The sequence below is a fragment of the Oribacterium sp. P6A1 genome (assembly GCF_000702885.1).
Taxonomy (GTDB): Bacteria; Bacillota; Clostridia; order Lachnospirales; family Lachnospiraceae; genus Oribacterium.
The window spans coordinates 1-57,671 of sequence record NZ_JNKO01000019.1 but is presented as its reverse complement, the minus strand read 5'-3'; the positions used below and the strand labels follow the sequence as shown (position 1 = coordinate 57,671).

The following is a 57,671-nucleotide window of genomic DNA, read 5'->3' as shown; positions in this document are numbered from 1 at the left end:
TTTGAGGTGCCTTAGTATATTAACAATCTTTTTAATTTATGTCAATACTTCTTTACATCTATTATTTGCTAAAATCAAAAAATTTTCAGTACAATAAAAGGGGCATACTAATGTATGCCCCTTTAACTTTAAGATTTTAATCATTTAGAATCAATTATTTTCATCTTCTTCCTGATTTCCAATCTCAGACTCTTCAATTTCCCTTTGCATATCAGCTTCTGTAGTAGATTCTCTTACCTTCGCTATAGATGCAATTACAACATTGGAATCCGCCTCTATATTCATGAACTTAACTCCAGATGTATTTCTACCTATGTCCTTTGCATCCTTAAGAGACATTCTTATGATTACACCCTCATTCGTAATAAGCATTATTTCTCTGGATTTATCTGTCAGCTTGAATCCAACGAGATTTCCTGTCTTTTCAGTTATCTTATAACAAATAAGACCCTTACCACCTCTTTTTTGCAGCTTAAATTCAGAAACACTTGTCAGCTTTCCCATACCCTTCTCGGATACCACAAGCACAAAATCTCCCTGACTGATTTTTTGCATACCAACTACAACATCATCATCGGATAAACTGATCCCTCGTACACCAAAAGAGCTTCTGCCTGTTATACGTACATCACTCTCGTTGAAACGTATAGCCATACCATTTCGTGTTCCGATCATGATATCTTCATTTTTATCTATCAGCTTTGCTTCAATAAGACGATCATCATCCCTGAGAGCTATGGCAATCAAACCTGATTTTCTGATATTTGAATACTGAGATATAGGTGTCTTCTTTACAGTACCGTTTTTGGTGGCAAGAAGTAAATACTGATCTGAATCGGCATAATCATCACTTATTGCAAAAGATGCAGTCACATATTCATCCGGAGCCAGCTGAAGAAGATTTACCATTGCAGTACCTCTTGATGTGCGTGAAGCTTCGGGAATCTTGTAAGCCTTTATTCTAAAACAGCGTCCCATGTTTGTGAAGAACATAATGTAATGCTTATTTGTTGTCATAAACAAATCTTCAATTATGTCATCATTTATAGTCTGCATTCCCTTTATGCCCTTGCCACCTCTGTTCTGCTGTTTGAAATTCTCAGGTGACATACGCTTAATGTAACCCAGTCTGGTTGCTGCAATTACAGTATCGTCATCAGGTATAAGGTCTTCATCATCTATTGAATCATCAAATCCAAATTTTGTTACTCTGTCATTACCGTATTTGTCGGCTATAACATCTATTTCATCTTTTATTACACCAAGCATCTTTTTAGGATTATTTAAAAGCTCATTGTAATATGCGATCTTTCTCTTAAGATCATCATACTCATCCTTAAGCTTTCCTCTTTCAAGTCCTGTTAATGCTCTTAATCGCATATCAACTATAGCCTGAGCCTGTACTTCATCAAATCCAAACTTTACGGAAAGATTTGCCTTTGCCTCTTCAGTATTAGCTGCAGCTCTTATTGTATGTACTATCTCATCTATATGATCCACAGCTTTAAGAAGAGCCTCTAAAATATGCGCTCTTTCCTCTGCTTTATTCAGATCATATCGTGTTCTTCTGTTGAAAACATTAACCTGATGCTTGAGATATTCATCCAAAATCTCCATCAGATTCAATGTTTTAGGCTCACCGTTTACTATACAAAGCATAATTACGCCAAAAGTTGTCTGTAACTGTGTATGCTTGTATAACTGATTCAATACCACATTAGGATTTGCATCTCTTCTAAGCTCGATATTGATCTTTGAAGTGGATCCTTTACCTGAAGCATCATTAATGTATGTAATTCCGTCAATTTTCTTGTCTTTTACTAGTTCTGCAATATTTTCTATAACTCTTGAACGGTAAACTACGTATGGCAATTCTTTTACAACAATACGATGTTTTCCGTTTGGCATAGCTTCAATTTCACATACGGCTCTGAGTTTTATTTTTCCTCTTCCGGTGCGATAAGCTTCTTCTATACCTTTTCTTCCTAGTATGATACCTCCTGTCGGAAAATCCGGACCCGGAATTACCTGCATGATTTCTTCTATGGTGGTTTCTCTATCATTTATCTTATTATCGATAATAAGATCCACTGCCTTTATAACTTCTCTCAGATTATGCGGAGGAATATTGGTTGCCATACCTACAGCAATTCCTGTTGCTCCGTTTACAATCAAATTTGGAAATTTTGCCGGAAGTACCTCCGGTTCATCATACTCATTTGAAAAGTTAGGCATAAAATCAACAGTATCCTTATTGATTCCTGCCAACATTTCTCCGGCGAGCTTTGACATTTTTGCCTCAGTATAACGCATGGCAGCCGGAGAATCTCCATCATCAGAACCAAAGTTTCCCTGTTTATCCACCAAAACATGGCGCATCGACCAGGGCTGACCCATATATACAAGTGCTCCGTAAATAGATGAATCTCCATGAGGATGGAATTTACCCATACATTCACCTACGATTGTTGCACACTTTTTTGTTTTCTTATCCGGTGTTACTCCCAAAGTCTGTAAAGAATAAAGAACTCTTCTCTGTACAGGCTTCAGTCCATCTCTAATATCCGGGATAGCTCTTGATACAATTACGCTCATGGCATAATCAATATAAGAGTTTTCCATAGTCTTTTTGAGATCTACATCCTGGACCTTATCAAAAACATTTGGCTCCAAAATTTTTTCCTCCAAATTACTTTGTTAAAACGTATAAAAAATATAAGTTAGTTTCGAACTATCTTTATACATCAAGATTTGTTACATACTTCGCATTTTCTTCAATGAATTCTCTTCTTGGTTCAACCTGATCACCCATAAGTGTTGTAAATGTTACATCCAGATCAGCCTTATCATCATCAACCATATTTACACGAAGGAGAGTTCTGGTCTCAGGATCCATGGTTGTTTCAGCAAGTTCTTCAGTATCCATTTCACCAAGTCCCTTGAATCTTGATACATCTGCACCTTCAGCACCTATCTGCTTAAGGACATTCTGATATTCCTCATCCGAGTAACAATAATAATGCTTTTTATTCTTTGTGATATTAAAAAGTGGTGGCTGTGCAAGATAAACATGTCCCTGCTTAATAAGCTCAGGCATAAAATTGTATATAAATGTCAACATCAATGTTGCAATATGAGCACCGTCGACATCCGCATCAGTCATGATAATTATCTTGTTATATCTTAATTTTGTAATATCAAAATCTTCTTTTATTCCGGTTCCGAAGGCTGTGATCATTCCCTTGATTTCTTCATTTGCATAGATCTTATCAAGTCTTGCCTTTTGAACATTTAAGACCTTACCTCTAAGCGGAAGTACTGCCTGTGTATTTACATTTCTTCCGTCCTTTGCAGGTCCAAGGGCTGAATCTCCCTCTACAATAAAGATCTCACATTCATTTGGATCTTTAGAGTTACAATCTACAAGTTTTCCAGGAAGTCCTACTCCATCCAATGCAGATTTTCTTCTTGTAAGATCTCTGGCTCGTCTTGCAGCTGCTCTTGCTCGCTGGGCTAATACTGATTTCTCGCATATTGCCTTTGCAACACTAGGATTCTGCTCAAGAAAATATGTCAGCTGCTCACTTACTATTCCCTGAACAGCAACCTGTGCCTCAGAATTTCCCAATTTCTGTTTTGTCTGACCTTCAAACTGAGGATCTCCGATTTTTACTGAAATAACTGTAGTTAATCCTTCACGTATGTCATCACCGCTTAGATTTGGCTCGGAATCCTTTAACAGCTTATTTTCCCTTGCATAATCATTTAATGTTTTTGTCAGTGCATTTTTAAAACCTGTTAAATGTGAACCACCATCCGGAGTATTGATATTGTTTACGAAAGTATATGTGTTTTCAGAGTATGAGTCATTATGCTGCATTGCAACCTCAACAAAAACACCCTCTCTCTCACCTTCACAATAAATGACATCAGAATAAAGAGGATCCTTACCCTTATTCAGATAAGTCACAAATTCCTTTATTCCACCCTCATAATGGAATATACTTTCATGTTTTTGTTCATCTCTTTCATCACGTAAAGTTATCTTAAGAGCCTTTGTTAAAAATGCAGTTTCACGTAATCTTATTTTTAATGTTTCAAAACTGTATACTGTTTCTTCAAAAATCTGAGGATCCGGAAGGAAATGTACTTCTGTTCCATGCTTTTCAGGATCACAATCACCTATGATAGTCATATCCTGAATAACTTTTCCTCTTTCAAACTTCATGTTATAAATTTTTCCGTTCTTAAAAACAGAAACTTCCAAATGTTCTGAAAGAGCATTAACAACAGATGCACCTACACCATGAAGTCCACCTGAAACTTTATATCCTGAACCACCGAACTTTCCACCTGCATGTAATACTGTGAACACTACCTCAAGAGCAGGTTTACCGGCTTTTTTCTGTATATCAACCGGTATTCCTCTTCCATCATCTCTTACTGTTATGGAATTATCTTTATTTATGATTACCAGAATACTATTACAAAATCCGGCAAGAGCTTCATCAACTGAGTTATCCACAATTTCGTAAACCAGGTGATGAAGTCCTCTGATGGAGGTAGATCCGATATACATACCGGGTCTTTTTCTTACAGCTTCAAGTCCTTCAAGAATCTGAATTTGATTTGCATCATAATCAGACGAGCCTTTCATGAGCTCTTCTTCTCTTAACAAATCTTCATTTTCATTTCTTTCAATTGCCATTTATTTTTCCTCATAAAATCCTATACAGGAATAATGTTTTTATCATTTACATTCGTAACTGTACCATTTACCACATGAAACAATTCATCGATATGAAAACGATTATTCACAAAGTCATCAAGTCCTGTACAAGTAATAATATTTTGTGTATCACTCAATAAATTCAAAAGATAATTCTGTCTCTTGGAGTCAAGCTCCGATAAAACATCATCCAATAAAAGGATCGGATCATCATCTATCTTTTTTCGTACCAGCTCTATCTCGCTTAATTTTAATGCCAAAGCAGCTGTTCGCTGCTGGCCTTGAGAACCGAATTTTCTTATATCTTTATCATCGATCATGAAAAGCAGATCATCTTTATGTGGACCTGCCAAAGTTATCTGCTGCTTCAATTCGGATTCCCGTACTCTCAATAGTTCAATTTGAAAATTTTCAATTGAAACATTTGCGTCATAAGTAATCTTTAATCTCTCAACACCGCCTGTCAGCTGATGATGGATATCAATGATTATATCTTTAAGCTCTTCAATGAAATCTTTTCTGATTTCGATAACCTTAGATCCATATTTTATAAGCTCTTCATCCCATACAGATAAAGTATCCATAAGAGAAGGTTTGAATTTTATGTCTTTTAAAAGCTTATTTCTCTGATTTAACGTTTTATTATATCTTGCCAGATTATATAAATAAACTTTATCAAGCTGACATAATTCCAAATCCATAAATCTGCGTCTTACTGCAGGTCCGTCTTTAATAAGTCCAAGATCCTCCGGACTGAAGCTTACTATATTTGCCAGTCCGAAAAGCTCTGAAGCTCTATGTATAGGTATCTCATCTATTGCTATTCCCTTAGATTTGTTTTTCTTGAGATGCATATCTATACGGTAAGGAACACTTCGTTTCCTTACTTCCATCTTGATATGAGCTTCATCGTTACCGAACTGTATAAGATCCTTATCTCTGGCTGAACGATATGATTTAGCTGTAGATGCCAGAAATATGGATTCAAGTACATTTGTTTTTCCCTGAGCATTATCTCCGAAAAAAATATTTGTCCCTGGGCTTAATTTTACTTTTAATGACTGATAATTTCTGAAATTTTTCAGTTCTAATGATTCTATTATCATTTACAACTTACACTGCATCTGAATTAAAATTTACCGGAAGGATCATATAATTATATGTCTTTTCGTCATCTCTAATAAAGCACGGAGAACGTGGAATTGACATGTATATTGATACTTCCTCGTCTTCGATATTTCTGAGTGCGTCAACCAAGAACTTAGGATTGAATCCTATCATAAGATCATTTCCGATCTTCTTGATGGCAACTTCAGCATCCATAGTTCCTAAATCTGTATTGATTTTAAGACCCATTACATTCTCTTCAATCTTGAGAACAAGCGGCTGCTTATCGTTATCTCTTACAAAAATTGTGGATCTGTCCAGACAATCAAGAAGATTCTTTCTGTTTACAACGATTTTTGTTTCATAATCCTCTGATAACATCTGAGCTACGTGGAAATATTCTCCGTCAATAAGTCTTGTGACTACCAAAGTATTATTAAACTCAAACATGATATGATTTCTTGAGAAATATACAACAACCTCATCATATATTCCTCCGCTGAGAATCTTTACAAGTTCATTTAATGCTTTTCCAGGTACGATGGCCTTGGCAGATTCATATGACTGATTGAGTTTTACCTGTCTTATGGAGATTCTGTGTCCGTCCAATGAGGTTACTGTAAGGTTATCATCTTTAATTTCAAAGAGTTCACCCGTCATTTTTTTATTGTTGTCATTGACAGCAATTGAGAAGATAGTCTGTGAAATGATCTGCTTCAAAGTATATTGTGAAAGAGAAACAGATTGAGTCTTATCTATCTTTGGAAGTGCTGTGAATTCGTTACCATCACGTCCGGCAATTTTAAATACTGAATTTTCACATGTAATTATTGTATTGTTTCTTGCATCTGTTTCAATTGTTACCTGCATATCATCAGATTCAGGTAATCTTCTTATAATTTCTGAAAAAATCTTTGTTTCAAGGGCTACTTTTCCGGGTTCTACTATTGTGCCTTCACAAACAGTCTCAATTCCGAATTCAGTATCATTTCCTATAAGCTGGATTTTTCCGTTCGAAGAATCCATTAAGATACATTCCAGTATTGACATGGTTGTTTTTGAAGGTACGGCTTTTGAAACAATATTTATAGCATTAGTCAGATCATTTTTCTTGAACTGTAATTTCATAATCAGGCCTCTCTTATATTATTTAATAATTATAATTCTTAGTATTACTAATAGGGGATGTGGAAATGTGAAAAAGTCATTTCTACGGCTCTATCATTGGGTTCTTTCACTTTTATAACTATGTTGATATCAGTTTTACAGAATGTTTATAAAAAGATTTCTACGGAGATATCTTTTTGCGCAATGTTTCAATTGTGGATTTCAATTGTTCATTTGTGCGTAATTCTGTGGATATCTTGTCGATACCGTGCATTATAGTGGTATGATCCCTGCCTCCAAGGTATTCTCCTATATTCTTTAGAGGAGCATCGGTCATATTTCTGCAGAGATACATGGCTATCTGCCTTGGAAATACGATTTCTTTGTTTTTTTTCTGTGAGGCTATCTCTAAATTAGTGATTCCAAAATGCTCAGCTACTGTAGATATGATCAATTCAGGTGTTATTTCTTTAGGACCTTCAGGTGTTATGTGATCCTTCAGCAGTCCTTCAGCCAGTGAAAGCTCTATAGATTGACCTTTTAGTCGTGAATAAGCAACTATTTTTGTCAATGCTCCTTCAAGTTCCCTGATATTGGATTTAATATTGGTAGCTATATATTTGATGATCTCATTGTCAATGTTTACATGCATGAGTTCTTCTTTTTTACGAAGAATAGCCATACGTGTTTCGAAGTCCGGCATCTGTATGTCTACTATAAGTCCGACTTCGAATCTGGATCTAAGTCGATCTTCCAGGTTATCTATGTCCTTCGGAGGCTTATCTGAAGCGATTACTATCTGCTTTTTGGTTTCATACAGGGTATTGAATGTATGGAAAAACTCCTCCTGTGTTCCAGGTTTACCGACTATAAACTGAATATCATCTATTAATAGAACATCCAGTTCCCGGTATTTGTTTCTGAAGTCGTCCGGAGTTATGTTGTTCTTGTTTCTTATTGAATCTACGAAATCATTCATGAAGGTTTCAGATGTAACATAACGGATCTTAGCTTTCGGATTGTTCTTCAATATGAAGTGAGCAATTGAATGCATAAGATGGGTTTTTCCAAGTCCGGCACCTCCGTAGATATATAACGGGTTATACATTTCACCCGGAGATTCTGCTACTGCAAGAGAAGCAGCATGTGCGAGATTATTGCTGGAACCTACAACGAATGTATCGAAGGTATATTCTGCATTAAGATTGGCCTCTTTCAGAGTTTCTTCCAATATAATATTGGAGTCTCTTTTATCATTTCTGGCGCCCTGAAGCTTCTTAACGTATTCCCGCGCATCACTTTCTACAAAGAAGCGAACCTCTACGGAAATATTGGTCTTTTCCTCGATAGCTACCTTCAGGAAAAGCGAATATTTTTTTTCCAGTACTTTAATAAATCCTTCTTCAGGTACAATTATCAGCAATTCACCGTTTATGAAGTCAAATATTTTCAATGGTCTTAACCATGTATCAAACGATATCTGCAATATATCATGATCTTCTTTGATGATCTGTAAAATTTCATCCCAGTTGTTGCGTATGGTTTCAAAATGACTCATGTGAGGTCTCCTTAAAGATAAAATCACAAAATAAAGTATAACAGAGTGTGGATAAAAATTCAATCTTGGGTGTGGATAAGTGTAATACACATGATGTTTTCCACAGTATTTATCCATAAAAACACGGTAAATAGAGATTTGTTATAAACAATGTATCCACTTATCCACATACTTGTGCACATAATGTGGATTAATGTCTATACTGTGGAAATGTGCATAAAAATGTTGATAAAATTACAAAAAAATTCATTGACGAAAAATAAGTCCTTCTTTATAATATACAAACGATGTTTACCCTAGATCTGGAGATACTTCAGGACTAAGGGCTATTAAGGAGTCCAACATTGAAAACTAAAAATCAATGGAGTCCTGAAAGATTATCAGAAAAGGAGGTGTCAGTATGCATAAGGGAAAGATGACATTACAGCCTAAGACAAGACAGAGAGCCAAGGTTCATGGATTTAGAGCAAGAATGGCTACAGCAGGCGGAAGAAAGGTACTGGCTGCCAGAAGAGCAAAAGGTAGAGCAGCATTAACAGTATAATAATTAGTGAATTATGATTGAGACCGCTTTTTATCAGCGGTCTTTTTTCATGTTAAAATTAAGAATGTGGGGTTTGAAAAATGAAGCGTTTTCCTTCTGTTAAAAAGAATAAGGATTTTCAGATTACCTACAAAAATGGTAAGTCTCATGCCACAGGTGCTCTTGTAATGTATATTATGGATAATGGCCTTAAATATAACAGGATAGGTATTTCCTGTTCAAAGAAGATAGGAAATTCTGTAGTCAGACATACTTTTGCACGAAAAATGAGAGAGATCTTCAGATTAAATGACTATAAAATAAAAAAGGGTGTAGACATCATCGTAGTTATTCGTTCAAAAGCAAATTTTTGCGATTATAAGCAGTTGGATTTGCAATATAACAATCTTTTAGACAGGCATCATATCTTGATATAAACGATATTAATCGTATTTTTTGAATTGAAGTGAGTCAATATTGAGTTTATTTTCTTATTATATTTATTTTATTAGATTTGATTAGAAATAGTGAAAGGATGGTTATGATATCTAAATTGATGATTTTTTTAATTAGATGTTATCAAAAAGGTATCTCACCCTATATTGGTGCTCACTGTAAGTATACTCCTACATGTTCTCAATACGCCATTGAGGCAATAAAAAAGTATGGTTGTATTAAAGGTACATTGTTGGCCACCTGGCGCATCCTTAGATGTAATCCTTGGTCAAAAGGCGGTTATGATCCTGTTCCTTAACCGGAGGTAATCCTTGGACACTTTAAATTTAATATTGTTAACGAAAAATACATCGGCCCTTCCGATTCTTGGTCCTGTATGGAATTTGATAGTAAGCGTTCTTGGTGCAATTATGAATACAATTTATAATTCCCTTGAATATGTTGGAATCGGAAATATAGGTCTTGCCATCATTATATTTACTATTGTGATGAGAATCATTCTTTTCCCAACAAGTTTTCGTCAGCAGAAATCATCTCGAATGATGCAGCTTATGCAGCCAGAGATGAAGGCTATTCAGGAAAAGTATAAAAATAAAACTGATAATGCATCTATGATGGCACAACAGGAAGAGATGAAGGCACTTTATGAAAAGTACGGTACATCCATGACAAGCGGATGTTTACCTCTTTTACTTCAGATGCCGATCATTTTTGCACTTTATCGTATCATAATGAATATTCCTGCTTATGTTCCTTCTGTTTATACAATTTATGAAAATGTATTAAACGCTATCGGAGGATCATCTGCAGCTCAGAAGTTGGTTGATTTCGGTACAAGTAATAAGCTTGAATCAATTTTAAAACAGCTGAATAATCTTGGTGTTGGTGAAAATTCAACATACACTGCAGAACAGATTTCAAATCTGATCATCGATTTTCTTTATAAACTTAATCCTGCTCAGTGGGATAGTCTTGCTATTACATTTCCTGATGCTTCCGATAAGATTGCATTGGCTGCTTCTCAGGCTGAGAAAATCAATAATTTCTTAGGAATTAACCTTTCTACAGCACCAAGTTCTATGGGGTTTGTACCAAATGTTTATTGGATTATTCCTATTTTAGCCGGAGTTTTTCAGTATCTAAGTACCAAGCTCATGTCCAGCACAAATCAGGCTATGGCAGAAGGTAATGATCAGTCTGCACAGATGATGAAGAGTATGAATCTTATGATGCCACTTATGTCTGTATGGTTCTGTTTTACCTTTGCATCAGGTATCGGTTTATACTGGTGTGCTTCTTCCGGAGTTATGATTTTACAGCAGATATTCCTTAACAGTTATTTTAAGAAAATATCTGATAAGGAAATGATAGAAATGTCTCTTGCAAAGGCTAATGCAAAGCGTGCTAAGAAGGGATTACCTCCGATTGATGAGAAGTCTGTTGAAAATCGTATAAAAGCTGCAAAGGAAAGAGCAGAGGTTACAGAGAATAATCGTATGGAAGTAATCGCTAAGCAGAGTGTAAAAACAAAGGAATCCACTGATTATTATAACAATAATGCTGCTCCGGGTTCTTTGGCTTCCAAAGCGAATATGGTTCGTCTTTACAATGAAAAAACAGAAAAGAAGAACAAGTAAAGAGGTAGATTATGGATAATATTAGAGTTTCAGCAAAAACTAAAGATGAAGCTATTACCAAGGCCTTGATTCAGCTTGGTATCACCTCTGACAGACTGAATTATCGTGTTATAGCAGAAGGTAAATCCGGTTTATTTGGTATTGGTGCCAAGCCCTGGTTGATTGAAGCTTCTATTAAAGAATCATCTTCTGAGAATGAAATTAAGAAACTTGAAGCTGATATTGATAAAATTAAGGCTAAAACAGGTTCAGTTGCAGCTAACTCCGGTAAGAAGACTGAAAATAGTAATTTAAAATCATCAACTGATAAGAAAGATGATAAAAGTTCTTTCGAAGAAAAGGATTTATCCTCTAAGAATAATTCTTCGTCAACTGACAAGAAAGATAAACATATACGAAATGACAGAGAAAAGAAGATTCGTAAGCAGGATAAACAGATTAGCAGAGATATTAATTCAAACTCTAATGATGAAATAAAGGATGATACAAAGTATCAGCATGAAATTAAGCCTATTTCAAATGAAGATGCTGAAAATGCAATTCATGATGCTGAACAGTTCATTACCAATGTATTAAGCGGTATGAATATGGTTGTTGAAACCAAATCTGAATTTGATCATGATACAAATGAACTATTGATTAATCTTGTAGGTTCTGATATGGGTGTGCTTATAGGAAAAAGAGGTCAGACTCTTGATTCTCTTCAGTACCTTACTTCACTTGTTGTGAACAAGAATCACAAAGAAGATTATATTCGTATTAAGCTTGATACAGAAGATTACCGTTCAAGACGTGAAGCTACTTTAAGAAACCTTGCCAGAAATATCGCTTATAAGGTAAGAAGAACACGTAAGGCAGTTGCTCTTGAACCTATGAATCCTTATGAGAGACGTATAATACACAGTGCCCTTCAAAATGACAGATTCGTTACGACCAAGTCAGAAGGTGAGGAGCCATTCAGACATGTGATTATTTTTATGAAAAAACGTGACAGAAGAAACTTTTCAAAAGATTCTTCACGAAGAGAGTATCAGAATAATTCACATGCGAACAATGATGTAGAAATTACTGAATAAACAGATTTCCACATTTAACGACAGATTTTCTGAATATTGTGGATAACCCTTAATGTTGATGCATTAAGGGTTATTTTTTTATAAGATTATTAGTGAGCTATATGAAATACTTGCAATTAATATGCGGTACTATTAGAATTAGTTGAGTTTTTAAGTATGTGGATAAACTCTTTCCAAAAGTATAGTAATGGAATTTATAACATTACTAAATGTGAATAAAATACCGTTGTAATTGACTAAATGGAGAAAAAAGATGATAAATGACACAATTTGTGCACTTGCAACAGCTGCAGTAGAATCAGGTATAGGTATTATTAGAATTAGTGGTTCTGAAGCTGTTGATATAGCATCAAAGTTTATCAAATCAAAAAGCGGAAATGATGTAGATATTTCTGAGAGTCATAGAATCAAATATGGATTTGTTTATAAAGATGGGGAACCATTGGATGAAGTCCTTGTAATGACCATGCTTGCTCCTAAATCATTTACAGGGGAGAATACTGTAGAAATCGACTGCCACGGCGGGGTTTTGATGATGCAGAAGATTCTGGAAGTGGCTGTTTTGAATGGGGCACGTCTTGCGGAACCCGGTGAGTTTACTAAAAGAGCTTTTCTTAATGGTCGTATTGATCTTTCAGAAGCTGAAGCAGTTGGTGATATTATCAGTTCAGAGAACGATTTTGCTTTAAAGGCTTCTGTAAATCAGATAAGGGGTTCTGTCTCTGATAAAATTAAGAAATTCAGATCACAAATTTTAGAGGATGATGCTTTTATTGAGGCTGCACTTGATGATCCTGAGCATATCAGTCTTGATGGATTTAAAAATGTTTTGCTTAAACATGTAACAGATATTATAGGTGAGATTGATTATCTTATTTCTTCTTCTGATGATGGCAAAATGTTAAAAGAAGGTATAAGAACTGTTATATTGGGAAAACCGAATGCAGGTAAATCTTCCTTATTAAATATACTTGTGGGCAGTGAGAGAGCAATAGTGACTGATATTGCAGGTACGACAAGAGATACACTTGAAGAACATATTAATTTAAAAGGTATAAGCTTAACGATTGTTGATACTGCAGGTATTAGAGAAACTGACGATACTGTAGAAAAAATTGGTGTAGAAAGAGCTTTGGATGCAGCTGATAATGCTGATTTGATTATCTATGTTGTTGATTCTTCAATTCCACTTGATGATTCGGATTATAGAATTATTTCAAGAATTAAAGAAAAAAATACGATTGTTTTGTTAAATAAAAGTGATCTGAATCAGGTTATTGTCCAAAATGAACTGGAAGCTTTGACACATAAGACTGTAATTCCTATCAGCGCAAAGAATAATTATGGTATAGATAAGCTTGAATCTGAAATTACTTCTATGTTTTTCAGCAGTAAGATAAATTTTAATGATCAGATTATCATAACCAATTTGAGACATAAGAATTGTCTTATAAAAGCTAATTCAGCTCTTCATGAAGTTTTAAATTCAATTAAAGCTGATATGTCTGAGGATTTTTATACTATTGATCTAATGCTTGCATATGAAGAGCTGGGTTATATTTTAGGTGAAGAAGTTTCTGAAGATCTTATTAATGAAATTTTCTCAAAATTTTGTATGGGTAAATAATGTCTGTTTTTAGGAGTTTAAAATATGGCTTTTGTTGAAGAATCTTATGATGTTGCTATAGTTGGTGCCGGTCATGCAGGATGTGAAGCAGCGCTTGCATGTGCGCGTCTTGGTCTTGATACTATTATTTTTACTGTCAGTGTGGATAGTATTGCACTTATGCCCTGTAATCCCAATATAGGAGGCAGTTCAAAAGGTCATCTTGTAAGAGAGCTTGATGCTTTGGGCGGAGAGATGGGTAAAAATATTGATAAAACTTTTATCCAGTCAAAAATGCTTAATAAGTCTAAAGGTCCTGCTGTTCATAGTTTAAGAGCTCAGGCCGATAAACAGTCCTACACCAGAGAAATGCGAAGAACTCTTGAAAATCAGCCTCATCTTACTATAAGACAGGCAGAAGTATCTGAGATTTTAACGGAGGATTTCATGGATGGAAATGCCTCTAAGAAAATTAAAGGTGTAAAAACTACTTCCGGAGCAATATATCATGCTGGGGCAGTAGTTCTTTGTACCGGTGTTTACTTAAATTCAAGATGTTTAACTGGAGATTTAATAGAATATACCGGACCTAATGGTTTAAGAGCTGCAACGCATTTAACAGACTCCTTAAAAAATAACGGCGTACGTATGTTCAGATTTAAAACAGGAACTCCTGCGCGAGTAGATAAACGTACTTTGGATTTTTCTAAGTTTGAGGTTCAAAAGGGCGATGTTCCGGTTATTCCATTCTCATTTTCGACTAAGTTCGAGTCTGTACAAAAAGAGCAGGTTGATTGCTGGCTTGTTTATACAAATGAAAAGACACATGACATTATAAGAAGTAATATAGACAGATCTCCTATGTTTAATGGTTCTATTGAGGGTGTAGGACCAAGATACTGTCCTTCGATAGAAGATAAGGTAATGAAATTTCCTGATAAGGAACGTCATCAAATATTTATCGAACCCGAAGGATTATATACTAATGAAATGTATCTGAGTGGAATGTCTAGTTCTATGCCGGAAGATGTACAGTATGCTATGTATCATTCTATGGATGGGTTTGAAAACGTCCATATTGTAAGAAATGCATATGCAATTGAATATGATTGTATTGATGCGACACAACTAAAGTCTAATCTTGAGTTTATGAATATTGATGGTCTATTTGCTGCAGGTCAGTTTAATGGGTCATCTGGTTATGAGGAAGCTGCTGTTCAGGGATTGATGGCCGGTATAAATGCAGCAATGAAATTAAAGGATAAAGATCCTGTAATTCTTGATAGATCACAAGCTTATATAGGTGTTTTAATAGATGATCTTGTTACCAAAGAGAATTTTGAACCATACCGTATGATGACCAGCAGATCGGAATATCGTTTATTACTTAGACAAGATAATGCTGATATAAGACTTCGTGAAATAGGGCATAAGGTAGGTCTTGTTTCAGATACCGAATATGAAGATACTTGTAATAAGATTGAAATGATCAAAAAGGAAGTTATTCGTCTTAAGAATACTTTTATTGGCAATAGTGATTATGTAAATAGATTCTTAGTAGAACATAATTCAAATCCATTGAATTCCGGTATTTCATTAGCCGAACTTATAAAAAGACCTGAACTTGATTATGAGATAATTAAAGAAATTGATATGGATAGACCTGAGTTACCTTATAATGTCAGAGAAGAGGTTGGAATCGAAATAAAATATGAAGGTTATATTAAAAGACAGTTGTCTCAGGTTGAAGCTTTTAAAAAACTTGAGAATAAGAAGATTCCTTCAGACATTGATTATAATTCTATTTCGAATCTACGCTTAGAGGCACGTCAAAAACTATCAAGAATTAAGCCTGAAAATGTTGGAATGGCAAGTAGAATCAGTGGTGTCAGTCCGGCTGATATAAGTGTATTGCTGGTTTATATTGAATCTTATAAACATAGAAGTGAAAAATAATATAAATTATACTATAATATCCTCCGTAATGTTTCACGTGAAACATTACGGAGGATATTATAGGTAAGAGTAAATTTTTATAGGAAATATATTATATAAAGGAGAGAAATTAATATGACTGAAAGTTTTAGAAATGATCTGATTTTGAATGCTAATAAAATTAATTTAGAACTTAATGACTTAATGATTGAACAGTTATATAAGTTTTATATAATGCTTGTAGAAAAAAATAAAGTGATGAATTTAACAGCAATCACAGAAGAACATGATGTGATTGTTAAACACTTCATAGATTCTATGTGCATTTACAATATGGAATTAGAAGGAAATAGAATCAATAACTCATTTTTGAAGGATAAGTTTTTGATAGATGTAGGTACAGGAGCAGGATTTCCAGGTTTGGTTTTAAAAATCTTATTCCCTGATTTAAATATTGTTTTATCTGATTCATTAAAGAAAAGATTGAATTTTATAGAAGATGTGATTAAGGAACTTAAGCTGGATAAAATAGAATTGGTTCATGGAAGAGCAGAGGATTTAGCACATGATCCAAAGTTCAGAGAGAAATTTGATTTTTCTACTTCTAGGGCAGTTGCAAATTTATCGACACTTACAGAATATGATTTGCCTTTTGTAAAGTTAAACGGTTATTTTATAGCATACAAGTCCGGGAAAATAGAAGAGGAGTTAAATCAAGCAGAGAAGGCAATAAAGATTTTAGGTGGTAAAGTAGAAAATCAGATCCACTTTGTTTTAACAGATGATATATCTGAAAGATCAATAATATTTATTAGGAAGATAAAGAATACAGGAAAAAATTATCCAAGAAAAGCAGGTACTCCTTCAAAATCTCCTTTATAAAGTGATATGAAAAGTGTAGTATCAAATACTAATAAATCTAATTATTCATATTATTATAGATCTATACATGTAAAGATGTTTTATTTTACTAATCATATATAAGTTTTAATAAAAAGAAGACTCAGTCGCTGAGTCTTCTTTTTGAAATAATAAACAATTTAATAAATTGATATATATTATTATCAGCATAAATTGACACTGTAAGTACAATGAAGTAAAATATCGTTGCTAAAATTATATTCTATAATAATTACTATTCTGATGTTTCACGTGAAACATTCTCACATTTTGAATCACAAATCATGTAAAATATAATATATTATATATGTAGGCGGCTTTAAACTATGTTTAAAGTCAAGGCAATCAGTAGATTAATTATCACTAGGTATTAAATTGGGAGAAATATGGGGAGAATAATTGCAATCACTAATCAAAAGGGTGGAGTAGGAAAAACTACAACTGCTATAAATCTGGCAGCTACGCTTGCTGAGGCAAATCAAAGGGTTTTATTAGTAGACTTTGATCCCCAGGGAAATGCTACAAGTGGATTTGGAATAGGAAGAGAAGATGTCAATAATACTATTTACCGTGTATTGACAGGGGAATGCGAAATTGAGGAAGCAATTCTCATGGATGTAATTGAAAACATGGATCTCATTCCGGCGGATATGAATTTAGCTGCCGTAGAAGTGGAATTTGCAGATCAGGATAATAAGAACTTGATTTTAAAAAGTCTTCTTTCAGATTGTATTGAAAAATACGATTATATACTGATTGATTGTCCCCCGAGTCTGGGAACAATTACAGTAAATGCTTTGAGTGCTGCAAGCTCTGTAATTATACCCATACAGTGTGAATATTATGCATTGGAGGGTTTGAATCAGGTTTTAAATACAATTTCAATAGTTAAACAGGGCTTAAATCCTGATTTAGTTATAGAAGGCATAGTATTAACCATGTATGATGGCAGAAATAAATTATCACAGCAGGTAGTGGAAACAGTAAAACAGTATTTTGATGGAAATATATATGAGACACTGATACCAAGAAATGTACGACTGGCAGAAGCGCCTAGTCATGGTTTACCGATAACACAATATGATTCATCCTCTAGTGGAGCAGACAGTTATAGAAAATTAGCGGCAGAAGTAATGAGTAAGGGAGACGCAATTTATGGCTAAGCAGGAACATGGACTCGGAAAAGGATTGGGAGCTATATTTGGAAATACCGGGACAGAAGTAAAAAAACCAAAGAGTTTTAAAACAGTCGCCGAGACAATTGCTGATGGCAGACAAGATAATGTGCATACAAAAAATATAACTAATCATTTTGGTGAATATGAAGTCGCTACAGATGAATTAGATAAAGAAGATTCTGCTATAGATAATATTAAAAATGATGACGAAAATAATGAAGAATTAAATATAGAAGGTGATGGATCAATATTAATAAAATTAAGCAGAATCCAACCGGATAAAAATCAGCCAAGAAAGGATTTTGATGAAACAAAATTACAGGAACTGGCAGATTCCATCAGAGAGTATGGAGTTATTTCTCCAATCGTTGTAAAGGAAAATGGTGCATTTTATGACATTGTAGCAGGTGAAAGAAGATGGAGAGCTGCAAGACTTGCAGGACTCACTGAAATACCGGTTGTCATAAAGAATGTTGATGAGAAAACAAGTCGTGAAATGTCAATAATTGAGAACATCCAGAGAGATGATCTCAATCCGGTGGAAGAAGCTCTGGCATATCAGTCTTTGATAGATGATTATGGGATGACACAGGAGCAGGTTGCTTCAAGAGTTTCTAAGAACAGAACTACAATTACAAATAGCCTTCGTCTGTTAAAATTGGATGATGAGATCTTGGATATACTCAGAGAAGGTCTTATAACACAGGGACATGCGAGAGCTCTTTTGGCAATTGATGATGACGAACTTAGAAAAAAGATAGCTCTGAGGTGTGCAAAAGAGAATCTTTCTGTTCGTGAAATAGAAAATCTCGTGAGACTTGATAAATTATCAAAGGAAAAGAAGAATAATAACTCATCACCTGAAGCAGAAGAATTAAAAAGATTAAAAATAATATATAAAGATATAGAAAATAAGCTAAAGGCAAATTTAGGAACTAAGGTATCTATTGTTCCTAAAAATAAAGATAAAGGTAAATTGGAAATAGAATATTATTCACAGGATGAATTAGATCGTATCTATATGATTCTTAATTCTGTTAGAAATCAGTAAAATAAGGGAGTTTATTGAAATGTTTGATACTGAATTAATTCTACTTGTGATATCCTCTGCAGCATTGCTGGTCGGAGTGATCGCATTGGCAATTTCCGTGAATGCAAACGTAAGATATAAGAAACTGTATAGACAGTATGATTACTTCATGAGAGGTAAAAATGCCAGAACACTACAGGATTTTTTTATTGACCTGCAGAATCAGGTTAACGTTTTGATAGAAGAGGATAGTAAGAATAAAGAGGTAATGAGGATTCTGAATAAAAATATCAGAGCATCATTTCAGAAGTTCGGTTTGATAAAATATAATGCATTCGGTGGAATGGGCGGAAATATGTCATTTGCTATTGCATTACTTGATTATACAAATACCGGTTTTGTTATTAATTCTGTACATTCCAGAGAAGGTTGTTTTTTATACATAAAGGACGTAGATGCCGGAACAACAGAAGTTGAGTTGGGAGCCGAAGAAAGGCTGGCATTGGAACAGGCTTTAGGATATAGAGAGAAAGAACAAAAGTGAAAAAACAAACGATAAACAAAATAAAACGAATTACTATCATGAGCGGCATATTTATTGCTGCTCTTCTTATTTATTTTTTTATTTCCTATTCTTCAATGGAACATTCAAATGAGGTTTACAGCTCAATGGATGAACCAGCTTTACCTGTAATGTATGTAAAGGAAAATGAGTATATGCTTAATCCTATGCATGCATATATCCAGGAAATGGGTAATAATAACGAAAGAGATATGATAACTGTGCTGCCCGAAGACCGTAAACTTGAGCTTATAGTTCAGGAATATGATAACATGGTCATGTCAGCAAAATATGAGATCAGATCCCTTGATTTAAACCATCTGATTGAAAATGGTACGGTGACGAGTATAGATAGAACAAACGGAAATACAAATATTGTATTACCTATACAGAATCTTATAAAAAAAGAGCAGGAGTATATTCTTAAGATAACTCTTGATACAGGAGAAGAATCCTTAAATTACTATACCAGGATATTATGGACTGATCATGACTATACAAAGGATATGGAAAAACTTGCACTTGGTTTTACATCTGCCACATTTGATAAAAATGAGGCAAAATCCATTGCTTCTTATCTGGAAACGACAGAAATAGCTGATAATACAACACTTGCTCATGTAAATCTTCATAATAGTTTCAATCAGATAACCTGGGGAAGTACCGGAATGGAACCATCGGAACACTATTATATGACTTTAAAAGAATTTGATGGTGTAATGAGTGAAATACAGATTTCATACGAGACTAAAATGACAGATGAAAACGGAGAAGAAAAAAGATTTCTAAATGAAGATAATTTTGTTCTGAGATATGATCCAAGCAGAATATATATAATGAACTTCGATAGAAGAACCCATGAAATCTATGAAGGAAATGAAGGAAGTTATGCAAATAAAAAACTGACATTGGGAATCGGCAATGCTGAGGACATAAAAGTATCCAAATCTGAGAATGGCCAGTATATAGCGTTCAAATCTAATAAAGAACTTTGGTTATTGGATCAGGAAAAAGATGCAAAGGTAATAAATATATTCAGTTACAGATCAAAAATTGATGATGTCAGATCGAATTACGGACAGCATGATTTAAAAATACTTAATGTAGATGATAATGGTAATGTAGATTTCCTGATATATGGATATATAAACAGGGGAAGACACGAAGGAAAATGTGGAGTCGTTTATTATACTTACGATAAAGGAAGCGAGACAGTAATTGAGAATTTCTTTATAGCAATGCCTGAGACATTTGAAAAAATAAAAGAGGATATGGAAAAATTATCATATCTTTCAAATGAAAAGATGCTTTATATATACTATGAAAGAAATGTATATGGTATTGATACAAGCAGTTTTGAGGTAATAACTATAGTATCAGGATTGGAAGAAACGGAGCTAATCAGCTCAAACACACATCGATATGTAGCTTATCAGGATCCCGAATCGGAAGATATGTATCATTCAAAAAAAATAACTCTTTTAGACCTGGAGACGAATAAAGCAATAGATATAACAAAGAGTTCATCTTATAAGAGGGTGCTGGGTTTTAATCAGAGTGACCTGATATATGGAATCATAGAACCTGAAATGTCTGAAAACTACACTATGGAACATGATATACCAATAAGTGAGATACATATTGTAGGTCCTGATTCGGAAGAAAAGACAAATTATTCAAAAGAAGGACTGTATTTCACAAATGTTTCGGTAAGCGGACTAAGAATTCAATTTGATAAGATATCAATTAACTCAACCGGCGGATATAAGTCTGAAGGAAATGAAACTATTATATCAAACAAAAAAAATGATGATGAGGCAGCCGGACTTTCAAATTATAACAGCAGTACTTTGGGAAAAGTCTGGTACATTGATGTAAAGGAAAAAGGAAATAAATCATTAAAGAGTTATGCACCAAAGAAGTTCTCGGTAGAACGTGCATCAACAATTGATTTGAATATTACCTCCAAAGAATCCAAAACACCGCTTTTCTACGCATACTCTTTGGGACATTACAGAGGAAAAACTCTAAATTTAAAACAGGCTTATGAACTCATCTATGATGATTATGGTTATGTAACAAATGAAAACGGAGAGATACTTTGGAATAGAGCTAATAAAAATACCATAGTCAAATTAAAAAAATATAATGAAAAGATGTATGATATTATGCCTCTGATTGATAATTTGGGAACCCTAAATGAATATCAGGATTATATCATTTTAAATGCATCGGGTATGGATATGAATTCAGCTTTATATTATTTGAATAAGGGATATCCTCTTATTGCTTTTTTGAATGAAAATATTAACCTGATAATAGGATATGATCAGTTCAATATAACTATGGTTAATACTCAAAATCAGATTGAGACTATAGTTGGAAGAGAAGATGCAGAGGAATTATTCAAGAAAAATAATAATGAGTTTGTAGCAATAATACCAAGATAAAGAAAAAGTATAAAGTAAAGAACATGGATACAAGACTTTAAAAGACTGTATCCATGTTCTTATTTTTTTAACCGTATCGCAAAAGTTATTGAGAATTAACTTAAGGAATTGAGTGACAGGTTTGAATAGCTGTTCCTGTTTAATAAATTAATCAGAAGCATTCGCGATTAAAAGATCAGACAAAATCGCAAATTGTTCAAGAGTCAATGCCTCACCTCGAACAGTATCGCTTAAATTCATATTGTGAAGGGCAGATAAAGTATCGTCTTTTGGAACAGATGCACCTGAAAAAAGAGAATTTAACAGGGTTTTTCGTCTTTGACCGAAAGCAGCTTTGATAAGTTTAAACATCCACTTATCGTTGATTACTTTAACAGGTGATTCGGCATGTCTTGTAAGGCGGATAACAGCAGAGCCTACGTTAGGACGAGGAATAAAGCAATTTGGCGGTACAAGCTGTACTATATATGGATCAGAGTAATACTGTACAGCAAGTGAAAGAGCACCATAATCTTTAGTACCCGGTCCGGACTGCATGCGGTCAGCAACTTCTTTTTGCACCATTACTGTAATAGAATATAAAGGAGCTTCACTTTCAAACAGACCCATGATAATAGGGGTTGTAATGTAGTATGGAAGATTGGCAACAACCTTGATTGGTTTACCACTGTTATAATTTTCAATCAATTCATTAAGATCCAGTTTGAGAACATCAGAATGAATTACAGTCACATTGGAATAATCTTTCAAAGTATCCTGTAAAATAGGAATTAGATTTGCATCGATTTCGACAGCAATTACATGTCCTGCGGCTTCAGCCAGAGCCTGTGTCATGGTACCAATTCCGGGGCCAATCTCAAGAACACAATCATCCTTGGTAATGGAAGAGCTGGAAATAATATTAGAAAGAACACCCTCATCTATTAAAAAGTTCTGACCAAAGCGTTTTTGAAATTTGAAGTCATTGCTCTGAATGACTTTAATGGTTTCCTGTGGATTAATTAATTTACTCATATACCTCTAAAATAATAATTATATAATTCAGTTTTTACGTGTTATGGCATTTATAGCCTGTAATCGCATTTTATTAACAACAGGTATTAGTCGGCAGAAACCTTCAGGTATATTGGCGAAGGATTCCTGTGTTGCAACAACCTTATCACAGAAGGTGAGGAGATATCCCAATCGTGAGGTGGGTATGCAGGTGGAAAGAGGAAACATATGACTCCATATTGCCTTCTTTTCAATATCAGAGAGATAAAAACCTTCATTCTCGGAATTTATCACCGCATCCTCAGGATGGTAAAAACAGTACCAGCGACCATTATGAACTTCTTTATCATCCTTATGATAATCAACAAGACAGAAATCATGAAGAAGACCGACTCTGGCAGCACATTCAGGATCAATATGCATGTATCTTGATAAAGAGGATGCCATAATGGCAACACGAACGGAATGATCAAAGGTATTGGTGCTTCCGTGTCTTGGAACAGATTTAAGCTTCAAATATTCATCATTAAGTGTAATATGTTTATACTTTTCAACAAAACATAATTCATCAGTTGTTAATGTCATAGATAGTCCTATAGAAAAAAACATCGGTCTTAGCCGTGAAATCCGAAGACCGAAAATAAACAACAAAGTAACAATAATAAACAAGAAATTACATAAATTCAAGCAATAAGAATATAAAACAAGAGAATAGCAGTTTCAATCTATAATCAAAGCATTTCGGAAAAAATTTAGAATATTTAATAAGAATCAAAGGAAAAGAAGTATAGATAAAATCCAGAAAAGAAAAAATATTAAATATTTTGAAAAATGAAGAGGAAATATTTGGATTTATTAGAAAATATGTATATTGATAGGAAAATAAAATATGTCTAAACTAATCAGGGTCAATGTAATGTATATAGTAATGCCTCTTTAACCTGGCATTAGTTATTCTGTCATCTTAGAACAATCAAAACAGATTATAATAATTCATAAAGGAGAGGCATCACTGGTTAGAAATAGTTTATGAAAAAAATTTTGAAAAAGAATAAAGCGGTAATGATAAGGATAGAGACTGTTTTGGCTGTCATATTGGTATTTCTCTCAACACTGATTATGTTCAGTGTTAAATGGCTGTTGGCGACATGGTCAGAACTCACCGTTGATGAGATAATATACCATATTGTGGCTCCACTACAGGGAACAAGTACTGTAATGGTGAAAGAATATCTTATGCACTGTACTGTACCTGCAGCCCTGGTATCTCTTATAGTCATAGCTGTATTTATAACTTACAGGAAGAAAAAAGCCTATGGTTATGCGCTGATGCTTTCATTTGTAAGTGCATTTTTTACCACAGGATTTACCGTGATCAATGCTTGGGATGATTTGGATCTGGGAAACTATCTTGTATCACAATTTGAGAAATCAAGCTTTATAGATGATAATTATGTAGATCCGAAAGATGTGAAAATAGAGTTTCCGGAAAAGAAAAAGAATCTGATATATATTTACCTTGAGTCAACAGAAATTACATTTGCTGATGAAAAGTCAGGGGGAGCATTTAAAGATAATGTCATTCCAGAGCTAACAAGACTGGCAGAGGAGAATGAAGATTTTTCAGGTGAAGAATCCAGGCTGAACGGTGGATATGCAATGCCGGGCGCAACGTGGACAATGGGTGCACTGTTTGCACAAACATCGGGATTACCGTTGAAAATATCCATAGACAAAAATGCAATGGATTCCCAAAGCAGTTTTTTCCCCGGTATTATCACTCTTGGAGATATTCTTCATAAAGAGGGGTATAACCAGGAATTCCTATTGGGATCAGTTGGTTATTTCGGAGGAAGGAAGTTATATTTCAATAGTCATGGAAACTATGAGATAAAAGATTACAGCTATTGGAAAAAACAGCATAAGTTTGATCCTTCATACTGGGTAAACTGGGGATTTGAAGACAGAAAGCTTTATGAGTATGCAAAAGAGGAGCTTACGAGGCTTTCACAGAAATCAGAACCTTTTAATCTTACCCTTCTGACAGTTGATACACATTTCCCTGATGGATATGTATGCGAAATATGTCAGAAAAATTTTGATGATCAGTATGCCAATGTCTATAACTGTGCATCCAGACAGGTGAAAGAGTTTGTTGACTGGTGTAAGGTTCAGGACTGGTTTGAAAATACAACCATTGTTATAAGTGGAGATCATCCGACAATGGATCACGATTTCTGCAATAGTGTACCGAATGAATATGAAAGAACTGTATATACAGCATATATCAATTCATCTGTCAGTCCAAAGATAAATGTAAGAAGAGACTACACTACCTTTGATGATTTTCCCACAACCCTGGCTGCCATGGGAGTAACTATAGAGGGAGACCGACTGGGATTGGGTACTAATCTGTTTTCCTGTGAAAAGACTTTATCTGAGAAGTTTGGAAGAGAATTTGAGAAAAATGAACTTGAGAAAAAATCTGATCTGATGATAGAGTTTGGACAGATCGATAAGAGTGCGGCATTTGAATCAAAGGAAGCAAAAGAGTTAAAAGAAAAAGAGAAAAAAACAAAAGCTGAATCTGAAACAAAAAATGAGAGTACGTGATAAGGTACTCTCATTTTTATATGCAAAAATATAGTTATGTAGATTTATAAAATAGAATTTAAGCTAAAAGTATTAAAGAATATAATTATGTGTTTCATTGTAGTTAATGATGTAGTCTATAGCATCATTGATACCATCATCAAGAATATGAGGACATATATAGTCTGCAACGGATTTACATTCAGGTTTTGCGTTGCCCATAGCAATGCCAAGACCACAGTGATTTAACATATCAACATCATTCCATCCGTCACCTATGGCAGCACATTCAGATAATGCGATGCCATAATGCTTTAGTATGGCATCAATACCGGAAACCTTGGTGATACCTTTTTTTGTAAGATCGAAGCTGAGACCATCTGACCAGCGTACAAGTTGACAGCCCGGAACCTTTTTTTCAAGTTCTATTGAATCTTCAAGACTCATAACAGGAATAAGCATATATACCGGATTTTTTAAAGCCCGTCGGGTATCCAGTACAGGAGGCTGATTTGATTTGATATCCTGAAGAACCTTCAGAAGTTCATGGGTTACAGTGTTGGCATAAATCAGCCTTTCCTCCTCGAAAAGACAGGAGTAGGAGTGCTCATTACAAAGATTAAGAACAGTTTCTATCTGGTCCGGAGCTATCTCTATTTTTTGCACGCAGGTCCCGTTTAAAGGATCAAAATAGCAAATTGGCTTTTCTGATTCAGAAGAATCAAATATGTAATGTTCATGATGTAAGTAATGCTCATTTCGATTAACCGCATAATCTACCATTTCTTTATCAAGAACATAGCAGTATTCACCGTCCAAAGTAACAAATGCATCAAATCGCATACCCTCAATGAGATTTTCATTTTTTATTTCAAGCCAATGTCTACCTGTGGCAATAGCAGTGATGATTCCTGCATCATGGGCTTTTTTTACAGCTGCCTGAGTGGATTTTGAAATGGCGCCTGTTTCAAAGGGTCTGAGGGTTCCATCTATATCAAAAAAAATAATTTTAATCATAAGATAAGTATGAAGCTGAAAAAAACAAATATTAAAAAGTACAGTCAAAACAAATATTTTGGCAAAGAATCTGTAGTATGATATCATCGTTTTGCGGAAAATAAAAGTATGAAGAATGCCTATAGAGGTGACAAAATGAAGGAAAACAAGCTTTATACATTGGTTACATCAGATACAGCTACGATATACTGGTATAAACCGGTTGAACTGACAGATGAACTTAGCTACACCGTGTACCTGGATGGTAAGGAATGTGGTAAAACCGACAGGACACATTTCACAATAAAAAAACTTAAGTCCAACCATAAATACAGAGTAAAGGTTGAGTACACGATAAAAAAGAAATCAGCAAGAGCGGTAAAGATTGACAAGGTATCCTTTGTTACTTCGAAGGAAAAGAAAATAATAGATATTACCAAAGAACCATATAAGGCTGTCGGGGATGGCAAGACCATGAATACCAAGGCGTTTCAGATGGCTATCGATGAAGCGGGCCCAAAGGACCGGATTTATATCCCCGGAGGAATATATCTGACCGGAGCTTTACATCTTCATGGGAATATAGACATTTATATTGAAAAAGGAGCTGTTCTTAGAGGGACAGAAAATCCAAGAGATTATCTTCCGAAGATTCCAAGCAGATTTGAAGGAATCGAAATGATGTGCTATTCAAGCCTCATAAATATGGGTACTATGGATCATTCATCCGATATTAACTGTGAGAATGTGATAATTCATGGAAAAGGAACCATTGAAAGCGGAGGCAGAAAGCTTGCAGAGAGGATTATAGAAGAGGAAAAGAAACATATTGATACAGGCAGTCTTAATCTAAGTGAATATGAGAAGGAGGAAACATTACCGGGAAGAGCAAGACCCAGGCTGATTAATATTTCCAACTCAAAGAATGTAAGGATTTCCGGACTGAATTTAAAGTATGGTGCATCATGGAACGTTCATATGATATACAGTCAGGATGTTGTTACGGATCATTGCAGTTTTTATTCCGAGGATGTGTGGAACGGTGACGGATGGGATCCTGATTCAAGCCATGACTGCACTATATTTGCATGTGAATTTAATACAGGTGATGATGCCATAGCCATAAAATCAGGAAAGAATCCGGAGGGAAATGTTATAAACATTCCCACAAAAAATATAAATATATTTGACTGCATAAGTAAGTTTGGACATGGAATAGTCATAGGATCCGAGATTTCAGGCGGAATAGATAATGTAAATATTTGGGACTGTGATATGACTGACAGTTCCAATGGTTTTGAGATTAAGGCTACGAAAAAAAGAGGCGGCCATGTCAGAAACATAAATATCAGGGATTCCAAATTCTCTAGAATCTTGATGCATTCAGTGAATTATAATGATGATGGTGAGGCAGCAAATGATAAGCCTGAGTTTACAGATTGCAGATTCAGTAATGTAATGATCAGCGGAAGATATCTTGATGAAGATAAAAAGAAAAAGAGCTGTAATGCCATAGAAATAATCGGTTTTGATGAACCTGAATTGATTTCAAATATATATTTTGACCGGGTAGGTATATATAACAGGTCAAATATAGTGGTTCAGAATTGCTCTAACGTAAATATGAATAGAATAAGTACGTATCTGTAAAAGATAGAATCAAATAAGATGACTGATTAGAGGGCACATCTCAATTCAGTCATCTTTTATTTATCACTTAATAATCCTTTTTTTACAATAGAATCACCGAATTTACGTCTCAGGGATTCGGATAAATCATTTAGTTTCTTCTTTTTTTCCATAAGCTTTCTTGATAAAAGCTTTTCCTTTTCCAATTCTGCGGAATGCTTTATCAGATCATCAAATGTCATTTGTCTGTATTCACCATGATCGAAATTTGCAGTGGATATGCACATAAGTCTGATTTTATACCCCATGCCAAACAGCCCTGACTTAGAAGCAGGGATAGATAAATCACGATTAATTGAATCAAACTTCATATCCGGCAATTCGTCAACACTGCTTGTGGATGATTCTTTGGACATTGCAGGAGAATCCGTGTTAATGGCAGAATTATGGTTTGAATCGGTTCCCAGTAAAAGTTCATACATCAAATCCATAGCTGCATCGTAGATTTTATTCTCGTCATTTGTTGAATCAATTAATTTTTTTTGTATGGAACGACGTTTAAAATCATCTGTTTTTACTGTAAATCCAATGGTTCCGGCATATAATCCATGTTTTTTTAATCTACGTGAAACCTGTTCTGCCAGTTGCCTAAGAATCTTTAGACCATCTGTTTCAAGGTTACCGGTATCTATGTCATGAGGAGTAGTCAACTCATTGGAAATACTTTTAGCTTCATCAATCTCATCCGAAACAGAACTGTAGTTATGACCATTGGCTGAGTTGTGAATATAAAGTCCTGCGTTTTGGCCAAGGACAGCAGTCAATACTTCCGGATCCATCTTTGCAGCATCTCCGATAGTGTGTACACCGATCTTTTCAAGCTTTGCAGCGGTTTTTCCACCGCATCCGAAAAGAGAGCCTATAGGAAGACTCCACATCTTTGCAGAAATCTCTGAAGGATATAAAGTGTGGATTTTATCAGGTTTTTCAAGATCAGAACCCATTTTAGCCAGGAGTTTATTAAGGGAAATGCCTACATTTACCGTAAAACCCAAAGTGTCACGGATTTCATCCTTGATGAGTACAGCAGCATTTAAAGGAAATGGCAATAATTTAAACAAATCAACTCTGTGTGCACAGTTACTGTTTAAAATGTGGAAAAGTGTTTCACGTTTATCTGAATTAATGTACTTATAACATGGATCCTCATGAGAATTGCAGGTAACTTCATGAATTGAAGATATCAATCCGAATTCATCAAGTGAAATAAAACCCTCCAGCAATCGGATTAGTTCCATACATTCAGATTGGGAAAGGGGGCCTAATGTTTTGTCTCTTTCCGATAATGTTCCCGCCACAATCTGTTGAAATATTACTGATTTTATGGATTGTTCCATGCCTGTCAAATCCAGAAAAGCCTCATCTATGGATACCTGTTCCACAACCGGTGAATACTTTCTCAGAATGTCAATAAATGCTCTTGAATACATTCTGTAAGTTTCAAAATCAGATTGTGCCAGAACAAGCTCCGGACATAATTCAAGAGCTTTAATGACAGGCATGGCAGTTTTGATTCCGAATTTTCCGGCCGGTATGGATTTTGCGGTTATGATTCCGTGGCGTGTTTCGGTATTTCCGCCAATAGCTGAAGGAATCTTACGTAAATCTATGGAATCAGGATTCTCTTTAAGACGTTTCACAGCAGTCCAACTGAGAAAAGCAGAATTAACATCTATATGAAATATGGTATTCATGATAAACAGAGTCCTCGAAAAAAACTAAGCATATTAATAAAACAAATATAGCATAAAATCGTAAAAGAGAACATATATTTGTTTAAAAAATCTCGTTTTAATTTGTTAAAAATTAGATTATTTTAGTGACTTTGATTATTAATAGTGTATAATAAAACCCGGGTAAACTTGCGAGAGGTTTATCCGAAATGTGGATTATAGGGGAAAAGGATAACTCTTTAATCCATAAAAACTGGCAGATATTCAAAGAGAAAGAGGTAAAAGCAGAATGGCAAAGATTGATTTAACAAAGTATGGCATTACCGGAACAACTGAAATTGTTTACAATCCTTCATACGAAGATCTTTACAAAGAAGAGAAAAAGGCTGGCCTTGAGGGATTTGAGGTTGGACATGATACAGAGCTCGGCGCAGTAGATGTATTCACAGGTATCTACACAGGACGTTCTCCTAAAGATAAGTATATCGTTATGGATGAGAACTCAAAGGACACTGTATGGTGGACAACAGATGAGTATAAGAATGATAACCATCCTATGACAGAGGAAACATGGGCAGTTGTCAAGGATCTTGCAAAGAAGGAACTCAGCGGTAAGAGACTTTTTGTAGTTGATGCTTTCTGTGGAGCCAATAAAGATACACGTATGGCTGTACGTTTCATCATGGAAGTAGCTTGGCAGGCACATTTTGTTAAGAACATGTTCATTGAGCCTACAGCTGAGGAAGAGGCAACATTTGAGCCTGATTTCATCGTATACACAGCTTCAAAGGCTAAGGTTGAGAACTATAAGGAGCTTGGACTTAACTCTGAGACATGTGTAGCTTTCAATGTTACAAGCAAGGAGCAGGTAATCCTTAACACCTGGTACGGCGGAGAGATGAAGAAGGGTATGTTCTCAATGATGAATTACTTCCTTCCTCTTAAGGGAATGGCTTCCATGCACTGTTCAGCAAATACAGATATGAACGGTGAGCATACAGCAATTTTCTTCGGTCTTTCAGGAACAGGTAAGACAACACTTTCAACAGATCCTAAGAGACTTCTCATCGGTGATGATGAGCACGGCTGGGATGACAACGGTGTATTTAACCTTGAGGGTGGATGCTATGCAAAGGTAATCAATCTTGATGCAGAGGCTGAGCCTGATATCTACAATGCTATCAAGAGAAATGCTCTTCTTGAGAATGTAACAGTTGCTGAAGACGGAAAGCTTGATTTCGCAGATAAGAGCGTTACAGAGAATACCCGTGTTTCATATCCTATCGATTTCATAGAGAAGAATGTTAAGAAGGTAAATCCTGTATCTGCAGGTCCTCAGGCTGATAATGTTATCTTCCTTTCAGCAGATGCATTCGGAGTACTTCCTCCTGTATCTATCCTTACACCGGAGCAGACACAGTACTACTTCCTTTCAGGTTTCACAGCTAAGCTTGCAGGAACAGAGCGTGGTATCACAGAGCCTACTCCTACATTCTCAGCTTGCTTCGGACAGGCATTCCTTGAGCTCCATCCTACAAAGTACGCTCAGGAGCTCGTTAAGAAGATGGAGAAGTCAGGTGCTAAGGCTTATCTTGTAAATACAGGATGGAACGGAACAGGAAAGAGAATTTCTATCAAGGATACACGTGGAATCATCGATGCTATCCTTAACGGAGATGTTCTCAAGGCTCCTACAAAGAAGATTCCTTATTTTGATTTTGAAGTTCCTACAGAGCTTCCTGGTGTTGACACAGGAATTCTTGATCCTCGTGATACTTATGCAAGTGCTTCAGAGTGGGAAGAGAAGGCAAAGGATCTTGCTGAAAGATTCCAGAAGAATTTCGTAAAGTATCAGGGAAATGAAGACGGAAAGGCACTTGTTGCTGCAGGTCCTCAGCTCTAATTGTTTCTTTGAAAAATATTATGAGAGGGGTGAATGATTTACATTCACCTCTTTTTTTTGTGTGTATAGAAAATTTATAAAAAAAGATTGAAAATTACGCAATTATTACTAAAAAATTATTGTATTATTTATAAATTAAATGATACAATAGCGAAAAGAACATACGTGAAGAGCATATTATATGGTCAAAATGTAAAGCATAGGATTTTTCTTAGAGTCTGAGAGTATAGAGTATATTGATAAAGTTCATTTAAAGTGGGGATAGAATCTCAAAGATAAAGAAAAAACAGCTTTATAAACAGTTTAAAGGGGAGGGGAAATATGGCCGATATAAAAGATGCAGAGAAAACCAGAACAAGTATCAAAGAAAAACTAGCCAATCCTGAAACCGGATTTGAGTATGCATTATCTCTGGTATCGGGAAAATTCAAAATGCCTATACTGTACACTTTATCAGTATATCCTACAGTGAGATTCAATGAGCTTCAGAGATATGTTCATGACATCTCTTATAAAACTTTAAGCAGAAATTTAAAGGAGCTGGAGGGAGCAGGTCTTATCAATCGTAAGGAATACCCTCAGATACCACCTAAGGTTGAGTATTCCCTTACTCAGGCAGGTCAGTCCATAATTATCATACTGGATGAATTTTCAGCCTGGGGTGAAAACCATATGGCAAAGTTGAAGAAAGCTCAATAAATATCAACATGGCGATGGATGAAAAAAGTCGGGAAACCGTAGATTTAGAGGGATTTTTTGGAAATGATTCGTATTTTATTTGTCTGTCACGGCAATATATGCAGGTCTGTATCAGCAGAGTACATTATGAAGTATTTAATCAAGAATAGAGGACCTTCAAATGTGGAAATCTTTATTGATTCTGCAGCTACTTCACTTGAAGAGATAGGTAATCAGATTTATCTCCCTATGAGAAAGACATTGGAATCTCATAAAATCCCTATAGGTAATCATCGCGCCAGAAGGATAGAGAAGTCTGAATACGAAGACTATGATCTTATCATTGCCATGGATGAAGAAAATATGTATAACCTGAACCGTCTCTTCGATGGAGATCCTCAGGGGAAGGTTCATTATCTTATGGAGTATGCAGGTACACCTGATGCCATAATCGAGGATCCATGGTATACACGTAGATTTGAGAATGTCTATAAGAGCATACTGGAGGGCTGTAACGGTCTTTTGGACAGGATAATAAGCCACCGGGTATAGATTTCTACCGGAGTTAAGAGTTATGTCTCACAGAACGTGGGGTGCTCTGCTTAAATAATTCAGCTTTTATAGTTTAAAAAAAAGAAAGTCATCCGCCTGTCTTTACGGCTTGTTTTCAGTGAAAGCTGAAACATACAAAAAGACAGGGGATGACTTTTATTTTGATAAGATATCGAAGATATAAATAAATCTGTGTGAATGTCACTTAGTCATGGCATCCTTAATTGCGGCAAGAAGATCACTGTATTCTTCAAAGGCAGGAAGGTCAGGGTAATCAGCCTTGATCTTTTCAGTACTGCGGAAAAGGAAACCGGCCTTTGAGGCCTGAATCATACCAAGGTCATTGTAGCTGTCTCCGGAAGCAATAGTATCATAACCTATTGACTGGAGAGCCTTTACTGTGGTGAGTTTCGATTTTTCGCAGCGCATCTTGAAGCCTGTGATCTCTCCATTTGGTGCAACTTCCAGGGTGTTACAGAAAAGTGTTGGATTGCCAAGTTTTTTCATAAGAGGCGATGCAAACTGCTCGAAAGTATCTGAAATAAGAATCACCTGTGAAAATGAACGGAGCTCATCAAGAAATTCCTTTGCACCTGGCAGCGGATCTATAGTGGCTATAACATCCTGAATCTCTCTGAGTCCGAGACCATGTTCCTTAAGGATACCAAGTCTCCAGTTCATGAGTTTATTATAATCCGGCTCATCTCTGGTGGTCTTTTTCAATTCAGGTATTCCACTGGCTTTTGAAAAAGCAATCCATATCTCAGGAACCAGTACGCCTTCAACATCCAAGCATGTAATATACATAATATCTCCATTCCGCCGCCTTTGAGACGGCATAAATAGTAGTGAAATAATCGATATGTCATTCACCAATACTAAATAATAATCAAATTCTGACTATGTATATCTTATTTTAAATTAATAAGATTATGTAATAATAAATAATTATGACTCACATAAAGCCTGCTTCAGGCGATTTATCTTTGGTAATTTGCAATCAATCCAGTTGTAAAGATTATCCCGGACCTCCCGTTTATTGGATTCCCAAATCATTTCATGGCGTTTACCCGGATATATACGTAAACTTACATCATGTCCTGTTCCATGAAGCCAGGCATAAACGGTGGCAGGTCCCTTACCGTATTCGCCTACAGGATCTGCACCCCCGGCAAAAATATAGATGGGAATGATGGGAACCTTGACAGCCCACTTATCTTCACGTATTGAAATAAGCCCCTTAAGCATCTCATAATATGAGCCTATGGTGAAAAATGTTTTCAAAGGATCTTTTAAATGCTGTTCACATATCTCAGGGACTGAACAGCACCAGGCTGCATCATTAACAGGATCTGCAATGTCCCGGTTGAATAAATCAGTTATGATTTTTCCGTATTTTGTGGCAGGCGCCATAGGTCCGCTTATCTTTAAATCTGCTGTGACAACGCCAAAGGCTGAATACAGGGAATAGTTAAATCCGGCGGTACCGCTCAGTATCAAGGCATCCACATCTGCGGGAAACTTTGTTACATATGAACGGGCAAGGAAAGACCCCATGGAATGTCCGAAAAGTAAAACAGGGAGATCAGGAAACCACTTCCTGACCTTAAGAATCAATCGTCTTATATCGTGAAGCATATAGTTCCATCCGTTTTTCTCACCGAAACTTCCGGAATGATTTTGAGATTTACCATGTCCCTGAAGGTCCAGCATGGCAACAGCGTACCCGAGAGATGTCAGTTCCGAAGTCCATTCAAGATAACGTCCGCTATGGCTCTGCATACCATGAACGATAATCATAACAGCTTTTTGTTCAAGCTTTTCGTTTCTGTATAAGCAATTATAAATTTTTCCGTCTCCATTTGCAGATGGAGAATACCATTCGCGTCTTTCCATAGTAGAATTTTCAATTTTCAGTCCCTCCGGGAATGAAAATTGAACCGAAATATACGGCTCCTTTCTTATAATGATAAACAAACATACTATCTTAATTGCTAAGAATAATCGTTATAAATGAACAGCTTTCACAGGCAATAGGTTATAAAAGAAACAACAAATCATAGCCTGTATATATAGTGATTCTATCATTGAAGACTAATGCTTTCAATAAATGATTATTTGATAATAGCTTTAATGATCAGTCTTAACAAACGGGAAAACATGATTTAAAATTCAAATACATTTTCACAGATTGTCCATAATATAGAGGTAAAACCATGAAAAGTATACTGTATATAAATAAGAATGATAGGGATAAGATTGTAAAGGTTAAGTCCATAGCATTTTTAAACAGAATAAAAATAGACAGCATTGATGAAGCTGAGATCTCATCGTTACCGGATAACGCAGAGATTCTGATAATGCGTGGTATGTCAAGAAATGATCTTGATAATTTTTTGTCAGGACTTAGGCAAAAGGGGATAAGGATAGCCTTAAAATGTGTTGAAACTGAAACAAACAGAGAGTGGCCGTTACAAAAACTTTACGAAGAAATAAAAAAAGAGCATGAAAGTATTGAAAAATCCGGGATTGATTGAATTATTTCAGCCGGTTTGATAAACTTTAACCCGTGTAAAATCTCCATCCGGGGATGAAGGAGAAATATGTCAGATAATTTTTTTGAGCTTGTTGATAAAGATGGAAAACCTGTTGAATCTGAAAATGATGAGAATAAGAACAGTAATGAAGTAAAAAAAGATAATATGGAGTCATTTTCTGAGAGCGGCGATATAAAAGCTGATAGTGAAAAGGATGATGGAAATAAAAAACAGGATAGAAAAATAAAAAATCCGGTTTTGGAGGAAATCATTGACTGGATCAAGGTACTTGCTGTTGCGGCAGTACTGGCTTTCTGCATTAATAATTTTATCATTGCCAATTCCACAATTCCTACCGGTTCCATGGAGACTACCATCATGCCGGGGGCACGTGTTTTCGGATCACGATTAAAGTATACATTCGGCGAGGTTCAGAGAGATGATATAGCCATATTTAAGTATGGATATACATGTAAGAATGATAATCAGATGTACAGGGAAAATGACCGGCATGCGTGTCCGTTGTGTGGCAGGGATGATAGTAAAAACTCTGTAGTGTACTATGTAAAAAGAGTTATAGGAATGCCCGGGGATCATATAGAGATAAAACAGACGGGAACAGCTGACGCATCTGAATTTCATAATATAAAGATAGGAAAGAATCCTGATGGTTCCAGCCCCGAGGTTCCAGTAGGAACCGTATATGTAAACGGTGTGGCAAAGGAAGAGGTTTATCTGTCAGAGCCTATGATAGTCGATGGTAAACAGTTTCCGGAAGTAGATGTGGTTGTACCGGAAGGTCACTACTATGTATTGGGAGATAACAGAAACAATTCCATGGACGCCCGTTATTGGGGAAATTACAATATGGTTGCCAGAGACAGAATGGTGGCAAAGGTATATGTAAAGTATTGGCCGTTAAACGACATCGGATTGGTAAAGTGACATTAGTGTCCTGGTGAAAGAGGGGCGGCAATTTGCCGGTCCTTTTTCACATTTTATACACATAAAGTGATTAGAATGCCATAAGATATGGTCTGTATGAAATACAGCTGATCACGGAATGAGTTTGACATCAAAAGAGAGGAAAAAAGTATGGGAAAGACTGAGGGTCAGAAGCTTGAAGAAAAGCTTTGCTATAAGATCAAAAACATCGGTATGGAAAAACCGGAAGAGATAGAAAAAGCCATTGAGTTTTGTGAAGGTTATAAAAAGTATCTTGATAATGCAAAAATCGAAAGAGAAGCTGTAAAGTATTCTATTGAAATGGCTGAAGAACGTGGCTACGTTCCGTTTGAAAGAAGCAAGAAATATAAGACAGGTGATAAGGTATATTTTAACAATCGCGGAAAGAATATCATCCTCACAACATTCGGAAAGAGACCGCTTATTGATGGTGTGCACTTCAATATCGCACACATCGACTCTCCACGTCTTGATTTAAAGCCGAATCCGCTTTATGAGAAGGATGAGATTGCTTATTTTAAGACTCATTACTATGGCGGAATCAAAAAGTATCAGTGGGGTGTCACACCACTTGCCATGCATGGACGTGTCATGCTTAAGGATGGTACAGCCGTAGACCTTAACATCGGCGAAAATGAGGGAGATCCGGTTTTTGTAGTTTCAGATCTGCTTCCTCATCTTTCACAGCAGCAGAACCAGAGAAAGCTTGCTGATGGAATAAAGGGCGAAGAGCTTAACATTATCCTGGGATCTACACCTATCGCAGATAAGGAAGTAAAGAAAGCATTTAAGCTTAAGGTACTTTCCATTCTGAATGAAAAGTACGGAATGATCGAAGAAGATTTCCTGAGAGCTGAGATCACAATGGTACCTGCCCAGCACGCTGTCGATGTGGGACTTGACCGTTCTCTGGTAGGTGCCTACGGACAGGATGATAAGGTATGTGCTTATACAGCTCTTATGGCAGAGCTTGAATGTAAAGAACCGGAGTATACAACTGTTACAGTTCTCGTGGATAAGGAGGAAATCGGATCTGTAGGTGTTACCGGAATGGCCGGGGATATGCTCCTTCATTATATGGAGGATCTTGTAGAGGCCGAGGGTGAGAGAGTAAGGGATGTACTCAGGAATTCCTTATGTCTTTCTGCAGATGTAAATGCTGCCTTTGATCCAACTTTCCCTGATGTATATGAGTCTAACAATGCTTCTTACCTTAACAGAGGACCGGTACTTACCAAGTATACAGGTTCAAGAGGTAAATCAGGATCCAATGACGCATCGGCCGAAACTATGCAGAGAGTAATAAGTTACATGGAATCCGATGATGTGATGTGGCAGATCGGAGAGCTCGGAAAGGTAGATGCAGGCGGCGGCGGAACAATAGCCATGTTTATCGCAAATATGGACGTAGATACTGTAGATCTGGGTGTTCCTGTACTTTCCATGCATGCCCCCTTTGAAATCACTTCAAAGTTGGATGTTTACTATACTTATAAAGCATTTGCAGCATTCAATAAGTAATTGCTGAATAATGCAGATTATATAAATAATAATGAGGAGATAATTATGAGAAAGAAAAAAATGGTTCTTGCAGCAGCTGCAGTGCTGACAGCAGCTTCTCTTGCTGCATGCGGAACAGGAAAGACAAAGGATACTGCAGAGACAACTGCTGCCGCAGCAGCTACATCAAGTGAAGTTGCTGCAGAGGATCCTGCCATAGCTGAGCTTGAAAATATTGTTGTGCCTGACATGCCTAAGCTTAAGGATATGGGATATGTCAAGATGGGAAATCTCAAGGATTTAACTGTTGAGGTTGCACCTAAAACTGTAGTAGATGATTCTATGATCGATGCACAGATCAACAGCCTCATGTCAACATACAAGGATGAAGTTGATGAAGCAGCAAAGTCCGGTGATACAGTGACTATAGATTTTGTCGGAAAAGTTGATGGAGAAGAGTTCCAGGGAGGATCAAGCAAGAACTATGAGCTGACTCTTGGTTCAGGTCAGTTCATTGATGGCTTCGAAGATCAGCTTATCGGTTCGAAGAAAGGGGATAAGGTAACTGTTAATGTTACTTTCCCGGAGAACTATGGAAATGAGAAGCTTAACGGAAAGCCTGCTGTATTTGAGGTGACTGTAAATAAGGTATCAAGAACAGCTGAGCTTACTGATGAATGGCTTGCTTCTCACGGTGAGGATCTTGAAACAGAGGCCAAGACAGTTGCCGAATTCAGAGAGGAGCAGAGAGCACTGCTCCAGGCTCAGGCAGATTATGCATTCAATAGTAACGTTCAGTCAGAGGCTCTTCAGCAGATTGTAGATAAAGCAGAAATCGGCATCACAACAGAGATGAAGGATTATGCAGAAGCGTATGTTATCAGATCTGAGATAGACAATGCATCAAAATATGGTTATGGTCTTTCTGATATGCTTAAAATGTATGGCATGACTGTTGATGAGTTTAAGGAGCAAATGGGTGATTTTGCATCTGATTATGCAAAACAGAGAATAGTGGTTGCTACCATCGCAGAGGAGCAGGGAATATCCGCTACAGATGAGCTTATCAATAAGCTTGCAGATAAACTTAGCGGTCTTTACGGAAGAAAACTCAACAAGGTGCAGCTCATAGAACAGTTTGGAGGTGACCTCGTTAAGGAAGAGGCTATAAACGATGCGGTTCTTGAGTATATTCAGAATAATGTGAACGTAGTTGAAAAGGAGCAGTCAGAGATTCAGGAAACTGAGGCTGAGACTGAAGAGGAGACAGAGGAAGAGACTAAGGAAGTAAATGACCTTGACGGAGAAGGCGGATATAAGACCAAGAGTGTTAAAAGTGTATATGAGCCTGAGTCTGAATCCACCGAGGCAGCTACTGAAGCTTCTGAAAGTGAGAGTGCAGCTAAGTAATAGATTTTTTAGACCGGGCTGCTGACTTATAACACCTGTGGTTGAAAATTTACAGACAGTGAATAAAGTCGTTTTACGGATATACGGATATCGGAATTTCTGTAAAGCGACTTTTTTGTTGACATCAACGCTTTAGCATGGTAGAGTGTTGAATTATAAAAGATAAATAGCTGGAAAGAATAACGGGTCTCGTTATTATAAATGTAATGACGCCCGTATATCAGGAGGAAGGATTATGAAAAAGAGATTAGTATTAATGGCTGCCGGATTAATGGTTATGAGTTCACTTGCCGCATGTGGATCAGGTAACTCGGCACCTGCTGAAACAACAAAGACAGCAGAGACAAAGGCTGAAACAACAGCGGCAGAATCAAAGGAAGAGACTTCTGCAGCAGAACAGTCATCAACAGCCGTAGATACTGCAACAGGTAAGTTTACAGTTGGTTTTGATCAGGAGTTTCCTCCTATGGGTTTTGTAGGAGACAACGGAGAGTATACAGGTTTTGATCTTGCCCTTGCAGAGGAAGCAGCCAAGCGTTTAGGACTTGAGTTTGTTCCGCAGCCTATTAACTGGGATGCAAAGGATATGGAGCTTGAATCAGGAAACATCGACTGTATCTGGAATGGTTTTACCATGCAGGGACGTGAAGATGCCTACACATGGGTTGGACCTTATATGGCCAACAATCAGGTATTTGTTGTAAACGGAGATTCAGATATCGCAACAAAGGAAGATCTGAACGGTAAGGCAGTAGAGGTTCAGAAGGACAGCTCCGGATTAAATGCTATCAATGACAATGCAGACCTTCTTGCATCCTTCGGTTCACTCACAGAAGTGGCTGATTATAATACGGCACTTATGGATCTTGAGTCAGGAGCCTGCGATGCGGTTTGCATGGACAGCATAGTTGCAGGATATCAGATCAAGTCATCTGGAAAGAATATGAAGATTCTTGATGATACCCTTGCAGCTGAGGAATACGGAATCGGATTCAAGAAAGGCGATGATGCACTTGCATCAGCGGTTAAGGACGTTCTCATGGAGATGGTTGCTGACGGTACAGTTGAAAAGATTTCCAACGAGTGGTTTGGATCAAACGTATTTACTTTGAAATAAATACATAAAAAAACGTAGCAGTTTTGGCTGCTGCGTTTTTTATTTACATAATAGTAGGACTCATGAATATACTTTAACATTGGCATAGATCCTGCCTTTTTTTGTAACGTTACCCATTCCGTCAAAAATGAATTTGCCGTATCCCCTGACAGAAATCTTATCATTAGGATTTAAACCGGAGCTTACACTAGTAACAGTTCTGCCATTAACAAAAACACTTTCAGCTCTGATTAAATCCTGAGCCTTTCCACGGGAAATGTGAAATACCATAGATACTATCGCATCAAGACGTTCCGATGCCACAGAACCGGAAATCTCAGTAAACTTTGGTTCTATAGTACATAGAGAAGGAGAGACGATATCACATTTTACGGAGGTATGTCTGACTTTTGACAGTTCCCGGGCTATAATCCCGGCTATCTCAGAAAGAACAAAAACAAAGGCATCTGATTCCTTGACAAGGATATCACCTATCTGATCCCTTTCGATACCCATATTCATAAGTGCCCCCAGGAAATCACGATGAGAAAGAGTATCTGCAAATTTTTGGTTCAAGGGTACAATATGCAGACACTTTATAATATCACCTGTCAGGGGCTCAGAGCTAAGGAAGTCCTCTTCTGTAATATAGCCCGGAAGAAAGCAGATAATATTTCTGTCAGAGTCAGGGTGTCCTCCGTAAATTATATACCTGCTTCCGTTATAAACATTTGAATGCCGAGAAATTCCACTGTTTATCAGCATAGAATGAAAAACCGCTAAATCACCTTCTGACAAAAAATGTGTATAGGTCAAATAGTCATTGCTGTATGCTCTCTCGGAAAGGTCATTTATTCGTCCTTCTAAAAGATTATCGTGATCCATAATTTACTGAATGAACTCCTTATATCTTTTGATCATTTCCTGATTGAGATCGGCTGTTATATGAATTCCGTCATCCTCATATTTTACAGAAATGATTCGTGCTCTTTCCTGAAGATCATGTTCGATCGAGCCTTTTGTGTAAGGAATAATTAGTTCCATGGTAAGAAAACCTGAAAACAGTTTTTCATCTATTTTTTCAAGCAATGCATCAAGGCCTATACCTTTTTCTGCAGAGATATAGATCTTATCACCCCTTATTACAGGCAGTCCGGAAACAGGATACTTTCGGTCGGATTTATTCATTACATATAACACGGGAATGTGACCGGCATTCAGATCCTTTAATGTCTTTGCAGTAACATCCATATGCATCTGGTAATTTTCGTCTGAATAATCGATCACATCCAGAATAAGATCAGCATTAACAGCTTCTTCAAGTGTTGAACGGAATGCATCAACCAGATCATGAGGAAGATGATTGATGAAACCGACAGTATCGGATAAAAGAAATGCACGGTGTTCAGGAGGGGTTATCTTTCTGACTGTTGTATCCAATGTGGCAAACAGCATGTCTTTGACCATAACTTCCTTTTCTTCATCAGGACAATAGGTGTTCAGCATTTTATTGAGAAGTGTAGATTTGCCTGCATTGGTATAGCCCACAAGGGCCACCTGTGGAATGGAAGAGTTCTGACGCTTCTTTCGCTGGGTTTCACGGTTCTTAGCAATCTCACGAAGCTGCTTTCTGAGCTCAGACATCTGTTTCTCTATGTGTCTTCTGTCGAGCTCTATCTGTGTTTCTCCGGAACCCTTATTGGACATGGACCCTCCGGTACCGCCCTGTCTGCTGAGATTTTGACGAAGACCTACAAGTCTTGGAAGCATATATTGTAGTTTGGCATAGTCCACCTGCATCTTTGCTTCTTTTGATCTTGCTCTGTCGGCAAAGATGTTAAGAATAAGATTTGTACGGTCAATAACTTCTGTTTCCAGATCATGGGCAAGATTGGCAAGCTGGGAAGGGGATAACTGATTGTTGACTATAACGATGTCTGCTTCCATTTCAAAGACTATGGCCTTAAGCTCACGGACTTTTCCGGAGCCGATATAATAGGCTGTATCCTGAGAATCGAGATTCTGAGTTATATCAGCAACTACCTCCAGGTTCTCAGCTTCCGCAAGACCCTCAAGCTCAGTCATGGAAACCTGGAAATCAGGATCGTTATTCAGGCAGGCACCTACAAGCACAGCCCTTCGTTTCTTATCTTTTATTTCGTTTTCAAACATATAAACTCCGATTATTTAGAAAAATGTTTTTTGGCTGCAATTAAATATACAGAAGCAGAAATGAGAAGAGCTGTAACTGCTCCTATAAAGGTCATCACTATATTAAGGGCGCAGTCAGAAAAGAAACCTTCCGGAAGCATATTGATCATTCTGCTTTCTCTCGGATCAAACATCCAGTTGCCCTGGCTGAAAAAAATCTCATGGAAAATGGTGAAGTACTTTGTGAAGTCAGAGGCGGCAAGAATACCAATGAGAAATACCGCGAGAAGAATCAGCATACACACATGAATGTAACCTTTTGCAAGTTCACAGACAGTTTTTTTTGCTCCGGTTATTACCACAAGATATCCGGCTATGGCAAGACAGGAAAGGATAAAGATGGATCTCAAAAAAATGCATTTTACAAAGAGGTCTCGGACATCTGCCATATGAGATTTTTCGTTATCGTTGTAAAACTGAGTCTGTTTGCCATTTATATTTGTATCTATGATCAGGTTTTCTCGATCGCCGCGAAGATACACCATAGTCTGGTCTATAACATAACACATATCATCGATGGTTATGGTTTCTCCCATCCATGAGTTAAGGGATCCTGTAACATCATATTTTATGAATTCTTTCCGGTAAAAATCCGGCGTCCAGTAGCAGACTGCCTCAAAGCTTGTGACAAAAAGTATGAAAATAAACATTAGCGAAAAAATGATACTGAGAAATGAATGATGTATAGCTTTCATAATTAGTACGATCCTATGGGAAAAATTTGATTGAGGAATAGTTTATCATGAATGGTACAAAAAAACGAGTGTTCATAACACTCATTTTACGGACCCGGCAAAATTCCTGTTTGATTTCTCCTTGTTTTAAAACAAGGATTTTCTCATCACAATTTAACCCGTATACCCTGTGTGCCTATGGTACAATAAACATAAAAAGAAACGAAAAAAAGACGAAAACCGGTAAAATCTAAAAAACACCTAAGAGAGCGCGGCATAAATCCGGCAAAAAGGGACAGGTGAAGACTGTGAAGATAACTAAGGCAGGCATTATAGCGGTATTGGCAGCAATGGTACTCAGCATCGGTGCATGTGGGGGAGTATCATCAGGCGGAAGCGAATCCGGAGGAACCAAAGGCGGAAGTTCCGGCAGCGGAGATTCTGTGACCATCATGGTCTACATGATCGGATCAGACCTTGAGTCAATGAATGGATGTGCCTCCGAAGACATCAATGAAATGATACAGGCGGCGCCCGGCAAGAACGTTCATGTTATTCTGGAGACTGGTGGCTCCAACGCATGGATGAGCCATGGAATCTCCGGTGAGAAGCTCCAGCGCTGGGAACTGGACGGAAGCGGTCTTACCCTGATGGAAGAACTGGACAGTGTCCGCATGTCCGATCCGGATACTCTATCCGATTTTCTGAAGTGGGGTAATAAGCATTATCCCTCGGACAGGATGGCTGTGATCCTGTGGAACCACGGCGGTGGAAGCGCCCTGGGCTTCGGGTATGACGAGCTGTACCCGGAGAGCATGCTGACACTTCCGGGAATCCGGACAGCCTTTCAGGAGGCCGGCGGTCATTATGCGTTTATTGGATTTGATGCCTGCCTTATGTCCACTGTCGAGACCTGCTGCATGCTTTCCGAGTTTGCTGATTATATGATTGCATCGGAAGAGACGGAACCCGGCACCGGCTGGGACTATACAAAGTGGCTGAGTAATCTTGAAAAGAACCCGGGACTCTCCATGGAAGAACTGGGAAAAATAATCACCCGGGACTTCTTGGCCCAAAGCGAAAAGAACAAATATGACACCTACACCCTGGCAATGATAAAACTGGACAGAATCCGGGGCTTCATGGAAAAACTTTCTGAGTATTTCGCAGATTCCGAGGTCAGGATTCAAAAGGGAGAATACAGCACCTTCGCATCCGCCCGTGTCCGCAGCACAGAATTAGGCTTCGGACAGTACGAACAGATCGATGTCGGCAATTACCTGAGTCAGGTAGACCCGGAAGACACCTCCGGCCTTGCTAAAACACTCAATGATTGTATCGTCTGCTTCGAAACAAACCTTGAAGGGACTAACGGCCTGGCCATGTATTATCCCTACCGAAACCTCCCCCTGTATTCAACAATGATGCAAACCATTTCCGAGATCGGGTATCCGGGGAGTTATTTTGATTTCTTCAATTCATTCTGTTCGGTGCTGTCCATTGCGGATGTAGAAAACCCTGTACCATATCAGGATATGGCAGGTATCACAGTACAGGCGCCGGGCAAAGCTGCTTCGTCTGACGATATTCCTATAGTCTCGCAATATGCGTCCTGCCCTTGGTACAGGAACGACATAGTGAAGCAGTACTATCCGGAAGCCAGCATTGACTCCCATGAGGCTATAATAACGCAGGATGCCACGGATGTCTTCGACTGCTTTTACTGGGTAGATCTTCCTGAAAAGGTAGAGTGGAAAAACATCTGGTACCGCGAAGAGCGGCTCCTGCTGGATGATGGAGAGAAGCTGTTATATATGGGGACAAATGCCCATCAGGATCTCTACCAGGAAAAAGCCGATTGCCTCGTATATGACACACTATGGTTCTGCATCGGGAATACTGTGGTTCCCAGCTTTTTCCAGTATTTTGAGGAGCGTGATGACGGGCTGGTCAATGCGGTCCATTATATCCCGGCTGTTTTGAACGGAAAGGAAAAGATCCAAATTGCTGTGAAGGAAGACACAGCCACCAGGGAGAAGACCGTACTGGGCTATTTTATTGAGGATGTTCTGGGAGAAATTGATGGTATCAGGATTCCTCCGAAAGCATATTCGCAGTTCAAGGAGGGAGACGAGCTCCGGTTCCCCGTGGATTGTTATGATTACAACTACAGCTACCTCGGCACGGAACTTTTGGATGGCGTGGAATCCATCGGAGAGAACGGATTGCTTTTAACGACAGGATATACGGGAAATCATTCTGCCAGGATATCCCTTGTACTAAGGGATATTTATAATAACTATATAAGTACCCCGTGGGTAGAACATAAAAAGAAAGAAACCGGAGACCTTCTGGGAATAACGTCAGAAACGGACGCATGGGTAAAAACTGCCGCCCCGGGAAACGATCCGAAGGCAGTTGGCCTGCCCTACGGTTTCGGTATCAGCTATGGATTCAAGATACGAAATGACAGCCCGCATGATATCCGAAGCATCTACTTTAAACATGCTGACTACCAGGAAGACAGGTACGCTGACATTCTCTATGAGCCAATCCCTGCCGGAATGAGCGCTGCATACGCTGACATCGACCATCACATTAACTGGGACTGCTCTGCATGGTCCATGAAGATCGTTGATGCAGACGGAAGGACGAACCGGGAAGAATTCGTGTTCAATCCCTGGGTGGCCGAGGAGATCACCATTACATGGAATGAGGAAAAAGAAGACTTTGAACCGTCAGTGACCTACGAGGCAGAAGGCGATTATGTTAAGGATATAGCGGGGTATTGGCAGGTAATCAGCGGCGGCATGGAAGGCGATGATTCGGATGCACTGACCTTCATTTGGAATATGCCGTTATGGAATTTCAAAATCGAAAACCATGGGCATGAAGTGATCGCACACATGTATATGGCCGAGTCGGATACGGACATATCGGAAAAGACGAAAGAACTGTATGATGGTCTTTGGATCGGAGGCGATGACATGCTTACTAAACTGATATTGCCAGGCGAGACGTTGGACTATATGGATCCTGTTATCTACAACGCAAGCATGTCTGTATGGGCGTTGTCCATCACAGATAATGAAACAGGTCTCAGGGAAGCGGAACCGATGATTCCATTCCCCGTCTGGCAGATGTACATAGAAGATCTTTCCGGGAACCGGTGTGAGAAATTGGAATTCCGGCCCTGGGATACATCCAGGATTGTTATTAAGGAAAATACCGGAGAAACCGCTGCAGGAAGCGATAGCTTCTACGAATGCGAGATTACTGAGGAATAACCTATAAACGAATAGTAATGCTTCTTTAATAATCGAGTGGGGTTAATCCCTGCTCGATTTTCTCTTTAGGCGCCACGTTTGTACAGATTCAACGTATGCGTGTTAGCTTATGACAAAAAATAAGTGCTGATATCAGAGATAATTGCTCTCTAACAACTAAACTTTTATGGCACTAAAAAAGAGAAGCTATAAAAGCTTCTCCAAAGATGTTCCTGATGCGATTCGAACGCACGACCTTTCGCTTAGGAGGCGAACGCTCTATCCTGCTGAGCTACAGAAACATATTTTTTCAGGCACTTTATCTTAGCATAATTAAAAGCTTAGTTCAAGAAAAGAGACAGATCAAAATAATATTGATATAAAAAGATGAATGACAGTGAGTAAAGATACTCAAATGAGTAATATAAGATACATGAAAACAGAATATATCAGAAAAAATAAAAAAATATGTTGACAAAGTACATGATTGTTTGTATATTAAGTAGGCGTTGCGAGAGAGCAACGATATGCACCTTTAGCTCAGTTGGTAGAGCAGCGGACTCTTAATCCGTTTGTCCAGGGTTCAAGTCCCTGAAGGTGCATTTTTTGTTGTCATAAATTGCGATTTCTACGGACCGTGCTTTCTCAGCACGGTCTTTTTTGATAGCTTTTTAACATATATTGATTAGTGTGTTAAATCTGCGATAAAATCAGCTTTGTTTAGTGATTTTTTAAATATATGGGATTTGAGGAGGTACGGAGTGCTAAAAACAGGTACAAAAACACTTGATATGACAGAAGGGAATATAGTAGCTCAAATCCTTATGTTTGCCTTGCCACTGATGCTTGGCAATATTTTTCAAATGCTGTATAACACTGTGGATTCTATAGTGGTAGGAAATTTTGTCGGAACGGAAGCTCTGGCGGCAGTGGGATCAACAACCATGATCATAAACATGCTTGTATTTTTCTTCAATGGTTTTTCTGTCGGCGCCGGAGTAGTCATAGGAACCTATTTCGGTGCCAAGGACATGGACAGGTTACATATAGCAACGGAAACCACCATTGCCTCCACATTTGTCATATCTGTTATATTTACAATTATCGGAGTGCTCGGTGTCACTCCTATGCTGAATTTCATGTCAACACCGGAAGATGTAATGGGAGAGGCAACACTATATCTGAGAGTATATTTTGCAGGTATTTCCGGACTTCTTATTTACAACATAGGAAGCGGAATACTTCGTGCTGTCGGAGATACAACCAGACCTTTATATTTTCTTATACTTACAAGTTTACTGAATATCGTTCTGGATCTTGTATTCGTTATAGTTTTTAATATGGGTATAATGGGGGTTGCATTGGCAACAATAATTGCCCAGTTTGTATCAGCTTTTTTGACATTAAGACTGTTGACAATCACTGATGAAATATATAAACTCACTTGGCATGATTTGAAGATTGATAAAGCGACACTTAAACGGATTATGCTTGTCGGACTTCCGGCAGGAGTTCAGTCAGTCATTACTGCTTTTTCCAATGTTTTTGTACAGGCATATATAAACTTTTTCGGTTCAAGCTGTATGGCAGGGTGGAGCTGTTACAACAAGATAGATCAGTTTATCATGCTGCCGATGCAGAGTATGGCTATGGCCTCTACGACCTTTGTCAGCCAGAATGTCGGAGCCCGGAAAATGAAAAGAGCCAATGAGGGAACAAACATATCCATAGCATTGATATTTTCCATTACCGGAGTCATAGCTACATGTATATGGGTTTTCGCTGCCCAATCAGTAAGGCTGTTCACATCAGACCAGGCTGTTATAGACTTTGGTGTATTGTTTTTAAGGACCAACGTATACTTTCTCATGTTCAACTGTATAAATCATGTTTTGGCAGGGGCTCTGAGAGGAAGGGGAGATTCCAAAGGTCCGATGATAATCATGCTTTTGACTTTTGTGGTTGTACGGCAGATATATCTGTTTATAATTACGAATTTCATATCAAATACTCCTGCACTTGTTGCTTTGGGATATCCTGTAGGCTGGGTAAGTTGTTGTGTTGTGGAAGTGATTTACTTCATAAAGAAGTGGAACAGGAAAATACTTAAAAAATAAAAGCAGTTCGCAAATTAAATCCGAATTTTAATTTGCGAATTTTAATTTTTCGCTTGCAATTTAAAAAATAAATGGTAAAATAGAAAATGTAAAGAGGAAGTGAGAATAAAAAGAACACAGAAGTTCATTTCTCTTTAGGATGTGATCCAACCTAGATCACATTCGGCAAACCCGGAGAAATCCGGCGACGCAAAGCTATAGGGGCCGAAAGGTCAGCCAGTTGCAATCTTCATGGAGCAGATGCTCCGAAGGTTAGTTCTCGAATCAAGACTAATTCAAAGAAGGTTCTAGGTTAACTGGCAACGGGAAAAGATCCCGGTGCCATTTTTATTTTCGCGATAAGGCTTTAAAGCGATCGCGGAAGCGAGTAGGACGCTTTTCCCTACTTGATCTGATTCATTTAAATAGCAAACCCGGAGAAATCCGGTGACGCAAAGCTATAGGGGCCGAAAGGTCAGCCAGTTGCACTTGAAAGGATAAAAAATATGAAGAACCTCGTTAGATCAATAGTTGCAGTTATAAGTTTAGTAGTTATGATGTCAGTTTCAGCTTTTGCACAGACAAATTTAGAAGCTGAGGCACTTGCAAAGGTTAATCAGATAAGATTGGCAAACGGACTTTCAGAAGTTAAGTACAGCGCATCTCTTGAAGGCGCATCAACAGTAAGAGTTGGTGAGATCACACAGAAGTTCTCACATCAGAGACTGGATGGATCTGATTTCTATACAGTAGATGCAAATAATGTCTGGGGCGAGAATCTTGCCAAGGGATATAATTCAGCTGATGAAGTTGTTGATGCATGGATGGCTTCTCCTTCACACAGAGCAAACATCTTAAGCGCAAACTACAATACATGTGCTATATCAACAACAACTAAGGATGGAAAGACATATTGGGCACAGGAGTTCGGAATCTGATTTTTAAAATATAAGACATATAAAGCTTTACCTCTGAAAAGGGTAAAGCTTTTTTTATTCGCAATAAGGCCTTCACGCGTGCGTTGTGCTTTGTACAATAGCACAGTGAAGGCCAACGTGGAATCGAGTAGGGCGTATTTTCCCTACTACTACAATAAGATTATGGGTTATATATCTGGCAACCAGTCAGGTTATATTGGAAATGTAATATGAATATTCAGGATATAAAAAAACACCCGTCAGGAAAACCTTTCGGGTGTAAAGCTGTGAGCCGGATGTATTCTGATATTTAAATGACTGTATCAGTCTTCGAGGAAACCTGTGAGCATTCTCTTATATTTTGGATTCTGAAGCTTACGTATAGCCTTTGATTCGATCTGACGTATACGTTCACGTGTGAGACCATACATCTGACCTATCTCCTCAAGAGTGCGTTCCTGTCCGTCTATGAGACCATAACGGTATTCAATTACAGTCTTTTCTTTATCGGTAAGAATACCCAGTGTTTTGTCAAGTTCCTCGCGCATCATAATATGATTTGCGTTCTGCTCAGGACTTATAATCTTGTCATCCTTAACAAAGTTTGAAAGCTCTGAATCTTCGTCATCACCTACCTTGCTGTCCAGAGACGTGAGACCATTGTCATAGGAAAGGATCTCGGCAATTCTTTCTGAACTGAGATTCATACGCTCTGCAAGTTCCTCTAATGAAGGCTCATGACCAAGCTCCAAAGACATTTCTCTGGAAATACGCTTGGTTTTATTGATAAGTTCAACAACATGTACCGGAACTCTGATAGTACGAGAATGATCCGCAAGGGAACGAATGATAGACTGTTTTATCCACCATGTAACGTAAGTGGAAAGCTTGAATCCCTTATCCGGATCAAACTTATCTATGCCATGCATAAGTCCCAGATTGCCTTCCTGAATAAGGTCAAGGAAATTCATACCTCTTCCCACATAGTGCTTGGCTACAGAAACGACCAGTCTCAGGTTTGACTCGATAAGACGTGACTTTGCGTATGAATCACCGTCTCTTGAGCGACATGCAAGGGCATATTCCTCTTCTTTTGAAAGCAATGGATAAATTCCTATCTGCTTAAGATAAATACGTACAGGATCATCGGTGCTTATTGATTCGATACTCTTCAAAGAATCAATATTAATGCTTCTGGCGTCCTTATCCTCGTCAGAAAGATCATCATCGGAAAAATCATCATCACTGATGATGTCTTCTTCTGAGATTTCACCGTTTTCGTCAGAATCCTCGAATTCATCTGAAGATTCTGTCCTGTTTTCGGCTGTAACAGTAGCCTGAGAAGGCGATACAGAGGATGACACTGTTGAAGGGCTTTTACCGGGTATTTTGTTCGAAATGATGATATCCTGAGTGGAAAGATATTCACGGATATTTGTCATCTGGTCTTCGGTCACATCATATTCTAAAAAAGAATCAGTCAGCTGCCGTTCGGAAATAACTCCACTCTGAGCTTTTTTCAATGAATTAAGTGTTTTTAAGATGCTTTTAAATGCAAGCGGATCTAAGGTTTTTTTGTCCATAATTTGTTATAAGTCACATTAATTTGTACGTCGGTTTTTGAGCAACTCACGTATTATAGACTAAACCGCTCATGGTGAGAATCGCTTTTATTGTATTTTAATAAGTGCAAAAGAAGATACGTTACATTGTTTAAAAAAGATATAGGAGGAGGTGAGAATTTGTGCTGAGTGTACAAGTAGGATATAAATGGAAAAAGATATAACAGATGCTGAAATGACAGTATAAAAAAATTGTACGATACTGACATAAAATACAGCACTGACCGGAAGAGAAGTATATGCATACAATAAAGCTTGGGGTACTGTACAGAGAATCTGTACATCCTGGCATTTTATAAGAGTAAATATCTTCAACCCATAGTACTTTACTTTTGTATGGGCTGAAGATAGGAAGAAAAACAAGATCAGAACCTTCTTGTACCCGGTAGAATGCAGTCATAACGTATGGCCTTGCCTGAATATGAATAATCCGGTTTGATGTCGGCAAGATAAGGACCCTTGACAGGACGTTTAATGACTATCTTTTGCGGTTTTGCCGAAATGGCAGCCATCAAAAGTTCATTGGCATCGGAGCAAGGAGGCTCAAGCTGCTGCAAAAGCTGAAATTTCTTCTTTACAAGGGAGCTTTTTGTTCTGGCGGGGAACATAGGATCCAGCAGTATGATATCCGGAGAAATATCCGGATTATTCATTGCATATATACTATTTTCGATATGAAGTTCCATGCGGGAAACAATATCGCTCAGTTCTTGTACCGATTTTGCACGTAAAAGTGTGTCTTCAAGCAACGATGCGATTATGGGGTCATATTCGTAAAGCATTACATGAAATCCCGATGCGGCCAGGAGTAAAGAGTCCTCACCCATTCCGGCTGTGGCATCAATAAGCACAGGGGTATGATCAAGGTTCTTTAATTTTGCTGCTTTAACCAGCATTTCCCGCTCCAGGTTTGACTGTTTAAGTCTTGAAAGATTATCCGTAAAGTCACCCCTGAGACAGTGATTGCCATCTGTCAGAGATAGACCGTCATCATCAAGTTTCAGGTAAAGGCGCGATTTTTTATCGTAAAGATCAGCGGAATTATCGGAAGGGGGTAAATCGTCAGTCATATAGGAATCCAATTCAGCTTTATTTGTCGTGTATGAAATATCTAATCTTTTCGATAAAAACTTTAACCGTTCAATATTGGATTCTGAATCGGAATAAAGCAATAATTTTGTATTGAGAATCATTTTTTACTATCCAATCTAAAATGTCTTTATAAAATTTCGCTAAAAATATGTTGATTCATTATATAAGGGATAATTTTTTAATACCCCGGAAATATAGTGTGAATAAATCAGCATGGAATTATGATATTTCAGTTTAAAGAAAGTTACTCTTTAAAGCAATTTAAAAGAAAGATTTTATACTTATAGTTATAACTCAGGCAAATTGGTAATCATAGAATAATTTTGATTTATTTAAACAGAGAAAGTACTAAATAAAATAATGTTCAGATTGCTATATTTATATCAAATGGATGGTGGAAATCCGTGTTAGATGATATAATCCAAATGCCGAACAGGGAGTCAGGAACCTTTGATCGGTTTGAGTCATATTATTTCATTATTTCATTAATTAAATTGATTTTTCGGACGGTATAAATATAGATGACTATATTTATGTTCATGTTAATGAAATATGTGTGTAATTGCACAGGAGGAAAAGAATGGTAACAAATGATAAGGGTGCTATAGAGTTAAAGCACAACGTCATTCAAGGATTAGCAAAGGCTGCTTGGGAAGACAGACTGGGGGAGCAGGCTGAGAACGAGTTGATTATGTCTCTGTCACCGGGACCACATGCCACATGGAGGTGCTGTGTTTACAAAGAGAGAGAAATTCTCAGATGGCGTATCCGCCTTACGGAGAACCTTGATGCGAACCCATATGCCACTGAGCCTAATTCTAACATTATTCAGGTTATTGATCCTGCATGTGAGGAGTGTCCGCTTTCTTCATATACAGTAACAGATAACTGTCGTCTTTGCCTTGGAAAGGCATGTATGAACAGTTGCCGTTTCGGAGCTATCACAATGGGAGATCAGAGAGCTCATATTGATCCCAATAAATGTAAGGAGTGCGGAATGTGTGCCAATGCATGTCCATACGGTGCAATTGCTCACCTTGTAAGACCATGTCGTAAGCCATGTCCGGTAAATGCTATTACATACGATGAGAACGGCATTTGTAAAATTGATGATAAGAAGTGCATCAGATGCGGACAGTGTATACACAGTTGTCCTTTCGGAGCTATCGCATCCAAACTGGATGTTCTTGATATCATCAAGGATATCAAGGAAGGTAAGGAAGTTTATGCAATGTGTGCTCCTGCTATAGAGGGTCAGTTCGGTAAGGATATCACCATGGGATCCATCAGAGAAGCATTAAAAAATGTTGGATTCACTGATATGGTTGAAGTCGGACTTGGTGGAGATATGACTGCAGCTTATGAGGCAGAGGAGTGGTATGAGGCACGTCAGGAAGGCAAGAAGATGACTACATCATGTTGTCCGGCATTTATTAATATGCTGAGAATGCATTATCCTGAGCAGTTCCACGAGAATATGTCAGAGACAGTATCACCTATGTGTGCTATTTCCAGATATTTAAAGGCTATCCATCCGGGCTGCAAGACTGTATTTATCGGACCTTGTATCGCAAAGAAGTCTGAGGCTCATGAGATGGGAATCAAGGACAATGCCGATTATGTCATGACCTTCGGTGAGATGCAGGCACTTATGAGATCCAAGGACGTTGAGCTCAAGCCTGTAGTTGATCCATATCAGGAGTCCTCTATCTGGGGCAAGAGCTTTGCAAGTTCAGGTGGAGTTGCAAATGCTGTTATGGAAGTTATGAGAGAGCGCAATCAGGATGCGTCAGGTATTCAGCTTCGTGCGGCAGCAGGCGGTAAGGAATGTATCACTGCACTTTCACTTCTCAAGATGGGTAAGCTTCCTGAGGATTTCATCGAGGGAATGGTATGTGAAGGCGGTTGTGTAGGCGGTCCTTCAAAGCACAAGACAGAGCTTGAGATCAGAAAGTCCCGTCAGGAACTTCTTAATCAGGCAGATGACAGAAAGATTCTTGATAACTTAAAGAATTATCCTATGGATAAGTTCTCTATGATAAGAGGCGAGATGTCAAAGCCTCACAGTGAGAGCTGAAAAAATAGAATAAAAAGTGGTCAGCCACTATAAAAAAGACGTATGGCAAAAGTTACCATACGTCTTTTTTGCTACTGTTGATGAGATCAAGTACTTTTTTGATTCTGAGTTCACCGTTTTCCAAAGAAACCACGAGAGCTCCGCAGTTTGGAACTATAGGTCCGTTCCAAAAATCATGATCAGAAAGATCGTTGATGACACATTCCAGGGCTCTCACTATACCTCCGTGGGCAGTAATGAGAACATTTTGATAGGTACCTTCATAGGGATAAATATCAGTTTCAAGAAAATGTCCGATGCGTTTTTTTATGTCTGTAACCGATTCGCCGCCGGGAATGGGAGATACCTTTTCAGGATCCTTAAACCAGTCCTTTATATGGGATAATAAGAGTTTATCCGATTCTTTATATAGCGTTTCACCGCTCAGATCCACACCCTCGGCTATTCCAAAAGAAATTTCTTTAAGATCTTCGGATATTTCAATGTTCAGATCGTTATAATGCTTGATTATTATTTCTGCAGTTTTACGTGCCCGAATAAGAGGGCTTGAAAAAACATGATCAAAATGAATATGTTTTAATGCTTCTGAAGCAATACGGGCACCTGCCAGCCCGGCGTCATTCAGAGGAATATCTGTATGTCCCTGAAGGCGGTGCTGGCGATTCCACATGGTTTCCCCATGTCGGATTATATAAAGTTCCATAATATGAATCTCCCGATACCGGTAATTTAAATTCGGAAATACTGCTATAAAGCCGGATTTATGTGAAAAACAGGCAGACAGCATTTTATGGAGTGATACAAATGTTCCTGATAGTATCAGAACGGGAGTCGAAGGTTTGATAATGATCCCAAAACTCTGTTAAGGTTATCAAGATTTGCCTTTAATTCATCCACTGTTTTGAAAAAATCATCGATTTTTCGACTGTATCCTCCGTAGTCCGCTTCCAGCTGTTCAACCATGGCATCAATTTTTTTCATGGTCTCAAAGGCTTCATCTATCTCAGCTTTATAGGAAATGACTATGTTATAAAGATAGTAACTTACGCCTAAAAAGATCAAAAGTGTAATAATGGAGAAAAAAAGAGTGTAGCCTATAAGCTGACGGTTTTTTTTGATTTCTGCCAAAAGCTCTGAATTTGTAGGCTCATGTACAGAGTGCTCCCCTTCCTGATCGGTATCCTGATACTCCGGAATATTCATTGATTCAAGCTCGCTTTCAAGGAATGATTTCTCTTCGTCTATTGATGTCATAATGCTTCCTCTCGTAAAAAAAGCTTATAATTATTTAAATTATAACACAGAAGAATTACATTTACACATTATCAAAATTCATAAGCACTGTTACAAATTCATGACAGGTGAGAAAACAAACATTTATTGTAAACCGGTATACCTGGATGTAAAATAAAGAAAATAACAAAGCAAAGAAAATGTGGAATTATGATAGGAGGAAATGAAATGTTGAATCATGAACACAAAAATGAAAGATGGGTATTTTATAAGGATGTGCCTGTTGAATCCGGAGGAGAAGGTGTTACAAAGAGAGTGCTTGCTTATTCCGATGATGTAATGGTAGTAGAAAATACCTTTAAAAAAGAAGCTGTGGGAAAACTTCATCATCATCCCCACACCCAGATTACATATATAAAATCCGGTAAATTCGAATTTGAAATAGATGGAGAGAAGCATATCGTTACGGAAGGGGATACTCTTCTGAAAACAAACGGGGTAGAACATGGCTGTGTATGTCTTGAAGAAGGACAGCTTATAGATGTGTTTGCGCCTTATAGAGAGGATTTTGTAAAGGATTGAAGGTCTTGCCAAAGGTGGTCTCATGACGATAAAAGGAATATTTGACGCAGAACTGGTTTATGATGAGAAGCAGGAAGATAAACTTAATAGTGGAATTTTACCGGGTGTGATTTCTGAAACATATAACAAGGCCCGATTTTCGGAAGAAGAAATACTACGTAATTATGATGCTGCCCTTCATGGCGGAAAACAATCCGGCACCATTATTGTGTTCCCGGGAGGAGGGTACAGCTGGTTAAGTGACAGAGAAGGAGAACCCGTAGTCAAAGCATTTAACAGGTATGGTTTCAGAGCACTCATATTGCGATATGACTGTGAAAGTGAGATATTGGGATTACGTCCGTTAAAGCAGGCTGCATGGGCAATAGCCGAAACGAAAAGACTATTTCCCGGGGAGCCTGTATATCTGTGCGGTTTCAGTGCCGGAGCACACTGTGCAGCTTCCGTTGGAATACATTATGATGATGTAGACTGGAACGGACATGCTCTGTTTGAAGATGTTATAGCTTTTCTGAAAAAAGAAGATCATGGAAATCGGTACAGTACTGAAGAAAAAGAAAGTATGATATCTTCAGAAGAATTGCAGGCTTATCAGAATAAGTTAAGTGAACTTTTCAGAGCGGATGGAATGATACTTGGATACCCGGTGATCAGTTCTGGGGAATACGCTCATAGAGGCAGTTTCGAAAGACTTCTTGGTAAAAGGAAGGATTTCGTAGATAAGTATGGAGACGATACGGATTATGAAAGGGCTCTCAGGTGGTTCTCTTTAGAACTTCAGGTACATGAAACCACTCCGGAGGCTTTTATCTGGCAGACTATGACAGATGACTCTGTACCGGTTCAGAATTCTCTCTTATTGGTAAATGCCATGATAGAGCATGATATCAAAGCAGAGTATCATATGTATCCCTCAGGTGTACATGGACTCAGTCTTGCGACTAAGGAAGTTGAGACGCCGGATAAAGGAAGATATCCGGATATTCATGTTGCCGATTGGTTTGAACGTGCTGTTGACTGGCTTCTATATAAGAAGTAAAAAATATATTTTTTTATAATTAAAATGCAGTACAGATTCTGATAGACGAATTATATTATTAATATAGAAGAAAAAGAATTCTAAAACAGAATTGGCCGGAGTTTAGAGACACTTAACTCAAACTTCCCACACCCAAAAGGTGTGATGCACCTTGAAAACTCTATACTTCAGACAATAAAAAAGGCATAGGTCACTTTCAAATAAGGTATAATGGATTTGCGACAAAACATTTACCAAGAAAGGACTTACGCCATATGCATATCTTATCACAGGGACAGCACACAGAGGAAGAAATTAATTGCTCAATTTCAGATTTTATTTCAGTTTTTAAAGTTAGGGATGTACTCCATAAGTGTAACGCTGAAAAGCAAAAAGGAATTTCTGCAATGAACATCTTCCGGTATAAACTTGTAAATGTTTTTT

General features: G+C 37.5%; 46 protein-coding genes, 2 tRNA genes and 2 riboswitches. Of the genes, 29 read left to right on the top strand and 19 right to left on the bottom strand.

Translation table 11 applies throughout. The annotated features are described in order from the left end of the window. Window positions 1-150: 150 nt before the first annotated feature. The 5 genes from gyrA to dnaA all read right to left on the bottom strand — a co-directional run bounded on the left by gyrA (window position 151) and on the right by dnaA (window position 8,501). Entirely contained in the window at window positions 151-2,673 is a 2,523-nt protein-coding gene (gene gyrA, locus T515_RS11890; RefSeq protein WP_036611391.1) for a DNA gyrase subunit A, read from the bottom strand. 64 nt (window positions 2,674-2,737) lie between these two features. Next, on the bottom strand, window positions 2,738-4,657 hold the full coding sequence (gene gyrB / locus T515_RS11885; protein WP_036611422.1) for a DNA topoisomerase (ATP-hydrolyzing) subunit B: 1,920 nt from the start codon (window positions 4,655-4,657) through the stop codon (window positions 2,738-2,740). A 71-nt stretch (window positions 4,658-4,728) separates the two neighbouring features. After that, window positions 4,729-5,835: a DNA replication/repair protein RecF gene (gene recF, locus T515_RS11880; RefSeq protein WP_036611388.1), complete on the bottom strand. Its 1,107-nt coding sequence runs from the start codon at window positions 5,833-5,835 to the stop codon at window positions 4,729-4,731. A 7-nt stretch (window positions 5,836-5,842) separates the two neighbouring features. Continuing rightward, window positions 5,843-6,964: a DNA polymerase III subunit beta gene (dnaN, locus tag T515_RS11875; RefSeq protein ID WP_036611384.1), complete on the bottom strand. Its 1,122-nt coding sequence runs from the start codon at window positions 6,962-6,964 to the stop codon at window positions 5,843-5,845. A 160-nt stretch (window positions 6,965-7,124) separates the two neighbouring features. After that, on the bottom strand, window positions 7,125-8,501 hold the full coding sequence (gene dnaA, locus T515_RS11870) for a chromosomal replication initiator protein DnaA (RefSeq protein ID WP_036611381.1): 1,377 nt from the start codon (window positions 8,499-8,501) through the stop codon (window positions 7,125-7,127). Between the two features lie 400 nt (window positions 8,502-8,901). On the opposite strand from dnaA, the gene rpmH reads away from it, so the two are divergent. From rpmH to T515_RS11815, 12 genes are all read left to right on the top strand, one after another. Then, window positions 8,902-9,045 carry a 50S ribosomal protein L34 gene (gene rpmH / locus T515_RS11865; protein ID WP_029201227.1) on the top strand — a complete coding sequence of 48 codons (144 nt, stop codon included), beginning with the start codon at window positions 8,902-8,904 and terminating at the stop codon, window positions 9,043-9,045. A gap of 80 nt (window positions 9,046-9,125) precedes the next feature. Beyond that, window positions 9,126-9,461, top strand: a complete 336-nt coding sequence (gene rnpA / locus T515_RS11860) for a ribonuclease P protein component (protein ID WP_036611376.1) — start codon at window positions 9,126-9,128, stop codon at window positions 9,459-9,461. A gap of 104 nt (window positions 9,462-9,565) precedes the next feature. Next, window positions 9,566-9,778, top strand: coding sequence for a membrane protein insertion efficiency factor YidD (gene yidD, locus T515_RS17145; protein ID WP_081832808.1), 213 nt, complete (start codon window positions 9,566-9,568; stop codon window positions 9,776-9,778). 112 nt (window positions 9,779-9,890) lie between these two features. Next, a complete protein-coding gene (locus T515_RS11855) occupies window positions 9,891-11,117 on the top strand; it encodes a YidC/Oxa1 family membrane protein insertase (RefSeq protein ID WP_081832811.1) in 1,227 nt (408 codons plus the stop codon). A gap of 11 nt (window positions 11,118-11,128) precedes the next feature. After that, entirely contained in the window at window positions 11,129-12,193 is a 1,065-nt protein-coding gene (jag, locus tag T515_RS11850; protein ID WP_081832807.1) for an RNA-binding cell elongation regulator Jag/EloR, read from the top strand. Window positions 12,194-12,446: 253 nt separating this feature from the next. Next, complete coding sequence (gene mnmE, locus T515_RS11845) at window positions 12,447-13,820, top strand: tRNA uridine-5-carboxymethylaminomethyl(34) synthesis GTPase MnmE (protein ID WP_036611371.1); 1,374 nt, start codon at window positions 12,447-12,449, stop codon at window positions 13,818-13,820. A 24-nt stretch (window positions 13,821-13,844) separates the two neighbouring features. Next, on the top strand, window positions 13,845-15,755 hold the full coding sequence (mnmG, locus tag T515_RS11840) for a tRNA uridine-5-carboxymethylaminomethyl(34) synthesis enzyme MnmG (RefSeq protein WP_036611368.1): 1,911 nt from the start codon (window positions 13,845-13,847) through the stop codon (window positions 15,753-15,755). 114 nt (window positions 15,756-15,869) lie between these two features. Further along, window positions 15,870-16,616 (top strand): 16S rRNA (guanine(527)-N(7))-methyltransferase RsmG, encoded by a 747-nt coding sequence (gene rsmG, locus T515_RS11835; RefSeq protein WP_036611365.1) that lies wholly within the window; start codon window positions 15,870-15,872, stop codon window positions 16,614-16,616. A 404-nt stretch (window positions 16,617-17,020) separates the two neighbouring features. Beyond that, a complete protein-coding gene (locus T515_RS11830; RefSeq protein WP_036611361.1) occupies window positions 17,021-17,797 on the top strand; it encodes a ParA family protein in 777 nt (258 codons plus the stop codon). After that, window positions 17,790-18,863, top strand: coding sequence for a ParB/RepB/Spo0J family partition protein (locus tag T515_RS11825; RefSeq protein ID WP_036611359.1), 1,074 nt, complete (start codon window positions 17,790-17,792; stop codon window positions 18,861-18,863). The genes T515_RS11830 and T515_RS11825 overlap by 8 nt, the downstream gene beginning before the upstream one ends. A gap of 19 nt (window positions 18,864-18,882) precedes the next feature. Next, complete coding sequence (locus tag T515_RS11820; RefSeq protein ID WP_051671687.1) at window positions 18,883-19,386, top strand: DUF4446 family protein; 504 nt, start codon at window positions 18,883-18,885, stop codon at window positions 19,384-19,386. Next, complete coding sequence (locus tag T515_RS11815) at window positions 19,383-21,854, top strand: hypothetical protein (RefSeq protein ID WP_155988369.1); 2,472 nt, start codon at window positions 19,383-19,385, stop codon at window positions 21,852-21,854. The genes T515_RS11820 and T515_RS11815 overlap by 4 nt, the downstream gene beginning before the upstream one ends. 147 nt (window positions 21,855-22,001) lie before the next feature. On the opposite strand, the gene rsmA is transcribed toward T515_RS11815, so the two are convergent. After that, window positions 22,002-22,868: a 16S rRNA (adenine(1518)-N(6)/adenine(1519)-N(6))-dimethyltransferase RsmA gene (gene rsmA, locus T515_RS11810; RefSeq protein WP_036611352.1), complete on the bottom strand. Its 867-nt coding sequence runs from the start codon at window positions 22,866-22,868 to the stop codon at window positions 22,002-22,004. 27 nt (window positions 22,869-22,895) lie between these two features. Then, window positions 22,896-23,432 (bottom strand): HD domain-containing protein, encoded by a 537-nt coding sequence (locus tag T515_RS11805; protein WP_036611348.1) that lies wholly within the window; start codon window positions 23,430-23,432, stop codon window positions 22,896-22,898. A 456-nt stretch (window positions 23,433-23,888) separates the two neighbouring features. Here T515_RS11805 and T515_RS11800 point away from each other — a divergent pair, with 456 nt between their 5' ends. After that, on the top strand, window positions 23,889-25,460 hold the full coding sequence (locus T515_RS11800; RefSeq protein ID WP_242839374.1) for a sulfatase-like hydrolase/transferase: 1,572 nt from the start codon (window positions 23,889-23,891) through the stop codon (window positions 25,458-25,460). 72 nt (window positions 25,461-25,532) lie between these two features. On the opposite strand, the gene T515_RS11795 is transcribed toward T515_RS11800, so the two are convergent. After that, window positions 25,533-26,456, bottom strand: coding sequence for an HAD hydrolase family protein (locus tag T515_RS11795; protein WP_036611416.1), 924 nt, complete (start codon window positions 26,454-26,456; stop codon window positions 25,533-25,535). A 108-nt stretch (window positions 26,457-26,564) separates the two neighbouring features. Between T515_RS11795 and T515_RS11790 the strand changes: the two genes are divergently transcribed. Then, window positions 26,565-28,085 carry a glycosyl hydrolase family 28 protein gene (locus T515_RS11790; protein WP_155988368.1) on the top strand — a complete coding sequence of 507 codons (1,521 nt, stop codon included), beginning with the start codon at window positions 26,565-26,567 and terminating at the stop codon, window positions 28,083-28,085. A 56-nt stretch (window positions 28,086-28,141) separates the two neighbouring features. On the opposite strand, the gene T515_RS16750 is transcribed toward T515_RS11790, so the two are convergent. Continuing rightward, on the bottom strand, window positions 28,142-29,818 hold the full coding sequence (locus T515_RS16750) for a DNA polymerase Y family protein (protein ID WP_051671686.1): 1,677 nt from the start codon (window positions 29,816-29,818) through the stop codon (window positions 28,142-28,144). Between the two features lie 268 nt (window positions 29,819-30,086). On the opposite strand from T515_RS16750, the gene pckA reads away from it, so the two are divergent. The 3 genes from pckA (at window position 30,087) to T515_RS11770 (ending at window position 32,930) form a co-directional block, all read left to right on the top strand. Beyond that, window positions 30,087-31,700 (top strand): phosphoenolpyruvate carboxykinase (ATP), encoded by a 1,614-nt coding sequence (gene pckA, locus T515_RS11780; protein ID WP_036611342.1) that lies wholly within the window; start codon window positions 30,087-30,089, stop codon window positions 31,698-31,700. A gap of 321 nt (window positions 31,701-32,021) precedes the next feature. Then, window positions 32,022-32,399: a winged helix-turn-helix transcriptional regulator gene (locus tag T515_RS11775; RefSeq protein WP_081832806.1), complete on the top strand. Its 378-nt coding sequence runs from the start codon at window positions 32,022-32,024 to the stop codon at window positions 32,397-32,399. A gap of 63 nt (window positions 32,400-32,462) precedes the next feature. Next, the gene (locus T515_RS11770) at window positions 32,463-32,930 is read left to right on the top strand and encodes a low molecular weight protein-tyrosine-phosphatase (protein WP_036611340.1); all 468 of its coding nucleotides are present in this window, start codon (window positions 32,463-32,465) and stop codon (window positions 32,928-32,930) included. A gap of 201 nt (window positions 32,931-33,131) precedes the next feature. On the opposite strand, the gene thrH is transcribed toward T515_RS11770, so the two are convergent. Then, entirely contained in the window at window positions 33,132-33,737 is a 606-nt protein-coding gene (gene thrH / locus T515_RS11765; RefSeq protein WP_036611337.1) for a bifunctional phosphoserine phosphatase/homoserine phosphotransferase ThrH, read from the bottom strand. A 141-nt stretch (window positions 33,738-33,878) separates the two neighbouring features. Continuing rightward, complete coding sequence (locus T515_RS11760; RefSeq protein ID WP_051671685.1) at window positions 33,879-34,826, bottom strand: alpha/beta fold hydrolase; 948 nt, start codon at window positions 34,824-34,826, stop codon at window positions 33,879-33,881. A 320-nt stretch (window positions 34,827-35,146) separates the two neighbouring features. Here T515_RS11760 and T515_RS11755 point away from each other — a divergent pair, with 320 nt between their 5' ends. The 5 genes from T515_RS11755 to T515_RS11735 all read left to right on the top strand — a co-directional run bounded on the left by T515_RS11755 (window position 35,147) and on the right by T515_RS11735 (window position 40,460). Then, window positions 35,147-35,467, top strand: coding sequence for a DUF3783 domain-containing protein (locus T515_RS11755; protein WP_036611334.1), 321 nt, complete (start codon window positions 35,147-35,149; stop codon window positions 35,465-35,467). A gap of 66 nt (window positions 35,468-35,533) precedes the next feature. After that, window positions 35,534-36,412 carry a signal peptidase I gene (lepB, locus tag T515_RS11750; RefSeq protein WP_242839372.1) on the top strand — a complete coding sequence of 293 codons (879 nt, stop codon included), beginning with the start codon at window positions 35,534-35,536 and terminating at the stop codon, window positions 36,410-36,412. A 150-nt stretch (window positions 36,413-36,562) separates the two neighbouring features. Next, window positions 36,563-37,954 carry an aminopeptidase gene (locus T515_RS11745; RefSeq protein WP_036611332.1) on the top strand — a complete coding sequence of 464 codons (1,392 nt, stop codon included), beginning with the start codon at window positions 36,563-36,565 and terminating at the stop codon, window positions 37,952-37,954. A gap of 45 nt (window positions 37,955-37,999) precedes the next feature. Further along, window positions 38,000-39,343 (top strand): trigger factor, encoded by a 1,344-nt coding sequence (gene tig / locus T515_RS11740; protein WP_051671684.1) that lies wholly within the window; start codon window positions 38,000-38,002, stop codon window positions 39,341-39,343. Between the two features lie 235 nt (window positions 39,344-39,578). Further along, the gene (locus T515_RS11735; RefSeq protein WP_036611330.1) at window positions 39,579-40,460 is read left to right on the top strand and encodes a transporter substrate-binding domain-containing protein; all 882 of its coding nucleotides are present in this window, start codon (window positions 39,579-39,581) and stop codon (window positions 40,458-40,460) included. A 60-nt stretch (window positions 40,461-40,520) separates the two neighbouring features. Here T515_RS11735 and T515_RS11730 read toward each other — a convergent pair whose 3' ends face one another. Genes T515_RS11730 through T515_RS11720 form a run of 3 tightly spaced genes read right to left on the bottom strand, consistent with a single transcriptional unit; the run spans window position 40,521 to window position 43,345 of the window. Beyond that, entirely contained in the window at window positions 40,521-41,324 is an 804-nt protein-coding gene (locus tag T515_RS11730) for a YlmH/Sll1252 family protein (RefSeq protein WP_036611328.1), read from the bottom strand. Between the two features lie 3 nt (window positions 41,325-41,327). After that, complete coding sequence (gene hflX / locus T515_RS11725) at window positions 41,328-42,611, bottom strand: GTPase HflX (RefSeq protein ID WP_036611325.1); 1,284 nt, start codon at window positions 42,609-42,611, stop codon at window positions 41,328-41,330. Between the two features lie 11 nt (window positions 42,612-42,622). After that, window positions 42,623-43,345, bottom strand: a complete 723-nt coding sequence (locus T515_RS11720; protein ID WP_051671683.1) for a TIGR01906 family membrane protein — start codon at window positions 43,343-43,345, stop codon at window positions 42,623-42,625. Between the two features lie 287 nt (window positions 43,346-43,632). Between T515_RS11720 and T515_RS11715 the strand changes: the two genes are divergently transcribed. Next, window positions 43,633-46,611 carry a clostripain-related cysteine peptidase gene (locus tag T515_RS11715; protein WP_155988367.1) on the top strand — a complete coding sequence of 993 codons (2,979 nt, stop codon included), beginning with the start codon at window positions 43,633-43,635 and terminating at the stop codon, window positions 46,609-46,611. Between the two features lie 207 nt (window positions 46,612-46,818). Here the strand turns inward: T515_RS11715 and T515_RS11710 are convergent. Then, a tRNA-Arg gene (locus T515_RS11710) sits at window positions 46,819-46,892 on the bottom strand. 227 nt (window positions 46,893-47,119) lie between these two features. On the opposite strand from T515_RS11710, the gene T515_RS11705 reads away from it, so the two are divergent. From T515_RS11705 to T515_RS11695, 3 genes are all read left to right on the top strand, one after another. Next, window positions 47,120-47,192, top strand: a tRNA-Lys gene (locus tag T515_RS11705). Between the two features lie 159 nt (window positions 47,193-47,351). After that, a complete protein-coding gene (locus T515_RS11700) occupies window positions 47,352-48,707 on the top strand; it encodes an MATE family efflux transporter (protein WP_081832805.1) in 1,356 nt (451 codons plus the stop codon). Window positions 48,708-48,861: 154 nt separating this feature from the next. After that, a riboswitch (cyclic di-GMP riboswitch) is annotated at window positions 48,862-48,935 on the top strand. Between the two features lie 168 nt (window positions 48,936-49,103). Next, a riboswitch (cyclic di-GMP riboswitch) is annotated at window positions 49,104-49,177 on the top strand. 15 nt (window positions 49,178-49,192) lie between these two features. Then, window positions 49,193-49,624 (top strand): CAP domain-containing protein, encoded by a 432-nt coding sequence (locus tag T515_RS11695; RefSeq protein ID WP_036611321.1) that lies wholly within the window; start codon window positions 49,193-49,195, stop codon window positions 49,622-49,624. A gap of 302 nt (window positions 49,625-49,926) precedes the next feature. Here T515_RS11695 and T515_RS11690 read toward each other — a convergent pair whose 3' ends face one another. Continuing rightward, complete coding sequence (locus T515_RS11690) at window positions 49,927-51,045, bottom strand: sigma-70 family RNA polymerase sigma factor (RefSeq protein WP_155988366.1); 1,119 nt, start codon at window positions 51,043-51,045, stop codon at window positions 49,927-49,929. Window positions 51,046-51,590: 545 nt separating this feature from the next. Then, window positions 51,591-52,295 (bottom strand): class I SAM-dependent methyltransferase, encoded by a 705-nt coding sequence (locus T515_RS11685; protein ID WP_036611394.1) that lies wholly within the window; start codon window positions 52,293-52,295, stop codon window positions 51,591-51,593. 602 nt (window positions 52,296-52,897) lie between these two features. Between T515_RS11685 and T515_RS11680 the strand changes: the two genes are divergently transcribed. Beyond that, entirely contained in the window at window positions 52,898-54,394 is a 1,497-nt protein-coding gene (locus tag T515_RS11680) for a 4Fe-4S dicluster domain-containing protein (RefSeq protein ID WP_036611317.1), read from the top strand. 52 nt (window positions 54,395-54,446) lie between these two features. Here T515_RS11680 and T515_RS11675 read toward each other — a convergent pair whose 3' ends face one another. Together T515_RS11675 and T515_RS11670 are read right to left on the bottom strand one after the other, a co-directional pair. After that, the gene (locus T515_RS11675; RefSeq protein ID WP_036611315.1) at window positions 54,447-55,097 is read right to left on the bottom strand and encodes a histidine phosphatase family protein; all 651 of its coding nucleotides are present in this window, start codon (window positions 55,095-55,097) and stop codon (window positions 54,447-54,449) included. Window positions 55,098-55,213: 116 nt separating this feature from the next. Beyond that, on the bottom strand, window positions 55,214-55,648 hold the full coding sequence (locus T515_RS11670; RefSeq protein ID WP_036611312.1) for a hypothetical protein: 435 nt from the start codon (window positions 55,646-55,648) through the stop codon (window positions 55,214-55,216). A gap of 207 nt (window positions 55,649-55,855) precedes the next feature. Here T515_RS11670 and T515_RS11665 point away from each other — a divergent pair, with 207 nt between their 5' ends. Both T515_RS11665 and T515_RS18035 read left to right on the top strand, forming a co-directional pair. Further along, the gene (locus T515_RS11665) at window positions 55,856-56,209 is read left to right on the top strand and encodes a cupin domain-containing protein (RefSeq protein ID WP_036611309.1); all 354 of its coding nucleotides are present in this window, start codon (window positions 55,856-55,858) and stop codon (window positions 56,207-56,209) included. A gap of 22 nt (window positions 56,210-56,231) precedes the next feature. Continuing rightward, a complete protein-coding gene (locus T515_RS18035; protein ID WP_036611306.1) occupies window positions 56,232-57,248 on the top strand; it encodes an alpha/beta hydrolase in 1,017 nt (338 codons plus the stop codon). Window positions 57,249-57,671 lie beyond the last annotated feature (423 nt).

Bases quoted from the DNA above. Each gene is read 5' to 3' on its own strand.
- recF (WP_036611388.1), bottom strand. From the start codon at position 5,835: ATGATAATAGAATCATTAGAACTGAAAAATTTCAGAAATTATCAGTCA.
- dnaN (WP_036611384.1), bottom strand. From the start codon at position 6,964: ATGAAATTACAGTTCAAGAAAAATGATCTGACTAATGCTATAAATATT.
- T515_RS11855 (WP_081832811.1), top strand. From the start codon at position 9,891: ATGAATACAATTTATAATTCCCTTGAATATGTTGGAATCGGAAATATA.
- rsmG (WP_036611365.1), top strand. From the start codon at position 15,870: ATGACTGAAAGTTTTAGAAATGATCTGATTTTGAATGCTAATAAAATT.
- T515_RS11670 (WP_036611312.1), bottom strand. From the start codon at position 55,648: ATGACATCAATAGACGAAGAGAAATCATTCCTTGAAAGCGAGCTTGAA.
- T515_RS11805 (WP_036611348.1), bottom strand. From the start codon at position 23,432: ATGACATTAACAACTGATGAATTATGTTTTGTTGAAAAGTATAAACAT.
- thrH (WP_036611337.1), bottom strand. From the start codon at position 33,737: ATGTATATTACATGCTTGGATGTTGAAGGCGTACTGGTTCCTGAGATA.
- T515_RS11680 (WP_036611317.1), top strand. From the start codon at position 52,898: ATGGTAACAAATGATAAGGGTGCTATAGAGTTAAAGCACAACGTCATT.
- hflX (WP_036611325.1), bottom strand. From the start codon at position 42,611: ATGTTTGAAAACGAAATAAAAGATAAGAAACGAAGGGCTGTGCTTGTA.
- T515_RS11760 (WP_051671685.1), bottom strand. From the start codon at position 34,826: ATGGAAAGACGCGAATGGTATTCTCCATCTGCAAATGGAGACGGAAAA.
- jag (WP_081832807.1), top strand. From the start codon at position 11,129: ATGGATAATATTAGAGTTTCAGCAAAAACTAAAGATGAAGCTATTACC.
- T515_RS11720 (WP_051671683.1), bottom strand. From the start codon at position 43,345: ATGAAAGCTATACATCATTCATTTCTCAGTATCATTTTTTCGCTAATG.
- T515_RS11675 (WP_036611315.1), bottom strand. From the start codon at position 55,097: ATGGAACTTTATATAATCCGACATGGGGAAACCATGTGGAATCGCCAG.
- T515_RS11735 (WP_036611330.1), top strand. From the start codon at position 39,579: ATGAAAAAGAGATTAGTATTAATGGCTGCCGGATTAATGGTTATGAGT.
- yidD (WP_081832808.1), top strand. From the start codon at position 9,566: ATGATATCTAAATTGATGATTTTTTTAATTAGATGTTATCAAAAAGGT.
- rpmH (WP_029201227.1), top strand. From the start codon at position 8,902: ATGCATAAGGGAAAGATGACATTACAGCCTAAGACAAGACAGAGAGCC.
- T515_RS11830 (WP_036611361.1), top strand. From the start codon at position 17,021: ATGGGGAGAATAATTGCAATCACTAATCAAAAGGGTGGAGTAGGAAAA.
- gyrB (WP_036611422.1), bottom strand. From the start codon at position 4,657: ATGAAAGGCTCGTCTGATTATGATGCAAATCAAATTCAGATTCTTGAA.
- T515_RS11730 (WP_036611328.1), bottom strand. From the start codon at position 41,324: ATGGATCACGATAATCTTTTAGAAGGACGAATAAATGACCTTTCCGAG.
- T515_RS18035 (WP_036611306.1), top strand. From the start codon at position 56,232: ATGACGATAAAAGGAATATTTGACGCAGAACTGGTTTATGATGAGAAG.
- T515_RS11820 (WP_051671687.1), top strand. From the start codon at position 18,883: ATGTTTGATACTGAATTAATTCTACTTGTGATATCCTCTGCAGCATTG.
- lepB (WP_242839372.1), top strand. From the start codon at position 35,534: ATGTCAGATAATTTTTTTGAGCTTGTTGATAAAGATGGAAAACCTGTT.
- rsmA (WP_036611352.1), bottom strand. From the start codon at position 22,868: ATGAGTAAATTAATTAATCCACAGGAAACCATTAAAGTCATTCAGAGC.
- T515_RS11755 (WP_036611334.1), top strand. From the start codon at position 35,147: ATGAAAAGTATACTGTATATAAATAAGAATGATAGGGATAAGATTGTA.
- T515_RS11825 (WP_036611359.1), top strand. From the start codon at position 17,790: ATGGCTAAGCAGGAACATGGACTCGGAAAAGGATTGGGAGCTATATTT.
- T515_RS11685 (WP_036611394.1), bottom strand. From the start codon at position 52,295: ATGACTGACGATTTACCCCCTTCCGATAATTCCGCTGATCTTTACGAT.
- T515_RS11745 (WP_036611332.1), top strand. From the start codon at position 36,563: ATGGGAAAGACTGAGGGTCAGAAGCTTGAAGAAAAGCTTTGCTATAAG.
- mnmG (WP_036611368.1), top strand. From the start codon at position 13,845: ATGGCTTTTGTTGAAGAATCTTATGATGTTGCTATAGTTGGTGCCGGT.
- T515_RS11690 (WP_155988366.1), bottom strand. From the start codon at position 51,045: ATGACAAATATCCGTGAATATCTTTCCACTCAGGATATCATCATTTCG.
- mnmE (WP_036611371.1), top strand. From the start codon at position 12,447: ATGATAAATGACACAATTTGTGCACTTGCAACAGCTGCAGTAGAATCA.
- T515_RS11695 (WP_036611321.1), top strand. From the start codon at position 49,193: ATGAAGAACCTCGTTAGATCAATAGTTGCAGTTATAAGTTTAGTAGTT.
- T515_RS11770 (WP_036611340.1), top strand. From the start codon at position 32,463: ATGATTCGTATTTTATTTGTCTGTCACGGCAATATATGCAGGTCTGTA.
- dnaA (WP_036611381.1), bottom strand. From the start codon at position 8,501: ATGAGTCATTTTGAAACCATACGCAACAACTGGGATGAAATTTTACAG.
- T515_RS16750 (WP_051671686.1), bottom strand. From the start codon at position 29,818: ATGAATACCATATTTCATATAGATGTTAATTCTGCTTTTCTCAGTTGG.
- T515_RS11775 (WP_081832806.1), top strand. From the start codon at position 32,022: ATGGCCGATATAAAAGATGCAGAGAAAACCAGAACAAGTATCAAAGAA.
- tig (WP_051671684.1), top strand. From the start codon at position 38,000: ATGAGAAAGAAAAAAATGGTTCTTGCAGCAGCTGCAGTGCTGACAGCA.
- T515_RS11665 (WP_036611309.1), top strand. From the start codon at position 55,856: ATGTTGAATCATGAACACAAAAATGAAAGATGGGTATTTTATAAGGAT.
- T515_RS11795 (WP_036611416.1), bottom strand. From the start codon at position 26,456: ATGATTAAAATTATTTTTTTTGATATAGATGGAACCCTCAGACCCTTT.
- rnpA (WP_036611376.1), top strand. From the start codon at position 9,126: ATGAAGCGTTTTCCTTCTGTTAAAAAGAATAAGGATTTTCAGATTACC.
- pckA (WP_036611342.1), top strand. From the start codon at position 30,087: ATGGCAAAGATTGATTTAACAAAGTATGGCATTACCGGAACAACTGAA.
- T515_RS11790 (WP_155988368.1), top strand. From the start codon at position 26,565: ATGAAGAATGCCTATAGAGGTGACAAAATGAAGGAAAACAAGCTTTAT.